Annotated in this window: 57 protein-coding genes and 1 tRNA gene (2 of these 58 only partly in view); 25 read left to right on the plus strand and 33 right to left on the minus strand. The window is 67.6% G+C overall.

The window, feature by feature from the left end; all coding sequences use genetic code 11:
• From F5X71_RS01845 to F5X71_RS01855, 3 genes are all read left to right on the plus strand, one after another.
• A protein-coding gene (locus F5X71_RS01845; protein WP_167460372.1) for an alpha/beta hydrolase crosses the window boundary here: on the plus strand, positions 1-611 show its 3' end. 1,015 nt of this gene lie to the left of the window's left edge; 611 of the gene's 1,626 nt are visible here — the last part of the coding sequence; its start codon lies beyond the left edge, outside the window; the stop codon is at positions 609-611.
• A gap of 221 nt (positions 612-832) precedes the next feature.
• Positions 833-2,461, plus strand: a complete 1,629-nt coding sequence (locus tag F5X71_RS01850; protein WP_167460373.1) for a GMC oxidoreductase — start codon at positions 833-835, stop codon at positions 2,459-2,461.
• Between the two features lie 81 nt (positions 2,462-2,542).
• Entirely contained in the window at positions 2,543-3,385 is an 843-nt protein-coding gene (locus F5X71_RS01855) for an ion transporter (RefSeq protein ID WP_167460374.1), read from the plus strand.
• Here F5X71_RS01855 and F5X71_RS01860 read toward each other — a convergent pair.
• From F5X71_RS01860 to F5X71_RS01875, 4 genes are all read right to left on the minus strand, one after another.
• Complete coding sequence (locus F5X71_RS01860) at positions 3,363-4,574, minus strand: low temperature requirement protein A (RefSeq protein WP_167460375.1); 1,212 nt, start codon at positions 4,572-4,574, stop codon at positions 3,363-3,365. The two genes, F5X71_RS01855 and F5X71_RS01860, sit on opposite strands and share 23 nt — an antisense overlap.
• 102 nt (positions 4,575-4,676) lie before the next feature.
• Entirely contained in the window at positions 4,677-5,135 is a 459-nt protein-coding gene (locus F5X71_RS01865) for an SRPBCC family protein (RefSeq protein ID WP_167460376.1), read from the minus strand.
• A gap of 184 nt (positions 5,136-5,319) precedes the next feature.
• Entirely contained in the window at positions 5,320-5,502 is a 183-nt protein-coding gene (locus F5X71_RS01870; protein WP_428981440.1) for a DUF1918 domain-containing protein, read from the minus strand.
• 67 nt (positions 5,503-5,569) lie between these two features.
• Positions 5,570-6,157, minus strand: coding sequence for a TetR/AcrR family transcriptional regulator (locus F5X71_RS01875; RefSeq protein ID WP_167460378.1), 588 nt, complete (start codon positions 6,155-6,157; stop codon positions 5,570-5,572).
• A 58-nt stretch (positions 6,158-6,215) separates the two neighbouring features.
• Here F5X71_RS01875 and F5X71_RS01880 point away from each other — a divergent pair, with 58 nt between their 5' ends.
• Complete coding sequence (locus tag F5X71_RS01880) at positions 6,216-6,791, plus strand: dihydrofolate reductase family protein (RefSeq protein WP_167460379.1); 576 nt, start codon at positions 6,216-6,218, stop codon at positions 6,789-6,791.
• 31 nt (positions 6,792-6,822) lie between these two features.
• The gene (locus tag F5X71_RS01885) at positions 6,823-7,398 is read left to right on the plus strand and encodes a dihydrofolate reductase family protein (RefSeq protein WP_167460380.1); all 576 of its coding nucleotides are present in this window, start codon (positions 6,823-6,825) and stop codon (positions 7,396-7,398) included.
• Between the two features lie 25 nt (positions 7,399-7,423).
• On the opposite strand, the gene F5X71_RS01890 is transcribed toward F5X71_RS01885, so the two are convergent.
• Positions 7,424-7,837, minus strand: coding sequence for a YjbQ family protein (locus tag F5X71_RS01890; RefSeq protein WP_167460381.1), 414 nt, complete (start codon positions 7,835-7,837; stop codon positions 7,424-7,426).
• 223 nt (positions 7,838-8,060) lie between these two features.
• On the opposite strand from F5X71_RS01890, the gene F5X71_RS01895 reads away from it, so the two are divergent.
• Positions 8,061-9,326 carry an aspartate kinase gene (locus F5X71_RS01895; RefSeq protein WP_167460382.1) on the plus strand — a complete coding sequence of 422 codons (1,266 nt, stop codon included), beginning with the start codon at positions 8,061-8,063 and terminating at the stop codon, positions 9,324-9,326.
• Positions 9,327-9,329: 3 nt separating this feature from the next.
• Positions 9,330-10,364, plus strand: a complete 1,035-nt coding sequence (locus F5X71_RS01900; RefSeq protein ID WP_167460383.1) for an aspartate-semialdehyde dehydrogenase — start codon at positions 9,330-9,332, stop codon at positions 10,362-10,364.
• Between the two features lie 44 nt (positions 10,365-10,408).
• On the opposite strand, the gene F5X71_RS01905 is transcribed toward F5X71_RS01900, so the two are convergent.
• The gene (locus F5X71_RS01905) at positions 10,409-12,850 is read right to left on the minus strand and encodes a glycoside hydrolase family 3 protein (protein WP_167460384.1); all 2,442 of its coding nucleotides are present in this window, start codon (positions 12,848-12,850) and stop codon (positions 10,409-10,411) included.
• Between the two features lie 116 nt (positions 12,851-12,966).
• The gene (locus F5X71_RS01910) at positions 12,967-13,611 is read right to left on the minus strand and encodes a TetR/AcrR family transcriptional regulator (RefSeq protein ID WP_167460385.1); all 645 of its coding nucleotides are present in this window, start codon (positions 13,609-13,611) and stop codon (positions 12,967-12,969) included.
• A gap of 274 nt (positions 13,612-13,885) precedes the next feature.
• On the opposite strand from F5X71_RS01910, the gene F5X71_RS01915 reads away from it, so the two are divergent.
• Positions 13,886-14,377 (plus strand): PaaI family thioesterase, encoded by a 492-nt coding sequence (locus F5X71_RS01915; protein WP_167460386.1) that lies wholly within the window; start codon positions 13,886-13,888, stop codon positions 14,375-14,377.
• A gap of 24 nt (positions 14,378-14,401) precedes the next feature.
• Here F5X71_RS01915 and F5X71_RS01920 read toward each other — a convergent pair whose 3' ends face one another.
• The 4 genes from F5X71_RS01920 to F5X71_RS01935 form a co-directional block, all read right to left on the minus strand.
• Complete coding sequence (locus F5X71_RS01920; RefSeq protein ID WP_167460387.1) at positions 14,402-14,671, minus strand: hypothetical protein; 270 nt, start codon at positions 14,669-14,671, stop codon at positions 14,402-14,404.
• A gap of 408 nt (positions 14,672-15,079) precedes the next feature.
• Positions 15,080-16,000, minus strand: coding sequence for a class A beta-lactamase (bla, locus tag F5X71_RS01925; protein WP_167460388.1), 921 nt, complete (start codon positions 15,998-16,000; stop codon positions 15,080-15,082).
• Between the two features lie 119 nt (positions 16,001-16,119).
• On the minus strand, positions 16,120-17,607 hold the full coding sequence (locus tag F5X71_RS01930; protein ID WP_167460389.1) for a catalase: 1,488 nt from the start codon (positions 17,605-17,607) through the stop codon (positions 16,120-16,122).
• Positions 17,608-17,665: 58 nt separating this feature from the next.
• Positions 17,666-18,106, minus strand: a complete 441-nt coding sequence (locus tag F5X71_RS01935) for a Fur family transcriptional regulator (RefSeq protein WP_167460390.1) — start codon at positions 18,104-18,106, stop codon at positions 17,666-17,668.
• 307 nt (positions 18,107-18,413) lie between these two features.
• Between F5X71_RS01935 and F5X71_RS01940 the strand changes: the two genes are divergently transcribed.
• The 4 genes from F5X71_RS01940 to F5X71_RS01955 all read left to right on the plus strand — a co-directional run bounded on the left by F5X71_RS01940 (position 18,414) and on the right by F5X71_RS01955 (position 23,708).
• On the plus strand, positions 18,414-19,766 hold the full coding sequence (locus F5X71_RS01940) for a serine hydrolase domain-containing protein (RefSeq protein ID WP_167460391.1): 1,353 nt from the start codon (positions 18,414-18,416) through the stop codon (positions 19,764-19,766).
• Between the two features lie 66 nt (positions 19,767-19,832).
• The gene (locus F5X71_RS01945) at positions 19,833-21,188 is read left to right on the plus strand and encodes a serine hydrolase domain-containing protein (protein WP_167460392.1); all 1,356 of its coding nucleotides are present in this window, start codon (positions 19,833-19,835) and stop codon (positions 21,186-21,188) included.
• A gap of 715 nt (positions 21,189-21,903) precedes the next feature.
• A complete protein-coding gene (locus F5X71_RS01950) occupies positions 21,904-23,124 on the plus strand; it encodes a cytochrome P450 (protein ID WP_167460393.1) in 1,221 nt (406 codons plus the stop codon).
• Positions 23,121-23,708: a TetR/AcrR family transcriptional regulator gene (locus F5X71_RS01955; RefSeq protein ID WP_167460394.1), complete on the plus strand. Its 588-nt coding sequence runs from the start codon at positions 23,121-23,123 to the stop codon at positions 23,706-23,708. Before F5X71_RS01950 ends, F5X71_RS01955 begins: the two co-directional genes overlap by 4 nt.
• Positions 23,709-23,713: 5 nt before the next feature.
• On the opposite strand, the gene F5X71_RS01960 is transcribed toward F5X71_RS01955, so the two are convergent.
• The 7 genes from F5X71_RS01960 to F5X71_RS01985 all read right to left on the minus strand — a co-directional run bounded on the left by F5X71_RS01960 (position 23,714) and on the right by F5X71_RS01985 (position 28,444).
• A complete protein-coding gene (locus F5X71_RS01960; protein ID WP_275106765.1) occupies positions 23,714-24,601 on the minus strand; it encodes an FAD-dependent monooxygenase in 888 nt (295 codons plus the stop codon).
• Positions 24,602-24,606: 5 nt separating this feature from the next.
• Positions 24,607-24,942 (minus strand): FAD-dependent monooxygenase, encoded by a 336-nt coding sequence (locus F5X71_RS37365; RefSeq protein ID WP_275106766.1) that lies wholly within the window; start codon positions 24,940-24,942, stop codon positions 24,607-24,609.
• A 162-nt stretch (positions 24,943-25,104) separates the two neighbouring features.
• Positions 25,105-25,308, minus strand: coding sequence for a hypothetical protein (locus F5X71_RS01965; protein WP_167460395.1), 204 nt, complete (start codon positions 25,306-25,308; stop codon positions 25,105-25,107).
• Between the two features lie 447 nt (positions 25,309-25,755).
• The gene (locus tag F5X71_RS01970; RefSeq protein ID WP_238815683.1) at positions 25,756-26,229 is read right to left on the minus strand and encodes a hypothetical protein; all 474 of its coding nucleotides are present in this window, start codon (positions 26,227-26,229) and stop codon (positions 25,756-25,758) included.
• 169 nt (positions 26,230-26,398) lie between these two features.
• Positions 26,399-26,878, minus strand: coding sequence for a hypothetical protein (locus F5X71_RS01975; RefSeq protein ID WP_167460397.1), 480 nt, complete (start codon positions 26,876-26,878; stop codon positions 26,399-26,401).
• The gene (locus F5X71_RS01980) at positions 26,875-27,195 is read right to left on the minus strand and encodes a type VII secretion target (protein WP_167460398.1); all 321 of its coding nucleotides are present in this window, start codon (positions 27,193-27,195) and stop codon (positions 26,875-26,877) included. Before F5X71_RS01980 ends, F5X71_RS01975 begins: the two co-directional genes overlap by 4 nt.
• A gap of 226 nt (positions 27,196-27,421) precedes the next feature.
• Entirely contained in the window at positions 27,422-28,444 is a 1,023-nt protein-coding gene (locus F5X71_RS01985) for a Fic family protein (protein ID WP_203218255.1), read from the minus strand.
• Positions 28,445-28,660: 216 nt separating this feature from the next.
• Between F5X71_RS01985 and F5X71_RS01990 the strand changes: the two genes are divergently transcribed.
• The gene (locus F5X71_RS01990) at positions 28,661-29,665 is read left to right on the plus strand and encodes an SCO2522 family protein (protein WP_238815958.1); all 1,005 of its coding nucleotides are present in this window, start codon (positions 28,661-28,663) and stop codon (positions 29,663-29,665) included.
• Positions 29,666-29,690: 25 nt separating this feature from the next.
• Here the strand turns inward: F5X71_RS01990 and F5X71_RS01995 are convergent, their stop codons facing one another.
• The 3 genes from F5X71_RS01995 to F5X71_RS02005 form a co-directional block, all read right to left on the minus strand.
• Positions 29,691-30,155, minus strand: a complete 465-nt coding sequence (locus tag F5X71_RS01995) for a GNAT family N-acetyltransferase (RefSeq protein WP_167460400.1) — start codon at positions 30,153-30,155, stop codon at positions 29,691-29,693.
• A 208-nt stretch (positions 30,156-30,363) separates the two neighbouring features.
• Entirely contained in the window at positions 30,364-31,104 is a 741-nt protein-coding gene (locus F5X71_RS02000) for an SDR family NAD(P)-dependent oxidoreductase (protein ID WP_167460401.1), read from the minus strand.
• A gap of 95 nt (positions 31,105-31,199) precedes the next feature.
• Complete coding sequence (locus tag F5X71_RS02005) at positions 31,200-32,381, minus strand: DUF418 domain-containing protein (RefSeq protein WP_167460402.1); 1,182 nt, start codon at positions 32,379-32,381, stop codon at positions 31,200-31,202.
• A gap of 116 nt (positions 32,382-32,497) precedes the next feature.
• Between F5X71_RS02005 and F5X71_RS02010 the strand changes: the two genes are divergently transcribed.
• Positions 32,498-33,262 (plus strand): TetR/AcrR family transcriptional regulator, encoded by a 765-nt coding sequence (locus F5X71_RS02010; RefSeq protein ID WP_203218256.1) that lies wholly within the window; start codon positions 32,498-32,500, stop codon positions 33,260-33,262.
• 67 nt (positions 33,263-33,329) lie between these two features.
• Here the strand turns inward: F5X71_RS02010 and F5X71_RS02015 are convergent.
• The 3 genes from F5X71_RS02015 to F5X71_RS02025 all read right to left on the minus strand — a co-directional run bounded on the left by F5X71_RS02015 (position 33,330) and on the right by F5X71_RS02025 (position 35,972).
• Positions 33,330-33,403 (minus strand) — tRNA-Pro (locus F5X71_RS02015).
• 81 nt (positions 33,404-33,484) lie between these two features.
• Positions 33,485-34,969, minus strand: coding sequence for a hypothetical protein (locus F5X71_RS02020; protein WP_167460403.1), 1,485 nt, complete (start codon positions 34,967-34,969; stop codon positions 33,485-33,487).
• A 40-nt stretch (positions 34,970-35,009) separates the two neighbouring features.
• Entirely contained in the window at positions 35,010-35,972 is a 963-nt protein-coding gene (locus F5X71_RS02025; protein ID WP_167460404.1) for a metallophosphoesterase, read from the minus strand.
• A gap of 147 nt (positions 35,973-36,119) precedes the next feature.
• Between F5X71_RS02025 and F5X71_RS02030 the strand changes: the two genes are divergently transcribed.
• Entirely contained in the window at positions 36,120-36,584 is a 465-nt protein-coding gene (locus F5X71_RS02030; RefSeq protein WP_167460405.1) for a GatB/YqeY domain-containing protein, read from the plus strand.
• 73 nt (positions 36,585-36,657) lie between these two features.
• Here F5X71_RS02030 and F5X71_RS02035 read toward each other — a convergent pair whose 3' ends face one another.
• Positions 36,658-39,024: a penicillin-binding protein gene (locus tag F5X71_RS02035; protein WP_167460406.1), complete on the minus strand. Its 2,367-nt coding sequence runs from the start codon at positions 39,022-39,024 to the stop codon at positions 36,658-36,660.
• Between the two features lie 359 nt (positions 39,025-39,383).
• Here F5X71_RS02035 and F5X71_RS02040 point away from each other — a divergent pair, with 359 nt between their 5' ends.
• On the plus strand, positions 39,384-39,707 hold the full coding sequence (locus tag F5X71_RS02040) for a WhiB family transcriptional regulator (RefSeq protein ID WP_014981178.1): 324 nt from the start codon (positions 39,384-39,386) through the stop codon (positions 39,705-39,707).
• Between the two features lie 96 nt (positions 39,708-39,803).
• Here F5X71_RS02040 and F5X71_RS02045 read toward each other — a convergent pair whose 3' ends face one another.
• The gene (locus F5X71_RS02045; RefSeq protein WP_167460407.1) at positions 39,804-40,925 is read right to left on the minus strand and encodes an ArsA family ATPase; all 1,122 of its coding nucleotides are present in this window, start codon (positions 40,923-40,925) and stop codon (positions 39,804-39,806) included.
• A 61-nt stretch (positions 40,926-40,986) separates the two neighbouring features.
• Complete coding sequence (locus F5X71_RS02050) at positions 40,987-42,006, minus strand: ArsA-related P-loop ATPase (protein ID WP_167466132.1); 1,020 nt, start codon at positions 42,004-42,006, stop codon at positions 40,987-40,989.
• 194 nt (positions 42,007-42,200) lie between these two features.
• Here F5X71_RS02050 and F5X71_RS02055 point away from each other — a divergent pair, with 194 nt between their 5' ends.
• The 3 genes from F5X71_RS02055 (at position 42,201) to F5X71_RS02065 (ending at position 44,234) form a co-directional block, all read left to right on the plus strand.
• A complete protein-coding gene (locus F5X71_RS02055) occupies positions 42,201-42,362 on the plus strand; it encodes a DUF4177 domain-containing protein (RefSeq protein WP_014981181.1) in 162 nt (53 codons plus the stop codon).
• 13 nt (positions 42,363-42,375) lie between these two features.
• On the plus strand, positions 42,376-42,843 hold the full coding sequence (locus F5X71_RS02060) for a RidA family protein (protein WP_167460408.1): 468 nt from the start codon (positions 42,376-42,378) through the stop codon (positions 42,841-42,843).
• A 599-nt stretch (positions 42,844-43,442) separates the two neighbouring features.
• Complete coding sequence (locus F5X71_RS02065) at positions 43,443-44,234, plus strand: MBL fold metallo-hydrolase (RefSeq protein WP_167460409.1); 792 nt, start codon at positions 43,443-43,445, stop codon at positions 44,232-44,234.
• Positions 44,235-44,364: 130 nt separating this feature from the next.
• On the opposite strand, the gene F5X71_RS02070 is transcribed toward F5X71_RS02065, so the two are convergent.
• Positions 44,365-45,039 carry a Crp/Fnr family transcriptional regulator gene (locus F5X71_RS02070; RefSeq protein WP_011206875.1) on the minus strand — a complete coding sequence of 225 codons (675 nt, stop codon included), beginning with the start codon at positions 45,037-45,039 and terminating at the stop codon, positions 44,365-44,367.
• Between the two features lie 216 nt (positions 45,040-45,255).
• Positions 45,256-45,483, minus strand: a complete 228-nt coding sequence (locus F5X71_RS02075) for a hypothetical protein (protein ID WP_014981184.1) — start codon at positions 45,481-45,483, stop codon at positions 45,256-45,258.
• A 238-nt stretch (positions 45,484-45,721) separates the two neighbouring features.
• Here F5X71_RS02075 and nth point away from each other — a divergent pair, with 238 nt between their 5' ends.
• The 4 genes from nth to F5X71_RS02095 all read left to right on the plus strand — a co-directional run bounded on the left by nth (position 45,722) and on the right by F5X71_RS02095 (position 49,044).
• Positions 45,722-46,423: an endonuclease III gene (gene nth / locus F5X71_RS02080; protein ID WP_167466134.1), complete on the plus strand. Its 702-nt coding sequence runs from the start codon at positions 45,722-45,724 to the stop codon at positions 46,421-46,423.
• Positions 46,420-47,058, plus strand: a complete 639-nt coding sequence (locus F5X71_RS02085; protein ID WP_167460410.1) for a TlpA family protein disulfide reductase — start codon at positions 46,420-46,422, stop codon at positions 47,056-47,058. The genes nth and F5X71_RS02085 overlap by 4 nt, the downstream gene beginning before the upstream one ends.
• Entirely contained in the window at positions 47,055-47,771 is a 717-nt protein-coding gene (locus tag F5X71_RS02090) for an NUDIX hydrolase (protein ID WP_167460411.1), read from the plus strand. The genes F5X71_RS02085 and F5X71_RS02090 overlap by 4 nt, the downstream gene beginning before the upstream one ends.
• 79 nt (positions 47,772-47,850) lie before the next feature.
• Positions 47,851-49,044, plus strand: coding sequence for a MarP family serine protease (locus tag F5X71_RS02095; RefSeq protein ID WP_167460412.1), 1,194 nt, complete (start codon positions 47,851-47,853; stop codon positions 49,042-49,044).
• A 107-nt stretch (positions 49,045-49,151) separates the two neighbouring features.
• Here the strand turns inward: F5X71_RS02095 and F5X71_RS02100 are convergent, their stop codons facing one another.
• From F5X71_RS02100 to acs, 4 genes are all read right to left on the minus strand, one after another.
• Complete coding sequence (locus tag F5X71_RS02100) at positions 49,152-50,087, minus strand: alpha/beta fold hydrolase (protein ID WP_167460413.1); 936 nt, start codon at positions 50,085-50,087, stop codon at positions 49,152-49,154.
• Positions 50,088-50,132: 45 nt separating this feature from the next.
• Positions 50,133-50,663, minus strand: coding sequence for a phage holin family protein (locus tag F5X71_RS02105; protein WP_167460414.1), 531 nt, complete (start codon positions 50,661-50,663; stop codon positions 50,133-50,135).
• Complete coding sequence (nhaA, locus tag F5X71_RS02110; RefSeq protein WP_167466136.1) at positions 50,660-51,916, minus strand: Na+/H+ antiporter NhaA; 1,257 nt, start codon at positions 51,914-51,916, stop codon at positions 50,660-50,662. The genes F5X71_RS02105 and nhaA overlap by 4 nt, the downstream gene beginning before the upstream one ends.
• A gap of 214 nt (positions 51,917-52,130) precedes the next feature.
• Positions 52,131-54,074: an acetate--CoA ligase gene (gene acs, locus F5X71_RS02115; RefSeq protein ID WP_167460415.1), complete on the minus strand. Its 1,944-nt coding sequence runs from the start codon at positions 54,072-54,074 to the stop codon at positions 52,131-52,133.
• A 417-nt stretch (positions 54,075-54,491) separates the two neighbouring features.
• On the opposite strand from acs, the gene F5X71_RS02120 reads away from it, so the two are divergent.
• Both F5X71_RS02120 and F5X71_RS02125 read left to right on the plus strand, forming a co-directional pair.
• Complete coding sequence (locus tag F5X71_RS02120; RefSeq protein WP_167466137.1) at positions 54,492-56,078, plus strand: peptide ABC transporter substrate-binding protein; 1,587 nt, start codon at positions 54,492-54,494, stop codon at positions 56,076-56,078.
• A 59-nt stretch (positions 56,079-56,137) separates the two neighbouring features.
• Positions 56,138-56,299, plus strand: the beginning of a protein-coding gene (locus F5X71_RS02125) for an ABC transporter permease (RefSeq protein ID WP_167460416.1). Its footprint extends 765 nt past the window's final position; the window shows 162 of its 927 coding nt (coding positions 1-162); its start codon is at positions 56,138-56,140; the stop codon falls past the right edge of the window.

Consider the following 56,299-nt stretch of genomic DNA (forward strand, 5'->3'; position numbering starts at 1 on the left):
CGTATCCGGTCACCTACCACCAGCTCATCGTCGCGCACACCTTGCTGCTGTACGACGCCGAGCAGGGCTGGCCCGCGCTGGCGCGACTGCTGACCGAGGTCGAACGCGGCGAGCAGGGTGACCCGGAGGCGGTGCGGACCATCCTGGCGCAGAGTGCGCTGCCGTTCGATTTCCTCGACTCGTTCACCGCGATCTCCTGCGCGGACAAGACATTTCCGCGCGATCAGCAGCAATGGGCCGAGCTGGCAAGGGATTTGGCGGCGCAGAGTCCGACCTACGGCGCGTTCTGGTCGGCGCCCATGCAGCCGTGCGTCTCGTGGCCGCTCCCGCAGGGCGGTTATCCGCAGCGGTACGCGGGTCCGTGGATCCTGCGCTCGGATGTGCCCGCCCTGCTGTTCAGCAATCAGTACGACCCGGTGACGCCGCTGTCGGCGGCGCGCAGCGCGCAGCAGGCCCTGGTCAACGCGCGTTTGGTGGTCATCGACGGTGGCTATGGCCACGACACCACCACCGACTGCACCCGGCGGCTGCGCGAGCGCTACCTCATCGACCAGCAACTCCCGGCGCCCGGCGCGACCTGCGAGCCGAACGGGGCGCCGTTCGCGAAGTGAATCGCGCCGCCGATCGGTGCGGTGCGCTACGCCGTCCACCGGGGTCGATCCGAGTCGTCACCCACTGGTCACCTGAACGTTGCCCGCGCCGCCCACCCGAATGTGGAAGTCCGGCAGGGCAATAGCAGGCAGACGGCGGGTGACGGCGCGGGAACGACTGTTCAGCGCACGGGAATACCGGTAATCTGCGCTCGGCCATGCGTGATGAGGGAGGTGGCTGGGTGCGTAGACGCGCCTTCTTCAAAGCTGCGGGTGCAGCCGCCCTGCTGGGCGCTGCCGCGGGTTCGACTTCGTCGCTGACGGCCGGTATCGGATCCGCGGACCCGGTCTGGAACCTGCTGTTCCAGTCGTGGGTACCGGAAATCTTTGCCCCGCTACCGGATCCGCCCGAACACTCACCCGCGATCGTGATCGGTTCCGGCTTCGGCGCCGCGGTCACCGCGTTGCGGCTGGCCGAGGCGGGCATCGCGAACACCGTGCTCGAACGCGGCTCGCGCTGGCCGAACGATCCGTGGCGGGAGATCTTCACCGGCGACGACCTGCCCGACGGCCGAGGCTTCTGGCACCGCACCAGCTTCACCGGAGTCTCCAAGGTGCCGATGCATTTCGCGAGTTTCGGCGGCGTGCTCGACTGCACCAGTTACCCCGGCATCGATGTCTGGCGCGCGGCCGCGGTCGGCGGCGGCTCGGTCATCTTCACCGGCGCGATGGTCGCCCCGCAGCGCCGCTTCTTCGACCACGTCTTCGGCGGCACCGTCGACTACGGCGAGCTGGACAGCGTCTACTACCCCCGGGTGCGAGAGATGTTGCGGCTCAGCACGATGCCGCAGGACATCTACGGTTCGACGCCGTTCACCCACTCCAGGGCCTGGGACGACCAGGTGCGCAAGGCCGGGTACCAGCCGCTGCCCAACGACTCCTGCTTCAACTGGGACATCCTGCGCGCCGAACTCGACGGCGGCTCGCGCCCGTCGGCCACCGCGGCGCGCAGCAATCTGGGCAACTCCAACGGCGCCAAGTTCGATCTGAACCAGAATTACCTGCGCTACGCACAGGACACCGGCAAGTCCGCGATCTTCCCCGGCCACCAGGTGGAGTCGATCGCGCAGGAGCCGGGCGGCCGGTTCTCGCTGATCGTGACGAAGCTGGCGCCGACCGGCGAGGTGCTCGGCACCCGCACGCTCACCTGCGACCGCCTGTTCCTCGGCGCGGGTTCGGTGGGCACCTCCGAGCTGCTGGTCCGGGCGCAGGCCACCGGCACCCTGCCCAACCTCAACGAGCACATCGGCGACGGCTGGGGCACCAACGGTGACGTGGTGCTCGGTCGCGGCGCGAGCTCGCTGGCCGGGCTCGGGCAGGGCGTGCCCAGCGCGAGCCGGATCTTCGACGAATCGGGTCCGCCGCTGACGCTGGAGAGCTGGTATATCCCCGGCATCCCGTTCGAGACGGGCGCGCTCGCCTCGTTGGGCATGGTGCTCGACGGCACCCGCGCGCGGTTCGGCTACGACGCCGGAGCCAACCGGGTCGGCTTGAGCTGGCCCGCGCACAACCGCGCGGAAATGGTGGCCGCCGCGCGCGCGGTCGATCACCGGATCGCCGAAAGGGCCGACGCGGTCCTCGAATACGGCGCCATCGGCTACGACGCCAACGCCCTGTTCACCGCGCATCCGCTGGGCGGCGCGGTACTCGGCCGGGCCACCGACGGCTACGGCCGGGTGCACGGCCACCCCGGCCTGTACGTGATGGACGGCGCCGCGATCCCGGGCAGCACCGGCACGGTGAACCCGTCGCTCACCATCGCCGCGCTCGCCGAACGCAATATCGAGGCGATCATCCGCCAAGGGAAGTAGCGCGGGCTCGCGGTCCGTGCCGTCGCGCGGACCGCGTACTACCCTCGGCCTGACCATTCAGTGTCGAAAGGGATCCGCATCGTGACGGCCTACAGTCCCACTCCGGTCGGCGAGGAGCTTCCGGAGGGTGATTACCCGCGCAAGCCGCCCGCGCTGTGGACCGATTTCGTGATGCTCGCGTTAGCGATCGTCTCGGTGGTGCTGATCGTCTGGATCACCTTCTTCCCGGTCGCCGAGCAGACGCACCGGGTGATCGTGATCATCGACTGGTCGGTGTGCGCGATCTTCGCCGCCGAGTTCCTGTGGCGCTGGCGCCGGGCGGGCTGGCCGTGGACGTTCCCGTTCGTCTACTGGTACGAGGTCCTCGGCATGATTCCGGTGACCAGCCCGTTCTTCCGCGGGTTCCGGCTGCTGCGGATCGTGGTGATCCTGGTCCGGCTCGGTCGCGTCGCCGACCGGATCTTCGGCGACCGGATCACCGCCGCGGTGGTCAACCGGTTCGTCACGACCATCGTGGACGTGATCAAGCGCCCCATGACCATCGCGGTGATGGACGAGGTGGCGCACGTGCTGCGCACCGGCCACTACACCCGTAACATCGCGGCGGCGCTGGAGGAGAACCGGGCCGAGATGGACGAGATGATTCTCGAGCTGATCAAGAAGGACCCGCAGGCGGGCCGGGTGCGCTACATCCCGTTCCACGACGAGATCATCCGGCTGATCGCCGACACCACGTTCCGCATCGTGTTCCAGGTGCTCGCCGATCCACGCACCGACGAGCTCGTCTCGGATGTCTTGCGGGAGAACATCGATCAGATCCGCGATGCCGTGCGCGACGGTGTCCGGGTGGCGCCGTCGGCGTACGGGCCGACGGCGGCCGAGCACGGCGTCGCGCACAAGCTCACTCCGGGGCGCCGTGCCTGATCTCGTCGCGGGGCTGGGCGAAGCGCACGGTCTCGAAGATGGTCAGCACCGCGAGCACCGCGCACAGGATGATCAGTGAGATCAGCGCGGGCAGCGCCGTCGCCACCGGGATCAGCGCGAGCAGCAGTACGACCGCGATCACCCGTGGCACGCTGAGCGCCCCTGTCGCATAGTGTTTCGCGCCGATCAGTGCGGCCACGTACAGCGCGACGCCGCCGTACAGCGCGAACAGCGGGATACCGTGCAGCGCGTCGCGCAGCGTGTGGTGCGAGGCGTCGCCGACGTAGTAGAGCACCTTCTTCAAACCCAGTGAGAGCCCGATGATGCCGACGATCATCGGGAAGTGCCAGAAGGTGTAGGAGCCGCGCGCGATCCTGACCTGCCGTGCGCCGTCGGCGTGCTTCAGCTCGTGTTCGATGGACAGCGCCGCGACATCGAAATAGGTCCACCACAACAGCCCGGAGATCGCCAGGCCGAGCAGCGCGCCCACCGCGATCGGCCAGGAGATCGGCAGCCCGGCCACCCCGATGCCGATCGAGACGATCGACTCACCGAGCGCCACGATGATGATCAGCCCGTACCGCTCGGCGAAGTGGCTGGCCGAGTTCACCCGCCAGTCGCTGCCCGCCACCATGGTCCACAGGTAGTCGCCCGCGATCGCGGCGATCCACAGTGCGATCTGCACTTTGCCCTCGGTCATCGCGGCCACCACCAGCAGCGTGGTGCCGACGGTGATCGAACCGAGCGACCAGCGCAGCAGCTGGGTGCGCAGCTGTGCGTCCTGCGCGCTGGCCAGCCAGAACATCACGACATGCACCAACCGCACGATCAGGTACGCGATGGCGAAGACCAGCGGGCCGTACCAGCCGCCCGCCATGTCATGGAAGGCCTCCGGAATGGTGAGCGCGGCGAGGAAGGCGCCACCCATCGCGACGAACATCGCGACTCTGGCGAAGCCCTCGTCGGCGCGGACCACGTTGCCCAGCCACGAGTAGGCGATCCACAGCCACCACATCACGGCGAGCACGAGGAACGCGCGCAGCAGGTTCTTGGCGCTGGTCTCCTCCGCCGCCAGGTCGGTGACCATGGTGAACGCGAAGACGAGCACAAGGTCGAAGAAGAGCTCGAGCTGCGTCACCGACGCACCTTCGGCCACTGGCTGGAGCCGAACCCGTTTGGAACCGATCATGGTGCACATCGTCGCACCCGAACTCCGTCGATGCCGGTCAGGCGGGCCGCGCGTGGCGGCGATTTCGCTCTCGGCGCACGCGTGCGGGGTTATTCGTCATGGCTATACGGCTTGATAGTTTTCCGCTTCCGGAAAACGCTCGGCAAACTCGATGAAATTCTGCACCGCGGTCTCGTTGAGCTTTCGCACGGTGCGCTTCAGTAGGAGCCCGGGAACCGGGATGGGTAAGTAGATCTCCGCGTGATACCAGACTCTGGTGCCGTCCGCGCCCTCGGAGATCTCGAAGAAGCCGCCGCCCCGCGCGTTCCTGGTGCTGTCGGTGACCTGCCAGGACACCCGGTCTTCGGCCCAATCGTATTCGAGCACTTGCATATCGGAGCTGCCCAGGATTTCGGTCTTCACGAATACTCGCAGCGGCCGCCGTGCCTCGTCGCGCGACGCGACGCGGGCATCGGTATATCCCGGCGACCATTCCGGGAGCATTTCCACGGCGGCCAGGGCATCGAGTACCTGTGCGGAATCTGCGTCGACGACGAATCGGATATCGGTTCTGGTGCGCATGAAAAACCTTCCGACCCCCGATGGACAACGGCCCGATTCTCTCCAGCGCTCCTCGGTCCGTCAACCTTCTGGTACGGATTGGTGGTTCACGCGCACTGCCGACGTGCGCTTTCGGGTTCTGGGCGAAGATCGACTACGCGATGTACAGCTTCCGCGTGGAAGGTTCGACGCGCAGGGCGCGCGGTCAGTCCGCGGGTTCGACTATCGCGTCCGGTCCCGGAAACACCAGGGATTCGTGTCCGTCGGAGTATCGGACGAGATAGGGCGGCGACCCGTTCGGGCCGCGCACCTCGATGATCTTTCCCTGGCGATCCGCCTGTCCCACCACGTGCCCGTGCACGAGCAATCGATCCCCGACATTCGCCATCATTGCCTCATTATCGGGTGAAAGTGACGGCGCTCACATCGTTTCCGGTCGTTGCGACCATTTGGTCTCACCCGCGGATCACTCGATCAACCGCCGCCTCGATGAGGTCCTGGCTCTGTTCTTCGGTGAACACTCCCGGCAGCGTGAGCCGGTCCACGATCAGCCAGTTCAACGCGAGATAGAGCAGTAGTACGGACTTTTCGTCGCCGGGTAATCCGGAGTCGAGGTGATTGCGCACGTTGAATTCGACATCGGCGCGCACTCGCTCGGTCAGCACGGCCCGCAGCTCCGGCCGCCTGGTCGCCTCCAGGCGCAACTCCAGCAGTGCGAGGTAGCCGGTGCGGTAGGCCTCGATGCGTCCGACGACCTCTTTCATCATCGTGACGATGTGCTCGCGGGTCCGCGGCCCCGTGGCGAGGTCGGCCATGGTGGCCGCGCTCGGTTGCAGCCGTTCATAGAAGCGTCCGCCCGCCTGGGTCAGCAGATCGTCGCGATTGGCGAAGTAGTTCGACGCGGTACCCGCGGGCACCGCGGCCGCCTTGTCCACCGCCCTGAAGGTGAGCCCGCGCGCGCCGTCCCTGGCCAGGACCTCGATGGCCGCGTCGAGCAACGCCTGCCTGCGCTCGTGATTGGTCCGCACTTGACACCACTCCATCTGTAGTACTACGTTCTAACCACTACAAAGAGAGTACAACAGCTTGGGTGGTACCGGAATGCGAAAACTTGTCTACTACGTCGCCGTGTCGCTCGACGGCTACATCGCGGGTCCGGCAGGGGAGTACGACTTCTACCCGCAGAGCGAGGAGATGGGTCGCTGGCTGAACGCGCAGTATCCGGAGTTCGTCCCGACCGGACTTCGGTCGCAGGTCGCGATGGCGCCGGACCAGCCGAACGTCCGCTTCGACACCGTGCTGATGGGCCGCCGCAGTTACGAACCCGGCCTGGCGATGGGGATGACCAGTCCCTACGGGCACATGAAGCAGTACGTCGTGTCGAGCACGCTCGGCCGGATCGATGATCCCGCAGTGGAATTGGTCGAGTCCGACCCGCTCGCCCTGGTGCGCCGGCTCAAAGCGGAAGCGGGCGGCGACATTTGGCTGTGCGGTGGCGGAAACCTGGCCGCACAGCTGCTCGGCGAGCTCGACGAGCTGATCGTCAAGAGTTATCCGGTGGTCGCGGGCAGCGGAATCTCCGCCTTCGCCGGCGAATTCCAGCCGACCCTGTTCGCCCCGGCTCGGCGCAAGGAATTCGACAACGGCGCGCAGGTCACCTGGTTCACCCGCGCCTGACCGTCGCCCACCTATCGAAAGAGATTCTCGAATGCGAAAACTCGTCTACTTCGTCGGCATGTCGCTCGACGGCTACATCGCCGGACCCGACGGTGACATCGGCTTCTACCCGCTGCCGGCGGACTTCACCGCGTGGATCGGGCAGGACTACCCCGAGACGCTGCCCACGCACGCGCGGCCACACTTCGGTGTCGCGGTGGACGCGCCGAACCAGCGGTTCGACACACTGGTGATGGGGCGCGGCACCTATGCACCGGCGCTGTCGGTGGGGATCACCAGCCCGTACGGGCACATGAAGCAGTACGTCGTGTCGAGCACGCTCGGCCGGATCGATGATCCCGCAGTGGAATTGGTCGAGTCCGACCCGCTCGCCCTGGTGCGCCGGCTCAAAGCGGAAGCGGGCGGCGACATTTGGCTGTGCGGTGGCGGAAACCTGGCCGCACAGCTGCTCGGCGAGCTCGATGAGCTGGTGATCAAGAGCTATCCCGTCGTCGCGGGCGCGGGCGTGCGCGCCTTCGACGGCGCGTTCCAGCCGACGCTGTTCACCCCGACCGCCCGCCGCGAGTTCGGCAACGGCAACCAGGTCACCTGGCTCACCCGCGCCTGATCCGCCCGCGGCGCCGCCCGGACACCTAGTCGCTGAGGAAGGACAGGCGCACCTGGCGGTCGGGGTTGTCGATGTTGAGGTCGACCAGCGCGACGGACTGCCAGGTGCCCAGGGCCAGCGCGCCGCCGATCACCGGGATCGTGGCGTAGGGCGCGATGAGGGCGGGCAGCACGTGGGAGCGGCCGTGCCCGCGCGAACCGTGCGCGTGCCGCCAGCGATCGTCGGCGGGCAGCAGCTCGCGCAGCGCGGCGAGCAGGTCGTCGTCGCTGCGCGCGCCGAGCTCCATCACCGCGACCCCGGCCGTCGCGTGGGGCACGAACACATTGAGCAGCCCGTCACCGCCGCCGGAGGCATCGCGCACGAACGACGCGCACGCCTCGGTGATGTCCCGCACGACCTCGGTTCGTCCCGTCGTCACCGCTAATACCGTGCTCTTCATCACTCCATCGTGCGTCATCGCGGCGGCCGCGGCGGCGTGCGCTGGTCCCGGTGCGCCGAAACGATCTTTCGAGCGGCCGCTCCCGGCGCGGCCCTACCGAGCCCGACCAGCGCGGCAGCTCCCGCCCGGCGGTGGGCCGAGGAGGCAACGGGAATCCGCTGGATCGCGGCCGGTACGCTGGGTGGCTGTTAGCAGCTGGTTGTCGATCTTGGAGGACCCTGTCGTGGCTCTCGTTGTTCAGAAGTACGGAGGATCCTCGGTGGCAACCGCCGAGCGTATCCGGCGCGTCGCTGAACGGATCGTCGAGACGAAGAAGCAGGGCCACGACGTGGTGGTCGTCTGCTCCGCCATGGGTGACACCACCGACGAGCTGCTCGACCTCGCCCAGCAGGTCGCGCCCGCGCCGCCCGCGCGGGAAATGGACATGCTGCTCACCTCGGGTGAGCGCATCTCCAACGCGCTGGTCGCCATGGCCATCCATTCGCTCGGCGCGGAGGCCCGCTCGTTCACCGGCTCGCAGGCCGGCGTGATCACCACCGGCGCGCACGGCAACGCCAAGATCATCGACGTGACCCCGGGCCGCCTGCGCCAGGCGCTCGACGACGGGCAGATCGTGCTCGTCGCCGGCTTCCAGGGCGTCAGCCAGGACAGCAAGGACGTCACCACGCTGGGTCGCGGCGGCTCCGACACCACCGCGGTCGCGCTGGCCGCGGCGCTGGAAGCCGACGTGTGCGAGATCTACACCGACGTGGACGGCGTCTTCACCGCCGACCCGCGGATCGTGCCGGACGCGCAGCGCCTCGAGCAGGTCTCCTACGAGGAGATGCTGGAACTCGCGGCCTGCGGCGCGAAGGTGCTGATGCTGCGCTGCGTCGAATACGCGCGTCGCTACAACGTGCCCGTGCATGTGCGTTCGTCCTATACCGACAAGCCGGGCACCTACGTTTACGGATCGATGGAGGACATCCCCTTGGAGCAAGCAATCCTCACGGGCGTCGCGCACGATCGCAGCGAGGCCAAGGTGACCGTGGTCGGTCTGCCGGACGTGCCGGGCTACGCCGCCAAGGTGTTCCGCGCGGTCGCCGACGCCGAGATCAACATCGACATGGTGCTGCAGAACATCTCCAAGATCGATACCGGCAAGACCGACATCACCTTCACCCTGCCCAAGACCGACGGCGCGCGCGCCGTCGAGATGCTCACCAAGCAGCAGGAGGAGATCGGCTTCTCCCAGGTGCTCTACGACGACCACATCGGCAAGGTGTCGCTGGTCGGCGCGGGCATGAAGAGCCACCCCGGCGTCACCGCGAAGTTCTGCGAGGCGCTGGCCGACGCGGGCGTCAACATCGATCTCATCTCCACCTCCGAGATCCGGATCTCGGTGCTGGTCAAGGACACCGAGCTGGACGAGGCCGTCAAGGTGCTGCACCGTGCCTTCGAGCTGGGCGGCGACGAGGTCGCCGTGGTGCACGCGGGAACAGGACGATAAGCCATGGGTATTCGCGTAGGCGTTGTCGGCGCGACCGGTCAGGTCGGCGCCGTCATGCGGAAACTGCTGGAGGAGCGCAACTTTCCGGCCGACGAGGTGCGATTCTTCGCCTCGTCGCGCTCGGCGGGTAAGACGCTGCCGTGGCGCGGTGGCGAGATCGTCGTCGAGGACACCGAACTCGCCGATCCGACCGGGCTCGACATCGCGCTGTTCTCCGCGGGCGCGACCATGTCGCGCGTCCAGGCGCCGCGCTTCGCGGCCGCGGGCGTCACCGTGATCGACAACTCCTCGGCCTTCCGCAAGGACCCCGATGTGCCGCTGGTGGTCAGCGAGGTCAACCCCGAGCAGACCCGCAACCTGGCCAAGGGCATCATCGCGAACCCGAACTGCACCACCATGGCGGCGATGCCGGTGCTCAAGCCGCTGCACGATATCGCGGGACTGCGCCGGCTCATCGTGTCGAGCTACCAGGCGGTCTCCGGTAGCGGCCTGGCCGGCGTGGAAGAGCTCGCGACACAGGCGCGCGCGGTGATCGACGGCGCCGAGCAGTTGACCCACGACGGCAGCGCCCTCGACTTCCCGGCGCCGAACAAGTACGTCGCGCCGATCGCGTTCAACGTGCTGCCGCTGGCGGGTTCGCTGGTCGACGATGGCTCCGGCGAGACCGACGAGGATCAGAAGCTGCGCAACGAGAGCCGCAAGATCCTCGGGCTCCCCGACCTTCTGGTGAGCGGCACCTGCGTGCGCGTCCCGGTGTTCACCGGGCACTCGCTGTCGGTGAACGCCGAGTTCGACCAGCCGCTCTCGGTGCAGCAGGCCAAGGACATCCTGGCCAAGGCGCCGGGGGTCAAGCTGGTCGACGTGCCGACGCCGTTGCAGGCGGCGGGCGCCGACGACTCCCTCGTCGGCCGGATCAGGCAGGATCCGGGTGTGCCCGACGGCCGCGGCCTCGCCCTGTTCATCTCGGGTGACAACCTGCGTAAGGGCGCTGCGCTCAACACCATTCAGATCGCCGAAGTGCTGCTCAGCAACCGCTGATTCGATACCGCGGCCGTGCGCGCGCACGGCCGCGGTTCGCGCACCTACACCTCGATCTGTGTCCGCAGCCGACGATCGGCGAACGAGCGGCCCGCCTCGACCTTGTAGGCTCCGTGGATCGACCGCCATGCGTTCGCGTCCTCATCCCAGATCTGGAAAGCTCGCTCCGGCAGGGTGATCCGCGCTTCCACGGTTTCGCCGGGGTCGGCCTCCACGCGCGCGAACCCGGCCAGCCAACGGGCCGGGCGCACCGCCGAATCTGCCACTGGCGCCAGATAAACCTGCACGACCTCGCCGCCACGCCGGGAACCGGCGTTGCGCAGCCGCACGGTCACCGTCCTCGCGTCCCGCTCGATCGACTCGTATTCCCATGTGGTGTAACCGAATCCGTGCCCGAACGGGTAGGCCGGCGGGCGTCCCGCCCGCTCCCAGGCGCGGTAGCCGATGAATACGTCCTCCCGATAGACCAGTTCGCCGTCGGTCGGGGTGACCTCGGCGACCGGGCAATCGTCCAGTGCGACCGGCCAGGTGGTGGGCAGCCGTCCGCCCGGCTCGGTGCTGCCGAGCAGCACATCGGCCAGCGCGGCCCCGCCCTGCTGGCCGGGGAACCAGCTCAGCAACACCGCCGAAACCTGTTCCCGCCAAGGCATTTCCACCGGCGAGCCGGCGTTGACGACCACCACGGTGTGCGGGTTCACCGCCGCGACGCGGCTGACCAGCTCGTCCTGGCGGCCGGGCAGGCGCAGGTTCGTGCGATCGAAGCCCTCCGATTCCACCTGCTCGGTGGTGGCGACCACGACCACCGCGACATCCGCGGCGCGCGCCGCCTCGACGGCCTCGGCGATCAACTCGTCCGGGTCGCGCCTGGGCTCGGCGTGCCCGAGGGTGAAAAGAACGGCCTGGATGGGCATGTCGGCGAACTTCACGGGAGTGTGCGTCATCGTCACCTCGACCGGCGTGCCCGCGGTGAGCTCGACGGTGCCCCTGGTGACGGGGGTGCCGAAGAAGGCCTCGAAAGGATCTGAGCCGGTGAGTGTTTCGGTGCCGTCGAACACCACGGCATTGCCGACCGTCAACCGGAACTCGCCGATCCCCTTGGTGCCGAACGCGTGTGCGCCGGTCACCTCGGGCGTGAACGTGCCGCGCACCTCGACCGTGTGCAGGTCGGCGTAGGCGACGCCGTCGGGGAGCTCGCCCAGCCAGTTCACCATGCCGTTGGGCAGTGAGCTCTCGCCGAGCAGTGCGCCATCGGCGTCGAAAATGCGGGCGTGCAGGTCGAATCCGCGGTCGGCCGCGGACAGTTCGTCGCTCGGGGCGGCGCCGATCGCGTAGGTCAGCGCGCCGGGCGGCAGTGCGGCGGTGAGCCCGTCGAGCGGGGAGACCACCGACGCGGGGAACACGGTCGCCGATCCGCCGCCGAGGATGCGAGCGTCGCGGGCGGCCAGGCCGAGCAGCGCCACCTTCGTGCCATCCTGCGCGAGCGGCAGTGCGGGGTGCGCGCCCACCGGCTCGTTGCGCACCAAGACGAAACCGCGAGCGGCGATCTCGTGCGCCAGCGCGACACCGTCGATATCGTCCGGCAGCAGGGCGACGGCGGGGTCGGCGCCGTCGAGCAGGCCCGCGCGCGCCGCCAGCCGCAGCACGTTGCGCACCGCGGCATCGACCGCCGCTGCCTCGACCGTGCCCGCGCGCACCGCCGCGGCGAGCGCCTCGCCGTAGACGCCGCGCGGACCCGGCATCGCCACATCGAGTCCGGCGGTGATCGCGGCGACCGTCGAGCGCGCGGCCATCCAGTCCGAGACCACGAAGCCGTCGAAACCCCATTCGCCGCGCAGTATTCCGGTGAGCAGCGCGCTGTGCTCGGTCATCGTGGTGCCGTTGACCTGGTTATAGGCGGCCATGATGCCCCACGGGCCTGCGTCGCGGACGATCGCCTCGAACGGCGCAAGATACAGTTCCCGCAATGCGCGCGCGGGCACCACATTGTTCACCGTGAAGCGGTCGGTCTCCGCGTCGTTGGCGACGAAATGTTTGACGGTGGTGCCGATTCCGCCGTCCTGCACGCCCCGGACATAGCCGGTTCCGATCTGTCCGGTGAGGTACGGGTCCTCCGAGTAGCACTCGAAATGCCTGCCGCCGAGCGGGGATCGGTGCAGGTTCACGGTCGGCGCGAGCAGTACGTGCACGTTCTTGCGCCGCGCTTCCTGCGCCAGCAGCCTGCCCGCGCGCCGCGCCAGCTCCGGATCCCAGCTCGCGGCGAGGGCGGTCGGTGACGGCAGCGCGATCGAGGGGTCGTCGGCCGTCCAATGCACCCCGCGCACCCCGATCGGTCCGTCCGACATCACCAGCGAACGCAGCCCGATCTCCGGCAGGGCGGGCAACGACCACATGTCCTGCCCCATCAGCAGTCGTGCCTTCGCGTCCAGATCGAGTTTGCCGAGGGCCGCCGCCACGACCTCCTCGCGTGCCGGATCGAGCTGGGCCATGGTGAACTCCTTTGTCTCGCAATGACAGTGCGCGTGGCGGTCGGGGATCGCCGCGATCGCCACGACGGGCGGAGCATGCGGACGGCGCGGAGTGCGGACGATACCGCGGTGCTCACCTACTCAATAGTAGGTGACGTTATCGTTTCGTTACCGTTCTCGCGGACCGCAGCGTCGGCCTCGGGCTCGAGCAGGGTGATGAAGTCCCGGAAGGAATGACCCATATCAACAGTCTGGGGGTCGAGCAGCCATTGCGTCTGTAAACCGTCCATCACCGCCAGCAGCAGCGGCGCCACCTGCTCCGGGGTGCGCCCGCCCGCGAGCCGCTCCCCGAATTCCGTGCGCAGCAGCTCGGCGACCTTCACCCTCGCGTTCGCGTACCGCTCGACGAAGTACGGCCGTGCCGGATGCTGTCCCGTCACGCTCTCGGCCGCGAGCGCGGTGAACGTCTGCACCACACCGGGGCGCAGCGCGTTGTACTCCACCAGCTGCGCGAGTGACGACAGCCGCGAGTTGGCCGCGGGCCCGGCCAGGAACGCCGCGGTATCCCACCGATCCCGCGCCTCCAGCACCGCCACCAGCAGTTCTTCCTTGCTCGGAAAATAATGCAGCAACCCGGGCTGGGTCAGCCCCACCCGCTCGGCCACCGCCGCCAGCGAAGCCCCCCGATACCCCCGCTCCGCGATCACCTCCCGTGCCGCCTCGAGAATCGCCTCTCGCCGCCGATCCGCCTGCGCCGCCCTGCCCCCACGTCCCTCAGTCACCGCCCGAGCCTAATCCCGCCGTCCCGCTGTGCACTGATCTCGGCTGCGTAGTCGCGAAGGTGAACGAAGACCATGACACGATCGAGATCGTGTCGAAGGGGGAAATGCCGTGCTGATGTCCAAAGAGGACTACGACGCGTTGATCACAACTCGAGAGCATCGCGTCTTTTACAAGGTCATGCCGGACGAGCTGTGGATCGCCAAGGTCGGCAAGCGCTACGAATGAGGCCTGATAGCTTCGGGCGGAGTCTTGGTTGCTGATCGAGGAGTGGGTATGGCTGGAACCGTTGGGGTGTCGGGGAGCGGGGCGGCGGGGCAGGGGGCCGTGCACGGGGAGCATTGCTTCGGGTGTGGGCCGCAGAATCTCGCGGGCGTCGCGATGGCGGTGGAGCTGGTCGAGAACGGGGTCATCGGCAGTTGCACGTTCGATGAGCGGCACCAGGGCGCGCCCGGGCTGGCGCACGGCGGGATCGTCGCCGCCGTCCTGGACGAGGCGTCCGGCAGCGTGCCCACCCGCAACGGCATCCCGGCGGTCACCGCCAAACTCGCGGTGAACTACCGCAAGCCCGCACCGCTGCATCGCCCGATGCGCGTCAGCGCCACCCTGGATAGGCGCGAAGGCGACCGCAAACTGCACATCACCGCCCGTCTCGAACTAGACGGCGAACTCATCGCCGAATCCGACGCCATGTTCATCATCGTCCCCGCCGAGCACTTCCGCACCCACGGCGCCAAGGAGGGCGAACTCCCCTTCCTCGGCGTATAAGCGCACGCGTGCCACGGCCACGCCCTATGAAAACCCCTGTGCCGCTACCGCTTCGGCGAACCGCGGGTGCGCGACGAGAACAATCGCCGTATCGCCGACGATCGGTCGCACGCGAACATACCTGCTCGCCCGATCAAAAGCCGCGCACGCCACCGCGATCAGCCCCGGAAACCAGACCGGAATAAAAGCCACACCCACCACCGGTGACCTCGGCGGAGTCAGTAACCCGAGGAACCCGCCCACGAGCAGAACTACCAGCGGCACCGCCCCAGCCAACACCAGCACAAGACCCACCACCCGAAGTGCCCGCCACTGTCGGACGCACCGCCCACACACCGGCCACTCCGCGGTGAGTTCCGTTGCCGTGGACGGCGGCACCCGCCGCAGCCTGCGCAGCCCCCAGGCAGCAGCCGACCCGAATGTGGTTTGCACTCGAACTCTGTTGTCCCAGTGGAACCGCACCACCCCGCGCCGCCGCTCAACCTCCGCCTCCCCATGCCGACTACAAACCCCAGGCAACGGCCGACACAACCCCAACACCCCACCTTCCCCCCGAACCCCGACAGTCACTTCCCGTGTTACTCGATGCATCCGTACCGCCATCGAAGCACCTCCAAACCCTCGGTGACGAGCCACCTCTCGGTCGACCCGCTTCTCGAGCTTGGACGCACGGGGCTGTCGGACGGTTCCGGTCGGAGGGAATCAGCGGAGATGGGTTAGGGCGAGTTTGGTGGTGGCGGCTACCAGGTCGTTGCTGGGGTCGGCGGTTTCGGTGGGTTTGCGGGTTTGGATGGCGATGACGATGGGGGACTGGTTGCCCTCGGGCCAGGTGACGGCGACATCGTTGGCCATGCCGTAGGAGCCGGTGCCGGTTTTGTCGCCGGTGCTCCATCCGGCGGGCAGGCCGGCGCGAATTCGCTTGTCGCCGGTGGTGTTCGCCTTCAGCCACTTGGTGAGTTGGTCGCGCTCGGGGGCGCCGAGCGCGTCGCCGACGACGAGGGCGCGGTAGGCGGCGGCGAGCGCGGCCGGTGTGGTGGTGTCACGTTCGTCGTCGGGGTAGGCGGTATTGAGGTCGGGTTCCCAGCGGTCGAGGCGACCGACCTGATCGCCGATGGTGCGCAGGAAGTCGGTAAGCCCTTGTGGCCCACCGAGTTCGCGCAGCAGCAGGTTGCCCGCGGTGTTGTCGCTCTGGGTGATCGCGGCGTCGGCGATCTGCGCGATGGTCATGCCCTCGGCCACTTTGGCGCCGGTCACCGGCGAGTAGTCGACGAGGTTGGCTTCGGTGTAGTGGATGACGCGATCGAAGTATCCGGTGTCCAGTGGATGGGCTTTCAACAGCGCCGCGGCGGCCAACCCTTTGAAGGTGGACAGGAACGGGAAGCGCTGATCGGCCCGGTTGGTCACCGTCTTGCCGCTGCCGGTGTCGACGGCGAACAGCCCGACCTGGGCACCGTACTGCTGTTCCAGCGCGCTCAGTTCGGCGGCGGGCGCCACGGCCTGGGTGCTGACCGGTGATGATTCGGTGGATGCCGCCGGGGAGTCGGTGCCGCAACCGGCGAGCAGCGGTAGGACCAGCGCGGCGGTGGCCAGCACCAACCGGGTATCACGTGTGAACCGAATCATCCCACTACTTTTCCAGTCGGGTGATCATCCGGCAACCGTGACTGTGGTCCGCTTGACCTGCGGCGACGGTCGCGGGATGCGGCTGTGCGCATCCCGCGACCCATGAATCACGGTGTCGCTCAGCCCTGTGCGGGCGGCGGTGTCGGCGCGCCGTCGAGCCCGGCGCGCACGCCTTCCTCGATCCGCTTGCCGATCTCGGGGTCCACGTTCGTCCAGTATTCGAAGACCCGGCTCAGCACCGGTTCCCGCACGCCGCCGAGTACGTGCCCGACGACGTTACTCACCAAGCGATCCCGCTGCTCATCGTTGAAGACTTCGCGCACCAGGGTGCCCGCCTGGGTGAAGTCACCGTCCTCGGCGTGCTCGATGTACCCGGCCCGCACCATGGTCGGTTCGAAATCCCAGAGTCCGCCGTCGGGTGCCTGTGCCGGGTCGGCGTGCGGCCCGCCGAACGAATTCGGCGCGTACACAGGCACATTCGCGTCGTTGTAGAAGTACCGCATGGCGCCCTCCTTGGAATAGGAGTTCACTTCCGCGGCCCGCGGCAGGTTGGGCGGCAGCTGCGCGTAGTTGGTACCGATCCGGTAGCGGTGCGCGTCCGCATACGCGAACACCCGGCCGAGCAGCATCTTGTCGGGCGAAAAGCCGATGCCGGGAACGACATTCGACGGTTCGAAGGCGGCCTGCTCGATATCGACGAAGTAGTTGCCCGGGTTGCGGTTGAGCGTCCACTTGCCGACCTCGATCAGCGGGTAGTCCTTGTGCGACCACACCTTGGTCAGGTCGAACGGGTTGAATCGGTAGTTCTCGGCCTCGGCGACCGGCATCACCTGCACGTGCAGCGTCCAGCTGGGGAAATCGCCGCGTTCGATCGCGTCCCACAGATCCTTGCGGTGGTAGTCGGCGTTCTCGCCGGCGATCCGGTCCGCCTCGGCCTGGGTCAGGTAGTCGATGCCCTGATCGGTCTTGAAGTGGTATTTCACCCAGAAGCGTTCGCCCGCGGCGTTGATCCACTGATAGGTGTGCGAACCGTAGCCGTTCATGTGCCGGTAGGTCTTCGGGATGCCGCGATCGCCCATCAACCAGGTCACCTGATGCGCGGTTTCCGGACGCAGCGTCCAGAAGTCCCACTGCATGTTGTGATCGCGAAGTCCGTTGCCGGGCAAGCGCTTCTGTGACCGGATGAAGTCGGGGAACTTGATCGGGTCCTTGATGAAGAAGACCGGGGTGTTGTTGCCGACCAGGTCGTAGTTGCCGTCCTCGGTGTAGAACTTCACCGCGAAACCCCGTGGGTCGCGCCAGGTGTCGGGGCTGCCCTGCTCGCCTGCGACGGTGGAGAACCGGACCAGCGATTCGGTGCGCGCACCCGGCTGGAAGAGCTTGGCCTTGGTGTAGCGGCTGACGTCGTTGGTGACGACCAGCTCGCCGTAGGCGCCCGCGCCCTTGGCGTGCACGATCCGCTCCGGCACCCGTTCCCGGTTGAACTGGGCGAGCTTCTCGATCAAATAGTGGTCGTGCAGCAGGATCGGGCCCTGGGTGCCCGCGGTGAGCGATTCGTTGTCGCTCTCTACCGGAATGCCGGTGTTCGTCGTTGTCGGCTTGGTCATGTCGAAGCCTCCTCGTTGGTACGAATGTCCCGGGGGTGGGCTGTCCCCCGGGGCTCGATCAAGATTGCTGCCGCGCCTGGGTACGGCATTGCGGGCACAAGCCCCAGAAAACGACCTCGGCCTCGTCGATCGCGAACCCGTGGGTGTCGTCGGGCGTCAGGCACGGGGCTGCGCCCACGGCACAGTCGATGTCCACGACCGTGCCGCAGCTGCGGCACACCAGGTGGTGATGGTTGTCTCCGGCGCGGGTCTCGTACAGCGCCGCCGACCCGGCGGGCTCGATCCGGCGCAGGATCCCGGCTTTGACGCAGGCGCGCAGGACGTCGTAGACGGCCTGGGTGGAAACCGAGCCCAGCGCCTGCCGGACGGTGGCGGCCACGCGATCCGCGTCGGTATGCGGTGCGGCCGCGACCGCGTCCAACACCGCGATCCGCGGGGCGGTGACCCGCAGACCGGCCGCACGCAGCTGCGCTTTGGCGTCGGTGTGGTTGGTGTGCATGTCACCAATACTCCCCGCTTTTCTGGAATGAGTCAAGAAAAGGAGTTCTGGATCATGCTCGGAATACTTCCGGGCCGGTGCTCGTTGATCACCACTGTCGGCGTCCGGACAGCCCCGGGCCTCACCCTTCGTCGCCGCGTGCGACCACTCGCCGAGAGGCGCTTGTGGGACGTCGACCCGAGTCGTGACGCTGGCGTGGCGTCCGGCGACTCAGCGCCGCCAGGTCGTAGACCTGGCGGCGTTTGTGGTTTCTGACGCGCCGGGCCGGCTGGCCCGATCCTGGAGAGTGCGACGATAGCCTCTGCGCATGGGGCGATGCAGTGGGTTGCTGATCGGGTTCGCCACGCTGGCACTGGTGGCCGGCAATGTCTTCACCGGCACCGCGCAGGCGGCCCCCGACCGTGCGGCCGGCGACGTGCGCTGCGCGGTGCAGTCCGGTCGCGAGTTCGCCCGCGCCGAACCCGAACAGGTCGGCCTGGACCGCGACAAGCTCGCCGACGCGCTGACCTTCGCCGCTACCCGCGCCCGCTTCAACGTGCAGGTGTTCCGGCACAACTGTTTGATCGGAGAGGGCCCGACGAACGCCCAGACCGGCAACGTCGCGTGGAACATCTGGAGCTCGACCAAGAGCATCGTCTCGCTACTGGCCGGAATCGCCTGGGACCGTGGCGAACTCGACCTCGACGCGCCGATCGATCGGTATCTGCCCGCCGGTCTCGGCGACGCCGAGCACCGCGCGATCACGGTGGAGAACCTGCTCACCGAGTCCTCCGGCATGCGGGTCGGCGCGCTCACCGAGGGCATCACCGGCGTGATTCCGATCGACCCGAACAGCGCGGTGCAGGCCTTGGGCATGCCGCTGGACTACTCGCCGGGCACCACGTTCCGTTACAGCCAGCGCAACGTCGACCTGCTCACCTACGTCATGGAGCTGGCGGTCGGCGAACCGTTGCAGCAGTTCGCTCAGCGTGAGCTGTTCGATCCGCTCGGCATCGAACGCGGCGACTATTACTGGGCGCGCGACCGTGCCGGGCACACCTACGGGTACGCCCATTTGATGATTCCGCCGAACGACTTCGCCAAGCTCGGCTTGCTGGTGAGCAACGACGGACGGTGGGGGACAGAACAGATCGTCTCCGCGGAGTACCTGCGCGCGGCCCTGCGCCCGTCGCGGCCGAACGAATGCTACGGCTACCTGTTCTGGCTCGGCCCCGAGTGCGCGGCACCGCTCTACAACGTGCCCGAGGACATCTTCATGATGGACGGCCTCGGCATGCAGAACGTCTTCGGCATTCCCAGCCTGGATTTGACGGTGGTCTGGACCGGCTTCTTCGGCAACAAGAGCAGCGGCGGGCTGACCGGCACCCTGCAGAATCAGGCGGAGCTGCCCTACGAGTTCTTCCGGAAACTCTTCGCCGCCTTCCACGATCGACCGATGCCGGACCTCGGCCCGTTCGTCGAGCCGCCGGTGCGCCTCGACCCCCGCAGCTACGTCGACCCGGACATCCTGCTCGCGGTGTTCGGCATCGGCCCGAACGCCTACCCGGGGTGCAACGTCTTCTCCTGTCTGGACTATCCACTGGCCCCGCCCTTTTGGGATACCGCGCCGGGCTGCGCGATTCTGCTGTGCGTCGGCCCGGGTGCGCCGGGAATTCGCTGACTCCCGGCGCGGCCGCCGCTCGCCATTCCTTGGTCGGCGCGGGCCGCACGCGATAACCTCATGGTCATGGGGCGATTCGGTGGGTTCCTGATCGGGTTCGCTGCGCTATCGCTGGTGGCGGGCAACGTCTTCGCCGCGGGCGCGCGGGCGGAGTCGGGTCCGGTGTCGGACGCGGTGCGTTGCGCGGTCTCGTCCGGTCGCGAGTTCGCGCGGGCCGAGCCGGAGCAGGCCGGCCTGGACCGGCAGCGGCTCGACGCCGCGTTGCGTTTCGCCGCCACCCGAAACCGGTTGAACGTGCAGGTGTTTCGGCACAACTGCTTGATCGGCGAGGGGCCGACCAACGCGCAGACCGGCGATGTCGCCTGGAACATCTGGAGCGCTACCAAGAGTGTCGTCTCGCTGCTCGCCGGAATCGCCTGGGACCAGGGCAAGCTCGATATCGACGCGCCGATCGATCGGTATCTGCCACCGGGTCTCGGCGATGCCGAGCATCGCTCGATCACGGTGCGGAACCTGCTCACCGAGTCCTCCGGCATGCGGGTGGGCGTGCTGACCGAGGGCGCTACCGCGGTGATTCCGATCGACCCGAACAGTGCGGTGCAGGCACTGGGGGTGCCGCTGGACAACCCGCCCGGCACCACGTTCAGCTACAGCCAGCGCAACGTCGACCTGCTCAGCTATGTCGTAGAACTGGCCATCGGCGAACCGTTGCAGCAGTTCGCCCAGCGTGAGCTGTTCGATCCGCTCGGCATCGAACGCGGCGACTACTACTGGGCCAGGGATCGTTCCGGGCATACCTACGGGTACGCCCATTTGATGATCCCGCCGAACGACTTCGCCAAGCTCGGCCTGCTCGTGAGCAATGACGGACGCTGGGGCACGACGCAACTCGTCTCGACGGCGTATCTGCGGCAGGCGCGCACACCGTCGGCGACCAACCAGTGCTACGGCTATCTGTTCTGGCTCGGGCCCGGCTGCGCCGAGTCCGCGACCATCCTGCCGCCCGACGTGTACATGATGGCCGGGCTCGGCTTGCAGAACGTCTTCATCATGCCGAGCCTCGGTCTCACGGTGGTGTGGACCGGTTTCTACGGCAACGTCAGCCAGTTCGGCCTCTCCGGCACCATCCAGAACATCCAGGAGTTGCCGTACGAGTTCTTCCGCAGGCTCTTCGCGGCGTTCCACGAGCCGCCGATTCCCGACCCGGGCCCGTATGTCGAGCCGCCGATCCGGCTCAACCCCGGCCAGTTCTTCGACATGAACTTCGTCCTTGCGGTTTTCGGCACCGGGCCGTTCGCCTACCCCGGCTGCAACGTGCTGTCCTGCCTCGATTCCCCTCTCGCACCGCCCTTTTGGGATGCGGCCCCCGGATGCGCCATCCTGCTCTGCCTGGGTCCGGCCGCGCCCGGCATCCGCCGGTAGGCGGTCGGTCCGACGCCGGCTTCCGGTCGGCATCGGCCGATCGTGCCGGAGCTCGCGAGAATTTCTACGACCTGACATAGTAGGCCTGGCCCGTGCCGCGGACCAGGCTTTCCCGCCTGCCCGCTACAGCAGGCCCCACCAATAGATCAGGCAGGCCAAAACCCAGACCACCACGGTTTCCATCGTCGGTTCCAATCTCCTTGGCGCACTTGTCTCCATCATCGGCTATCCGGGACCGGGTGCTACAAACTCCGCACATTCGTCGCCGTATCGGCATCATCACCAGCGATTTTTCCGCTGCAAGGTGTTCTTAAGTGGGTGCTAAGCCGTCGACGGCATTGTTTGAGTCACGCCGAGGACACCGGGGCTCCGGTCGGCGAGGTGTAGAGCCACCACCGGGGTGGGGGAACGGTGCTCGACCTGTCTTCGAGGGGTTGGCAGGTCGAGCGCCGGGGTTCGAGAGTGCCTGCCGGGCCGGTCCACGAGGGGTGACCGGCTCGGTAGGCCGCTCGGGGCGCGGGCGCACACCTTTCGATGGCTCTTCCCGGAGCTGGCGGGCGACTCGGTATGGCCGACTGCCGAAGGTAACCACGGGGGGTGCATGGGCATCGGTCTCGGTGACGGGTGGCCGGACCGGTTTCGGAGGGTGATCGGTCCGGGGATGTAACTGAAACCCGTTCTAGACACTTTTGTGTTTTTGTCTTACCGTCACTACATGGTGATCGATCCGTATCGTCCGGTCTTCGAGTTGCGCTCCGGACCCACCTGGGTTTCGCCGTGGGGTATGTATGCCGCGCTGCGCGAACAGGATCCGGTCCATCACGTGGTGCCGCGGGCCCGCCCCGCCGACGACTACTGGGTGCTCACCACGCACGAGCACGTCTACGCGGCGGCCCGTGACAGCGACACCTATTCCTCGCGCGACGGCCTGACCGTGGAATACGGAGAACTGGAACAGATCGGCCTCACCGACAACCCGCCGCTGGTGATGCAGGATCCGCCCGAGCACACCGACTTTCGTAAACTTGTCGCGCGTGGCTTCACGCCGCGTCAGGTTCTCGACGTCGAGCCCGTGGTGCGGCGGTTCGTGCGCGACCGGCTGGACGGGCTCGCCGCCGACGGCGGCGGCGACATCGTCGCCCGGCTGTTCAAGCCACTGCCGAGCATGGTGGTCGCGCACTACCTGGGCGTGCCCGCCGAGGACCGTGGCCGGTTCGACGGTTGGACCGACGCGGTCGTCGCGGGCAGCACCGACCGGGCCAGTACCCAGGCGATGCCCGCCTCGATGGCGATGATGGCCTACTTCGCCGAGCTCATCAAGCGGCGGCGCACCGATCCGGGCGACGACACGGTGTCGCTGCTCGTGCAGGCCGGGATGGCGGCCGACGACGCCGATGTCCGTGGCCTGGTGCAGATTCTGGCCTACGCCTGGACCATGGTCGCCGGCGGCAACGACACCACGACGGGTCTGCTCGGCGGCGCCGTGCAACTGCTGCAGCAACATCCGGCACAGCGCGCGGCACTGGTCGAGGACAAGGATCGGATCCGCACGGCGGTAGAGGAATTCGCCCGGCTCACGGCGCCGGTCCAGTGTCTGGCCCGCACCGCCACCCGGCCACTCGAGCTGGGTGGCAAGTCGATTCCCGCCGGGCGCAAGGTATTACTCGTCTTCGGCTCCGCCAACCGGGACGAGCGGGCGTTCGGCGCCGACGCCGCGGAGCTCGACATCGAACGAAATCCGCAGCGCATTCTCACCTTCGGTCATGGACCGCATCACTGCCTCGGCGCGGCGGTCGCCCGCATGCAGGCCAGGGTCGCGTTGGAGGAACTGCTCGATCGCTTCCCCGATTATGTGGTCGATATCGATTCGGTCGAGTACGCGCCGGGACCGTACGTCCGGCGGCCGACCACCCTGGCCTTCCGGTGCGCGGCGTGAGCGGCTGGCTGGCCGACAGTCGCGCGGAACTGGCGAGCGAGCGCATCCTCGACGCGGTCCGCGCGCTGTTCATGGAGAAGGGGGTCGGCGGTATCGGCATGGCCGAAGTAGCCGAGGCCGCAGGGTGTTCCAGGGCCACGCTATACCGCTACTTCGACAATCGGCAGGCGCTGTATGTGGCTTTCGCCGGGCGTGAGGCGCGGCAGGTGGTCGAACGGGTGTGGCGTGATCCGGCCAGGACCGAGTCCGCCGACCCGGCGCAGCGCCTGCTCGACGGGCTCACCGCCTTGCTCGCCGAGGTGCGCGAAACACCGCATCTGGCAGTGTGGTTCACCGCCGAGAACGCCGGAATCGTGGCGCAGCTGTCGAATTCGTCCGCGGTGCTGGACGCGCTCACCGTCGACTTCGTGTCCGGTCTGCGCCCCGGACTGTCCGCACAGGCGGCGCACCGCATCGGCCGGTGGGTGGTCCGGGCCATGGTTTCGCTGCTGACCTTGCCCGAGGAAAGCGCGGAGGAGGAGCGAACCATGTTGCGTACCTTCGTTCTTCCGTTTCTGCTCGGCCAGGAGATCGCGGTCGATTGACACCGTCAGGCGGTGCGGTGTGCGGGGTAGTCGGGCAGGTCGTAGGACTCGGTCTTGGTGAGCATCTTCATCATCAGTGGCTTCATCAGTTTCGCGGTCATCAGCTTGCTCACGGTCTGGCCCGCACGGATGCCCAACGCGGTCTTGGGTGTCATGGCCTTCAAGCCGCCCGGCGCCAGCTCCTGGGCCTTGGCGATGAACGGGCGCAGCACCTGTTCGTAACGCGCCAGCGCCAGCTCCGGATCGCTTGCGTGCGTGGCGATCTCACCGGCCAGCACATAGGCGCCCAGCAACGCCATCGCGGTACCCTGCCCACTCAGCGGCGACCCGCAGTAGCCCGCGTCGCCGAGCAGCACCACCCGCCCCTGTGACCAGCTCGGCATATCGATCCGCGCCAACTCGTCGAAATAGAAGTCGCTCGCCTGCGACATCGCCGCCGCGATCCGCGCCGCCTCCCAGCTGCCACCGGCGAGCTTGCGCCGCAGCAAATCCTGCTGCGCCGCCACATCGCCCCGCAACCCGGGATCGGCCGGCACGCGCACCGTGATCAACGCCTTCGACGTCGCCGGATCGGCATCCGGACGCAACCCGATATTGGTCGCCCCGACCAGCGAATGCATCGTGAACCAGTGCGGCTCGGCATCCGCGGCACTGGGCATCGTGAAGAACGACATATAGCCACCCAGGTAGGTAGAGAACTGCTCCTCGGGCCCGAACACCATTCGCCGGGTAGCCGAGTGCAAACCATCCGCGCCGATCACCACGTCGAAGCGCTCCCGCGCCCCCGAATCGAAAACCACATCCACCCCGGACCCGTCCTGCGCGATATCGGTGATCCACTCCCCATACCGGTAATCCACCCCGCCCGCCGCCGCCAGCGCATCCAACAACACCTGATTCAGATCCCCCGGGTGATCTCGATCTCGGCGACCGCACCCTTACCGTCGAACAACTCCGCGGGCATCCGCACCACATCCCGCCCCGCCCCGTCCACGAACTTCATCCCGCGCTCATCGAGCCGCACCGCTTGAATACCCGCCATCAACCCCATCCGCTCCGCCACCTCGGCACTGGGCCCCCGCAGATCCACCGCCTGCCCACCCGGCCGCGGCGCCGCGGCCCGCTCCACCACCGTCACCCCGATCCCCGCCCGAACCAGCTGCAACGCAACAGCATTCCCGCCGATGCCGCCACCGGCGACGAGGATGCGAAGCGAGTTGTGAGTGGTGCCCATCAGTCTGTTCCTTTGCTTGATCGAATGTCTTAGACATATGTCTACAACTGATTGAGACAAATGTCTAGTACAAATGTTCAAATCGATGGGCGTGCGGTGGCCGGTCACTATTCGAGGCGCTCGCGGGGATGCTTGGGGCGTGTGCCCGCGTGTCCAGCCGACTCAGTACGGCCGGTGGGTACCGGAGCGTACGTCGGTGAAGGTGCGGGTGATCATCCCGCGCAGTGTTCCGGCGATCCGGTCCGATGTGGTGGGTTTGCTCGTCAAGGTGCCGTTGCCGTATATGACGTAGCAGTCGTCCTCGGCAATGTAGTTGAGCTGGAAGTCTTTTCGTCCCTCGACATGCCTGTTGTCGGCGCTGCCCATGGCGAACACCCCGACGTGGACGACCGCACTGGTCGGGCGATCGAGCCGCTTCTCGAACTCTTCGCGTGGGGTCGGTCGCCAGGCGTCGCGGACTGGGGACGAGGCTGAGTATCGCGTCCCCACCCTCTTTCGCTCCGTATCATTTGGAACGTTCCAGCATTAGCAGGACTGGTGGTCCGAGGCGGGCCGTCTGTCTGGGCCGGACGAGTACGAGGGCGCTGTCCGCGTGCTGGGTGCGGCGGTCTAGCTGGGCCGCGCCGCAGTGCCGGGCCCGGTATCGGGTTCCGGGTCGCGGACGGACCGTTTTCTTGCCGCGGCTCGGTGCATCGCCGCGCTGTCGAAGCGCTCGATGCCGCGCTCGCGCACGGTCGCGGCGAAATTCGGGTGCGCGCGGATCACGAGGTAGCGCCGGTCGTCGGTGAGGCGGCCGCGGACGTAGGTGGTCGATCAATCGAAAGCCGCTGCGGCGAGCAGTACTTCGAACGGCGTCCCGAAGAACACTATGAGAGCCAGCGGTGCCAGCAGTTCCTCGACATCCAGTAGGTGTACGAGCACGAGTGCGCCGATGGCGAGCATCGTTACGGCCACCATGAAAAGGCCGAGTGTTCGGTAGATATCGATGCTGATCAAACAGCGGGAGCACACCGGCCATTCACCACGCACCATGGTCACCGCGGTGTCGATCGGTTTTCCCCGATACCAGGTCGCCAGGCCCTTTTTGATGCCGAGTTCGCGAATAATCGTCAGATCTCGGAGCCTCGGCTTCGCGCGCTTCCAGTTCATGGTGCTGCCGTATTTGAGCATGTTGCGCAGCCCGAACGGCTGTCCGCGTGCGAAGAACCCGGCCGCGCCCTTCTTGTATCGCACCGCGGGCTGCCCATGGTCGGGGCACACTTCCGGCAGGGGTGCGCGCAGCGACATGCGAACGGTTCTCCCGCGCTTGGGGAGTGCGCCGCGCGCCGGATTCCGGCCGATCGGAAACCTGACCTCTTGGCTCTGCGGCTGTTTCGATTCGCGCACGGTCAGATCAGATAACCACGGTCGCGACGCTCTTGGAAATACAGGTCGTCCGCATCGGGTTCGTCGGGCATCACGATCCGGTCGCGGTTGGGTTTGCGGGTGCCGGGATGGATGTGGGCGGTGGCAGCAGCCGTTGGCGTCGGTCCGGTAGGAGCCGGCTCCGGCTCGCGGGCGGCAGGGGCGACCAGTGGCGCCGGTTCTTGGCGCAGTCGCTCGAGTTCGGCTTTGCCCTGCTCGGCGAGCTCTGGGCGGCATTCCCTTTCCAATTGCCGTCGGTCTCATCGACGGCACTGCTGATTTCCCGGGCGTAGTCCCCGCTGTACTTCGAGAGGCTCCGGATCGCCTTCGCGGCCCGCTGCATCGCTTGCCAATCACCGGCCAGGTAATTGGTGGTGTAGGACAACGGATCGACGTTGATGCTGTTGGCCAGGATCATGTTCACCCAATAGGTGGGGGAATAGAGATTGCCGTTGAGGATGAGTTCGACGAGGTCGGGCATCATATCGTCGTTGGTCGGCTCGGTCAGCCGATCCACAGGCGCGGTGGTCATCGTCTTTCGCCCGGATAGGTGCGGTCCAGTTCGGCGGCCCTGGCTCGGTCCGTCGACCGATACATCTGTGCGGCGTTGCCCAGTTCGTCCGCCGACTCACTCGTGATGCGTCCCAGCTCAGCGTAATTGGTGGTGAGCTCGGCCCGGATGTGCTGGATGGTGGCGGCGACGTTCGGGAAGACACCGCCGACATCGCCCCGCACATCGAGCCACCCGTCGATGTACTGGTTGGCTTGCGCATTGTCCGTCGACAGCTTGTGCAACCTGCTGGATACCCGGTCGAGGACGTCGGGTTCAACCGAGAAGTTGTCGGTCATCGATTGCCACCCCAATACATCAGGTGGATGAGTATTTGCCGCATTCCGCCCCCTCGTCCTCGGCATCAGAACCTCCCGACTATAACAGGGCGGTACGGGGGCGATCTGGTTCGTATGCTGGACCACTGTCAGCCCAGATCTGCCTGTTTCCAAAGTGATTCGTCATGAGCGGTGGTGTTCGCATTTCCGCAACGCGACGATGCCTGGAGGCTCGCTGAAGTCTGTTCTATGGCCGCGGTAGTTCCGCCCGAAGATCTGGATATGGGTCGATGATGCGTCGCGGAACTTCCTCTCGAACTGTCGATCTGAGTTCCAGTAGCCGTGGGCCTGCCACGTAGTGGCGTGCCCGGGTCTCACTCCGCGCGGCCAGTAATCCCGCCGCGGTCAACGCCTTGAAGTCGCGCGAGGCGGTTCGCTCATCGATCGCAGCGCGCACAAGGTAGCCATGCCTGCGGATGCGGAACCCGATCAACGCGTCGTACAGGATCTCCGTAACTTGAGCCACAGTCCAGCGTCTCGAGCCGGGGACCAACTGCCGACGCCGGTAAGCGCGAGGATGCGGTAGTAGTCCTCGGCGTTCACGCCGCGCCATTCCTCGATGCTGCAGAAGGTCGGCTCGGCGAGGCCGCCCCGGGGAGGCACCGAGAGTCTGTAGGGCTCGGGCCATTCGGCCATCGCCGTCGCGAAAGGGTTGGATCATCACCAGGTTCAGATGCGCCATCGCGCCCGCGACGATCGGGTCTGCCACGCTGGTCAGCGTGCCAGCGAGTTCGGCCATCAATTCCGGGACCATGGCGGAGCCCGGCCCCTCGTAAACCGCGTCGCCGGTGGGTTCTTCACGCACATAGATCGCGCCGGTGCGGTATTGCCCCGGGCTCTTGGACAGATCGTGGCCGAGCATCATGAAATGCAGTGCCTTGATAGTGGATTCGTCGATGGCAGCGCCGCTTCGCGCCACAGTGAGGACATAGCCGAGGGCCTGTCGATAGCCGCGGATCTCGGCGAAGGTCTGTTCGTCGGCGGTCAGCGCCTCTTCATAATCGACGGCGGCAGCGGCGTCGTCGGTCTGGACACGGTAGCCCTCGACGCTGTTCGAGCCGCGGATAGCGCGGGCCATGAGATTGCGGCGCAGCAATCCGGGCCACCGCTTCGGCACCCGCATCGCCGAAGCCAGATTGTCTCGACGGCGGTAGATCCCGGCGAGCACCATCTCGTCGATAGCGTCGAGCTCAGGGATTGTGTACAGCATCGCCTGCCTCCGGGCCATGGCGGCAACCCAGGATGCTGGGCTTTTCTGGGGTTGGCGGTCGGTGGGTCTCGAGTTGGGGTGGGATGGGCGGGTGCTCTTGGCTGGGGGTGGGGAACGGGCGCACACTTTTAGGGGTCGGCGTGCGTGGGAACGGGGCTGGTCCAGTTGGCTGAGGTGGCGGGTGCGCGCCGGGGCGCGAGGGGGTCGTGACTCGTGATGGATTACAGCGAGCGCGGTGAGCAGGTCCAGATCGAGCAGGTGCCGCTGTCGCATCTCTCGCTCGAGGTCGGCCACTTCTCCGTGTATCAGATCGCGCACGACATGGATCAGGTGCTGCGCCGGCTCCGGGCGATCGTGCCGCTGGTCGATACGTTCATCGCCGCCGCGCGGGCGGAATTCGGTTCCCGGGTGCGGGTGAGTACCTGCTATGTCCTCGACGACTACACCGAGCCGAACACCGACCCGCGCGCCGTGCTCGGCAAGCTCCTGACCGCCGCGGACGAAACCGGTTTGCGGATCGACTATTTGGCGCGCCAATCGGGTTGCGCGGTGGTGGTGCCGCGCGGCGACGGCGTGCCGTCGGGTGCGCCGATCCAACTCGCCGAGTTGGTCGCCGCCAGTCTGGTCGCCGAGTCGGGGGTTTCGTCGTCGCCGGGAGATCGTCCGGCCGCCGCGGCGTCCGGTTGGTTGAGCAACGGCCGTCGCTCGGTCGACGAACCGGCGCAGCAGACGTGGATGGTGCCGTTTCGGCCGGCGCAGGAGTTCGGCCACGGCGATCACTCGATCTTCCTCGACGTGCGGCTGTGGACGCGTAGCGCCGAAACGGTCAACGGGCGCACTGAGACTCGTATTCGATGGTCGGTGCCGATGCTCGTCGCCGTATGGCAGCTGCTGCGGCTCGGTGTGCTGCGCCGCGGCGGTGCGGCCGTCGTTCGGCCGCAACTGTGCGCACCCGAGGCCGGGTTCCCGAATCACTGGCAGGAGCTACCGGAGATCATTCAGCTGGCCGCCGACGCGCCGCCGTTCGCGGCCTATCGGACGATGTCGATCGTGCCCAAAAATCGTGTCGCCCTTGTGCATTCGATCCAGATGATCCTGGACCACCTGGACCTGGATCGGGCGGTGGTCGATCAGCTCATCGCGCGTGGCGCCGCGGAGCAGGTGCCGGTCACGGTGCCCCGCAAGCTTTCCGACCGTGTTTCCCATCTGCTCTGGGAATAGCCGTGCGCGAAATCGGCTTTCCGGGTCAGAGTTTGTATTCGAGTATGTCGCGAGGTTCGCCGATGCCGAAGTAATGTTCCTCGTATGCGGTCCAGGTGAATCCCATTCGCCGATATAGGTTATAGGCCGACTGGTTGGTAGGTCGAACGGTAATGAGAATGCTGCGCACCGAGTGTCGTCGACACAACTCGATCGCCTGCCCCAAAAGGGTTGACCCGTAGCCACGGCCGCACTTGCTCGCGGTGACGGCGAAGCTGAGCAGCCAGGCGCGCCGATCCGGCGTGAGGGCGACCAGCAGGTGCCCGCAGGCGGCGTCGTCCACCTCCGCGATCAGCCAGTTGCCGCCATGCAGGTCGAAGAGCTGGCGCAATACGAAATAGGGGTAGGCGTGCTCGCCGAATCGTTCCTGCTCCACTGCCGCGACACCCTCGAGATCGGAGAGCGCGGCCAATCGATACACGGGCGTCGATGACGCTGTCGCGATGTCCACTGTGTTCCCTTGCGCGGTAACGCGGGTCATAAATCAACAGCGTAGGCGTTTGCTCGCATGTTCGGCGGGTGCACGGCACACGCTGTCCGGATCGAGGTAGTTTATGCGCCATTGTGTTATTCCGTCATGGCGACCCCCGGCCGACTGCTTTGGGCGCGGCGATAATTCGGCGCGATTCCGCGTTGCTCGCGGTTCGCCGAAATTCGCCTCAGACGGTCGCCGCGGCCTCGGTGGCGCCGTCGGTGACCCGAATGTGCTGCGCAGTGACCGCTTCGGCGGCATCGGTCGCCAGAAACGCGACCACTTCGGTGATTTCGGTTGTTTCGCTCACGGGCCCGGGCAACTGCGCCACGGCGGGCGCGTTCGCGTCCGGTCCGCCGTTCGCGGGGCTCACCGCGTTGACGGTGATGCGCCGCTGGGTGAAGTCGGCGGCCAACCCGCGGGTGAACTCCGCGATTGCCCCCGTGGCTGCGGCATCGACCGTACTGTCCGACGGGGTGGCACTCGCGACGGTGATGACGCGTCCACCATCGGCCAGTTGGGTCGCGGCCAGCTGCAGGCCGTGCAGCACGCCCTTCGCCGGGGTGGCGAAGGCGAGGTCGAACTCGTCCTCGGTGAGCTCGGCCAGCGGGGTGCTGACCGCCGGGCCGGTGGTGCTCACCAGTACATCCCAGCGCCCGCATTCTTCGAGCAGGGCCTGCACCAGTTCCTCGTACTCGAGCCGGTCCCCGATGTCGGCCGCGAGCGCCAGCGCAGCACCACCGGACCCGGTGATCTCCTTGACCACATCCGCCGCGGATTCCGGCGCGTGCGGATGCTGGATCACCACCTGCGCCCCCTGCGCGGCGAGTGAGACGGCGATCTTCTTGCCGATCCCGCTGTCACCGCCGGTGATCAGCACCGTCTTCCCGGTGAGCGGTCCGGCGCCAGCCGCGGCGGGTGAACCCATGTTTCGGCCTTTCGGAGGGGGACGAAACCGATTCTGCCCCAAGGCGGGTCATCTACCCGGTGGAACCACGCCGATCGGCGCCATGGTGAGGCGTGTCACGCCTGCGTGCTCCGCCATGCGGGGCGGCGCGCATTGGTGAGCCACCGCAGCAGCCATTCGGCGGGACCGTACCGGTAGTGCCGCAACCACACCGCGCTCAGCGCCAGCTGGAAGCCGAACACGAGTACGGCCGTCGCGATGGTCGCGGCGGGCGAGAGCCGGCCCGCCCAGCCGAGCCCGATGCCGGTGAACAGCAGCAGACCGATCGCGGATTGACCGAGATAGTTGGTCAGCGCGATTCGACCCGCCGGTGCCAGTGCGCCGCGAATCCACGCGGTGCGCGGGCTGTGCATCAGCCGCAGCAGGGTCGCGACATACGCGGCCGCCAGGAAGGGGGCGGTCGCCACGCTCACCGCCACCGCGAGGGCCGTGCCGGTGCCGCCGCCGAGGGTGTAGATCACGCTGCCGGTCAAGCCGATCGGGAAGCCGATCCATTGGACGCGGCGCAGCATCGGTTCGTCGCCACGCACCTCGGCCAGCAGCTTGCGCCGACCCGCGACGAGACCGAGCAGGAACATCGCCAGCGCGGTCGGGCCTTGCAGGCTGACGGCCTGCAGGAGCAGCAGTCGTAGTCCGTCGAGATGGGTGCCGATGATCTCGCCCCAACCGCCGAGCATGGCCGCGGTCGTTTGCTCGGCGTTGACTCTGGCCTGCTCCGCCGAGGGCAGCATGGCCGTCATGTCCAGGAACAAGCCGCTGATCAGCAGGCTTGACAGCACGAGGCCGTAGAGCGCCCCGGCGATGCGCAGCGCGGTCCGGTCGGTGACCCGGCGCAGCAGGAAAAGGGCGAGGCAGGCGACGGCGTAGGTGGTGAGCACGTCACCGCCGTACAGGAACACGATGTGCGCGACGCCGAGGAGGAACAGCCCGGCGATGCGCCGCAGCATGCGCGGTTCGAACGCCGCGCCCGCGTCGGCCGCCGAGCCCATCTGCAAGGTGAAGCTGTAGCCGAACAGGAACGAGAAGAGCAGATAGAACTTCATGTCGACGAAGACCGTGGACAGGCCGCGGACCAGCTCGTCGAGCGGGCCGTCGAACGCCGGATCGATGACCAGGTTGCCTGGGTAGCCGGACGACATGAACGTGATGTTGACGATGAAGATGCCCAAGAGGGCGAAGCCGCGCAGGGCGTCTACGTCATAGACGCGAGTGCGCGGGGTGACCATTTGATCGGTCATGGCTGCCAGCTTCCGGTCTTTTAAATGTCCAATGGATACTATCCTATAGATACTATCTGCCGGACTACGATGCAACCGGTCGATTCATGTCGCCGAGCACGAGGAAGGTGTCCGCAGTGGCCGAGCAGGCAATGCCCGCGGAGTTGAGCCGGTTGTGGCGGCTCGCGCCATCGGCGCGGTTGGGGCGTCCCGCCGAACTCGACGTCGATCAGGTGGTGCGCAAGGCGGTCGAACTCGCCGACCGCGACGGGCTCGCGGGCGTCACGTTGATGAAAGTCGCCGCCGCGCTTGGTTTCACGAAGATGGCCCTGTATCGGCATGTCGGGTCCAAGGACGAACTCTTCGAGCTGATGGCCGACTACGCGTCAGGCCCGGCGCCCGAGTTCCCGATCGCGCCCGCCGATTGGCGCACGGCACTGCGGCGCTGGGCCAACGAGATGCGCGCTACGCACCTGCGGCACCCGTGGCTGCCGCAGGTGCCGGTCGCCGGGCCGCCGCGTGGTCCGAACACCATCAGCTGGATGGACGCGCATCTGCGGATATTGGCGGGCACCCCGCTCGACTGGGCCACCAAGGTGGCCGTCATGATGCTGGTCAGCGGTCACGTGCGCCAGGCGAGCCTGCTCACGCAACAACTGGCCGAAGGGCGCGTGGGCACGGGACTGGACGAGGCTCAGGTCAACCAGGCTTACACGCGTTCCCTGGCCGAGTTGGTCGACCGGGATCGCTATCCGGAAGCCGCGAAACTCTTCGGCTCCACCGTCTTCGACCCGCCGCCCGCCCCGCCCGCGGACCCCACCGAAGACCCCGATTTCGCCTGCACCCTCGAGATCGTTCTCAACGGCATAGCCCACGAGATAGCCGCCGCCGAAAAGGCCTGACCTACCCCGGATACGACTCTGCCCCGGCCGGTGAAGGCCGGGGCAGAGCGTTCGTCTCAACCACGAGTCGGGGTGACAGGATTTGAACCTGCGACCTCTTCGTCCCGAACGAAGCGCGCTACCAAGCTGCGCCACACCCCGTGAATCGAACCTGCAGTAGCTTACAACAGGGACGGCCTGGACGTTAAACCGCCTGCTCAGCGGGGGTATCCCGCGGGCAGTCTAGCCGTCGTGGGCGCGAATGCTGGTGAAGATGCGCTTGGCGGTGTCGGCGTCGAGGGCGTTCGGGACGCCGGTGTCGGCGGCGATCACCATGACGAAGTTGCCGCTGTCGGTGGGGTAGGCCACGGTGTACACGGAGTAGGCCGTGGCGCAACCGGGCTTGGCCTGGCTGACGGTGCCCTTGGTCTCCACGAACATGCCGTGCTGGGTGCCGTCCAGCGAGGCGAGCGGTACTGGCGCGCTCGGCGTGCCGTCGGCGGACCCGGTGTAGGCGAGCTTGGCCGTCCGAGTGCCGAGATCGGTTGCCGCCGTTGCGGAATCGGGGTTCTGCGAGCCGGTGAGGAAGGACACCGTGCGGGTGGAGCCGGGGCAGTATCCCTTGCCCTCGCTGGCGTAACCCTTGCCGGCCACCGCGTTCGGTGGTTCGCCGAATCCGCCGATGACCGTCTCCGCCGCGACGGTCCAGCCTGCGGGCACGTCGTAGGCCGCGCCGCGGTCGGGCGCGACGACGACCTGATAGCCCGGAATCACCGGGGTTTCGTTGCGGCCGTTGGGGTTGGTCGTCGGCGCGGCGGAGGTGGTCGTGGACGACGTGGGCCCGGCGCTTGCGCTCGGCGTGAGCGCGCTCACCATGGATGGCGAATTCTGTTGGGTCGCGGAGTTATCCGAGCCGGGTCTGGTCAGCACGATCGCGGTCACCGCACCCGCGGCGACCAGGAGCACGACCAGCCCGATCAACAGCCCGGCTTTGCCGCGGCCGCCCGGCGGTTTCGTACCGGGGCCGTAACCGGACGGCCCCTGGGGCGGTCCGCCGAACCCGTTCTGCGGCCCGTAACCGGCAGGCTGGCCGTATTGCGGCGTGCCGTACGCGGGGGCTTGGTACTGCTCGATCGGTGGCACCTCGCCGTACTGGCCCGGTGCCGGTTGCCATTGCCGCCCTGGGTCGGGCTGGCCTAATCGGTTGGCCTGTGGGTAGCCGAGCAGTGTCGGCGCGGCCTCGGCAGGACGACTCTGATTCGGGTCGGCGCCGAGGCTCGGCTGCCACAGCCCGCCCGGTGCGCCAGGGCCGGAGCCGCCGGAAACGGGTTGTGCCAACAGGGTTGGGTCGGCCTGGGCCGGGGTCTGCCACCCCGCGGGCTGGGCGGGCCCGCCGGGCTGCTGCCACTGCACCGTCGGCGCGGGCGCGCTCGGGCCGGGCTGCCACTGGTAGTTCGGGCGCGCCTCGGCGCCGGCCTGCGGGTCGGGTGCGGCGGGATTCGGCTGCCATTGCAGCGTGGGATCGGCGCCGGGTCCCGCTTCGGCTTGTCGCTCGGCCCAGCCGGCCGGCGGCTGCCAGGTCTGATGGAAGCCGGAGTCACGTTTCCACGGGCGCCCCTGTTGCTCGGCGCCCGCGTCCTGCGGCGCGGGCGAGTCGCCGGACGGGTACGGCACACCGGGCTGACCCAGAACCGTCGGGTCGTTGCGCCGGTCGTCGAATCCACTCACAGTTGTCCCCTACCTGACACACACGTCTCGGCACGCGACCTTAGCGGGCGACGGCCTCCGACGCAGACACGCCCTGGCCCGAGTCGCTCGCAGGCCGCTTCGGCGGCGCCGCGACCAGCGTCAGCAGGGTCGCTTCGGGACGGCAGCAGAAGCGGTAGGGCGCCCACGGCGAGGTGCCGATGCCCGCGGAGACGTGCAGTTGGGTGTGCTCGCCCCACTTCGAGGGGCCCTTCACCCGGGACCGGTCGATACCGCAGTTGGTGACCAGCGCGCCGTAGCCGGGCAGGCACAGCTGGCCGCCGTGCGTGTGCCCGGCCATCACCAGGTCGTAGCCGTCGTCGGCGAAGCGGTCGAGCACGCGGGGCTCGGGCGAATGGGTCAGGCCGATGCGTAGCTCCGCCAACGGGTTCGGCGTGCCCGCGATGGTGTCGTAGCGGTCGCGCCGCAGGTGCGGATCGTCCACGCCCGCGGTGGCGATGCGGATGCCAGCCACCTCCAGGTCGCGGCGTACGTGGGTCAGGTCCAGCCAGCCCCGCTCGGTGAACGCCGCGCGCAGGTCCTTCCACGGCAGTGGCGCGCCGTAAACGCGCCGGTGGTCCTTCTTGAAGTACTTGAGCGGGTTCTTCGGCACCGGCGCGAAGTAGTCGTTGCTCCCGAAAACGAAAAGCCCCGGGCGGGAAAGCAATCCGCCGAGGGCCTGGACTACCGCGGGTACCGACTTCTGATGCGAGAGGTTGTCGCCGGTGTTGACGACCAGGTCCGGCTCCAGCCGATCCAGTTCCCGCAGCCACTGCTGCTTGTGCTTCTGGCCGGGGGTCATGTGCAGGTCGCTGATGTGGAGCACCCGCAGCGAGGACGACCCCGGTGCGAGCACCGGCATGGTTGCCTCCCGCAGAACGAAGGCGTTGCGTTCGACCAGCGAGGCGTAGCCGATTCCGGCCACCGCCGCCCCAGCGGCTCCCAACGCGGTCGTGCGGACAGCAGAGGTCGAGATCACGGGCATTTGCCCAGCATAGGTGACCCCGCTGTGGATCGCCGAGTGTGTTTACGCACAAGCCCTTGCGCGTACGCCGCGGATCGGCGTGCGCAAATGGCTCGCGGCGGGCAAATGTGGTGGGCCGCTCGCGCGCGAGCGGCTACCGTGAGCCTCATGTCGGAACTCAAATCGCAACTGCGGACGGATATGACCGCCGCGATGAAAGCCAAGGACACGCTGCGCCTTTCCACATTGCGGATGCTGCTGGCGGCGATCCAGACCGCCGAGGTGGCCGGTGCCGAGGCGCGCGAGCTCTCCGACGCCGATGTGCTCGCCGTATTGCAGAAAGAGGCGAAGAAGCGCAGCGAGTCGGCCGAGATCTACACCCAGGCGGGGCGTGGCGAGTTGGCGGCCAACGAGCACGCCGAGGCCAGGATCATCGACGAGTACCTGCCGACCCAACTGTCCGACGCCGAGGTCGCCGACCTCGCCGACACCGCGATCGCCCAGGTCGCCGAGCAGCTCGGCGAGCGTCCCGGCATGCGGCAGATGGGCCAGGTGATGAAGATCGCCACCGGCCTCGCTGCCGGCAAGGCCGATGGCTCCCGCATCTCGGCGGCGGTCAAAGCACGTCTCTAAGGGTCGGGCGCGCGGCTGGGTGCCGAGACCACGCGAAGGGCCGCGAACCGGGAGGTTCGCGGCCCTTCGTCGGCTAGCGCGGGATGGGGATGGGGATCGGGATGGGCGGCAGCAGCGGTGGCGGCGGCAACCCGGGGATGCCCACCGGTGGCGGCGGGCCGGGCGGTGGCGCCGCCCGTTGCGTGCCGTCGCTGACGTAGAGCGTGATCACCGAGCCGGGGATGGCCGAGCCGTTCGGCGCGGTGCCCATCACGGTGCCCTTTGCCTGCGCGCCGGGCCCGGTCACCGGCGTCACCTGGAAGCCTGCGCCGACCAGCGCGGCGGTCGCGGCGCCCTGTGACATCCCGACCACGTCGGGCACCTGGGCGTTGTTCGAGCCGCGCACGTACTTGTCGTCCAGCGGCGGCAGTGCGGGCGGCGGGAAGTGACCGAGCACCGGCTTGATCGAGTTGAACCAGCTGCGGGCGGGTTCGTTACCGCCGAACAGGTTGCCGTCACCGCAGTTTCGCAGCGGGAACGAGCAGATCTCACCGGGTGTCGGGCTGTCGCCGTACACGTAGGTGGCCGCGGCCAGCGAGTTGGTGAAGCCGAGGAAGGCCGAGGAGCGGTGGCTCTCGGTGGTGCCGGTCTTGCCCGACAGCGGCGCCGACCAGCCAGCGGACTGGGCCGCGCCCGCGGCGGTACCGCTGATGTCGTCCTTGCTCATCGCGTTGGCCAGGGTGTTCGCCAGGCCGGGCTCGACGACCTGCTCGCAGGCCTGCTGGGTGAGCGGCACCTGCTTGCCCTGCCGATCGACGACCTCCTTGATCGGGTTCGGCGGGCACCATTTGCCGCCGGAGGCGAGCGTCGCGGCGACGTTGGACAGCTCCAGCGGATTGATCGCGACCGGGCCAAGCGTGAAGGAGCCGAGGTTCTGCTCCTTGATCATGTCGGCGAGGCTCTGGTTGCCGTGGCCGGAGGTGCCCGCCTCGGTGTAGGAGCGCATGCCGAGCCGGACCGCCATGTCCACGGTCGGGGTCACCCCGACGGCCTGGATCAGTTTGACGAACGCGGTGTTCGGCGAGGTCGCCAGCGCCTCGGTGACCGACATCGGCGACTTGTACTTGCCCGCGTTCTCGACGCAGTAGGTGGCGGCCGGGCAGCCCCTGGCACCACCGTTACCCATGCCCTTGGCCTCGAAGCGGCCCGGCACGTCGAGCTGGGCGTTGATGCCGAGCCCCTTCTCCATGGCCGCCGCGGTGGTGAAGATCTTGAAGATCGAGCCCGCGCCGTCGCCGACCATCGAATACGGCTGCGGCTGCACGGTTTCGTTCGCGTCGCGGTTCAGGCCGTAGGTGCGGCTGCTCGCCATCGCGAGCAGCGGATGGGAGTCCTGGCCCGGCGCGACGACGGACATGACCTGGGCGATGTTGTCCAGATTCGGGTTCGCCGAGTCGGTCACCGAGCGCTTCACCGAGTCCTGCACCACGGGATCGAGCGTCGTGCGGATCAGGTAGCCGCCCTTGTCGATCTGCTCGCGGCTGATGCCCGCGTTGGCGAGGTACTGCAGCGCGTAGTCGCAGAAGAAGCCGCGGTCGTGGGCGGCGATGCAGCCGCGCGGCAGGCCCTTGGGCTCGGGCAGCACGCCGAGCGGCTTGGTCTTGGCGTCGCGGAACTCGTCGGCACGGCTGGGGATGTTCTGGATCATGGTGTCCAGCACGGTGTTGCGCCGGGCCAGCACGCCCTCGGTGTTGGTGTAGGGGTTCAGCTTCGATGAGCTCTGCACCATGCCCGCCAGCATGGCCGACTGCGAGACGTTCAGCTCCGAGGCGTCGATGCCGAAGTAGGTCTGCGCGGCGTCCTGGATGCCGTAGGAGGAGTTACCGAACGGGACCAGGTTCAGGTACCTGGTGAGGATCTCGTCCTTGGTGAGCTCACGGTCCAGGGTGAGCGCCATGCGGATTTCGCGGATCTTGCGCGCGGGGGTCGTCTCGATCGCGGCCCGGCGCTCGGCGTCGGTCTTGGCCACCACCAGCAGTTGGAAGTTCTTGACGTACTGCTGGTCCAGCGTCGAGGCGCCCTGCTGGACCTCGCCGCTCGAAGTGTTGGTCAGGAACGCACGTAGGGTGCCCTGCCAGTCCACGCCCTCGTGTTCGGCGAAGCGGCGATCCTCGATCGAGACGATCGCCAGCTTCATGTCGTTGGAGATCTTGTCGCTGGGCACCTCGAAGCGGCGTTGCTCGTACAGCCAGGCGATCGGTGCGCCGCTCGCGTCGACCATGGTCGACACGGCGGGCACGGTGCCCTCCACCAGTTCCGAGGACACGTTGTCGACGGCGTCGGCGGCTCGGTTCGAGACGAACCCGAAACCGCCTGCGAGCGGGAACAGCAACCCGGCCACGAGCACGGCAGCCAGCAGGCAGCTGCCGGCCAGCCTCGCGAGCGTTTGTGTGATCGGCACGATCCTCAGACTACGGGGTGGGCTGGGAGCTCTCTTCCGTGCGTTTACCGGAGTGCGATTCATGACAGGTAATGGGCGTGTCGCGCGAGCGAGTCTGGCGTGTCGCGGGACGGCGCGCCGCGAATATGCCCGCCTCTCCGCCGCTCCGGGGATTTTGCAGGGACGGACGTACCAAAAAATCCGGGGGCGGTCTTGCGCTATCCCCATACCTTTACCTAGATTGAGAACCCAGTGTGATAGAGCTAACACTCAAAGTGGAATGTGGTGCAGTTCGCAGCGGGGTTTGGGTTGCTGCGACGCTGACACGCGATTCTGGAGCGCCGTTGACCCGGTGTTCGGACTGCAAAGGGGCACACCAAATGCACATGACAACCCCCATCGCTCGATTGGACGTGGAGCAGGCCGAAGCAAGGATCGCCTGGGTAGCCCAGGCCCGATGCAAGGAAGTGGATCCCGATCAGTTGTTCGTCCGCGGCGCTGCCCAGCGCAAAGCCGCGACGATCTGCAGGCACTGCCCGGTGCTGATGCAGTGTGGTGCCGACGCGCTCGACAATCGAGTGGAGTTCGGTGTGTGGGGCGGTATGACCGAGCGGCAGCGGCGCGCGCTGCTCAAGCAGCACCCGGAAGTGACCTCCTGGGCCGACTTCTTCCAGGCCCAGCGCCAACATCAGGTGGCAATGTAGCCCCGCGAACCTTCGGAACTGAGCCTGCGAAAGCGGGCTCAGTTCCGTTTGGGGGCAAATGCTTCCGTTTGGACCTATAGCCGATGCGTCTATGTATCAAGCAGATGCTCGGTTGGTGGTCAGCTGATCACCTACGGCGCGCAGCGCCTCGAGATCGGACACCTCGAACGGCAACGCGGTCACCGCGACGATCGGTACCCGCGGATGGGCGCCGGTAAACCGGTGCAGCAGATGCTGTTCGCGCTTGTCCGTGGCGACGCGGCGGGCATGGATGCGCAACACCGCGGCGGTGAGCGGATCCGAGTCCGCCAGCTGCTCCGCCGCGGTAGCCGCGTGCCCGGCCGAGAGTGCGCTCAGCGCCGGATGCGTGCGGTTGAGCACCAGTCCCGCCAACGGCATGCGCTCGGTGGAGAGTCGATCCACGAAGAACGACGCCTCGCGCAGCGCGTCCGGCTCCGCGGCCGCCACCACCAGGAAGTGCGTGCCCGGCTTGGACAGCATCGCGTAGGTCCGGTCCGCGCGATCCTGGAAACCGCCGAACAGCGAATCCAGCGATTGCAGGAAATTCGACGCGTCCTTGAGCATTTGGCCGCCGACGATCGTGGACACCCCGCGCACCGCCAGGCTCATCGCGCCGGTGACCAGCCGGGTGACGCCGCGGCCCGGTGCCATGATGACCCGGATCATCCTGCCGTTCAGGAAGTTTCCGAGGCGCTTGGGCGCGTCCAGGAAGTCCAGCGCGTTGCGCGACGGGGGAGTGTCGACCACGATCAGGTCCCACTCCTTGCGCCCGGCCAGCTGACCGAGCTTCTCCATCGCCATGTACTCCTGCGTCCCGCCGAACGACGAGGCGACGGTTTGGTAGAAGGGATTGGCGAAGATCTGCTCGGCCTTCTCCGGACTGGTGTGCTCGAGCACCATGTCGTCGAAGGTGCGGCGCATGTTCAGCATCATCGCGTGCAGCTCACCCTTGGCCTGCGGGCCGAGCGGCACCCGCTGCGGCGAGTTGCCGAGGTCGGCGACGCCGAGTGACTGGGCCAGTCGCCGCGCCGGGTCGATGGTGAGCACGACCACCTTGCGGCCCTGTTCGGCCGCGCGCAGCGCGATCGCCGCCGCGGTGGTGGTCTTGCCGACACCGCCCGACCCGCAGCAGACCACGACGCGCGCTGAGCGGTCCGCGATGATGCTCGAAATATCCAGTGGCGCAGGCGCGGTCATGACTGCGCCTCGTCCGCGCTCGGCTCCGGCAGGCCCGCGCCAGGAGCTGTTCGCTCGCTCACTATTTGACCCCTTGAGTGCTCAGGTGTTCGGCCAGTTCATATAAGCCGCCGAGGTCCATGCCGTCCGGCAGGGCGGGCAGATACAGGCGCGACACGTCGACCTTGGCGAGCTCGGTCGCGCTGTCGTCCTGAGCCTGCAATGTCGCCGCGTGCTCGACGGTTTCGGTGATCAGGCCTTGGAAGTCGCTGTCGGACAGCGTGATTCCCGCGGCGGTGAGCCCGGCGCGCACGGCCTCGGTATCCAGCTCGCCCCGCGACGCCGCCGCCTGCAGCTCGGGCGGCAGCTGGCCCTCGGTGGCCCGGTTCACGATGACCGTGCCGATCCGCAGATCCGCGGCCTTCAATTCCGCGACGGCGTCGGCGGTCTCCTGCACCGGCAGCGCCTCCAGCAGCGTGACCAGGTGGATCATCGTCTGATCCGAGTGCAGCAGCCTCGAAACGCCCTCCGCCTGCGCGGCGATCGGGCCGCCCTTGGCCACCTCGAGCATGGCCTGGGTGACATCGAGGAAACTGGCGATCCGGCCGGTAGGCGGGGCGTCGACCACGATCTCGTCGTAGACCCGCTTGCCGTCCTTGTCGACCCGGACCGCGGTCTCCTTGATCTTGCCCGTCAGGATGACATCGCGCAGGCCGGGCGCGATCGTGGTGACGAACTCGATGGCGCCCATCCGGCGCATCGCCCGGCCCGCGAAGCCGAGGTTGTAGAACATGTCGAGGTATTCGAGGAAGGCGTGCTCGATGTCGAGCGCCAGCGCGACCACCTCGCCGCCACCGTCCGCGGTGGCGATCCTGGTCTCGGTCGGCGGCAGCGGCGGCAGATCGAACAACTGCGCGATCGACTGCCTGCTCTCCACCTCCACCAGCAGCACCCGCCGCCCGCCTGCCGCGAGGGCCAACGCCAGCGCCGCGGCCACGGTGGACTTCCCCGTGCCGCCCTTGCCCGAGACGTAGTGCAAACGAGCCTTCTCGGCGCGTTTCGGCCAGCCTTTTTCGAGCTCCGGCTCGGCCGAAAGCGGCACTGCTGTTGGTACTCCCACGTTCGCGAGCCTATAACCCGTTCTGAGATCGCGCCCGAGGGATCTGTCTAGTGCCTGGTCCACGAGATATATCTGTACCAGACAGTAGGATTCCCGGCTGATTTTCCGATCCGCGGCGGCCGCGGGCAACGCGATGCCGCACGCGCGACCCGAGCGGCAACAACTACGCTCCTCCCATGAGTGAAGCCAGCCTGTGGGAGTACGCGACCGTGCCGCTGTTGACGCACGCGACCAAGCAGATCCTCGACCAGTGGGGCGCCGACGGATGGGAGTTGGTGACCGTGCTGCCGGGGCCGACCGGCGAACAGCACGTCGCCTACCTCAAGCGTCCGAAGTAGAGGAGCAGCGGACATGACCGCAGCAACCCAGTGGGAAACCAACCTCGCCCGGCTCGGCCTGACCCTGCCGCCCGTCGCGCCGCCGGTCGCCGCCTATATCCCGGCGATCCAGACCGGATCGCTGGTCTACACCTCCGGACAGCTGCCGTTCGTCGACGGTGAGCTCTCGGCCGTCGGCAAGGTCGGCGCCGAAGTCAGCACCGAGCAGGCACAGCACGCCGCACGCCTCTGCGCGCTCAACGCCCTCGCCGCGGTACACGGACTCGTCGGGCTCGACCGAGTGGTGCGCGTGGTCAAGGTCGTCGGATTCGTCGCCTCCGCACCGGGATACAGCGACCAGCCGATCGTGATCAACGGCGCCTCCGAATTCCTCGGCGAAGTCTTCGGCGAAGCGGGCGTGCACGCGCGCTCGGCCGTCGGGGTTTCGGAACTGCCCAAGAACACCCCGGTCGAAGTGGAGCTCATCGTCGAGGTGGAGTGACGGTGTTGTTGGCCGCGTGGCCGCGGCGTGGTTCGCGGCCCTGATGTCTCGTGTCTCAGCGGTCGAGACTTGCGCCTGCGGCGCGTGCGCTTCGACCGCTGAGCCACGAGACGGCCGCGAACCGAGTCGCTCGTAAGACTCGCTCCGTGGTGGGGGCGTTTTGTGGGGAAGTGGGCGTTTAGTTTGCGGACTCGGTGGTTTTGACGGCGATTCTGAACTGTCGACGCTGGCCGTTGGGGTGGGCGCGGGAATCTTCTCCGCCGTGACGCCTGCGGCGCGGATCACCGCGTTCGCCCAGGCCCGCTGGGGCGCTTGGGCTTGGGACGTAGCGTTCGTGGGCTGTGTTTATTTGCCGCGCGGCCGCGAACGGGGTTGCTCGTGAGAATCGCTCCGTGTGGGGAAGCGAACGCGAGGGTCAGGTGGTTGTGGGCGCGGGGGTGGGACCTGTGGGTGCGGAAGTTGCGGGTGGGTCGCTCCTCCAGGGGGATTCAGGGCTGGGGCGGTGGGTGGGGTGCCCTGTGGCATGTGGAAGGGGCGGGCGTGGTTGTCTTTTGACAGGAGCACTCCCGGACTGTCGGATCGCACTCTAGGACGATGGCATGGCACTTGAACATCCCGCGTACGGGCAACTACGGCAGGTCACCGCGACGGCGGCGGTGTTGCTCGCGGACAATCCCGGCCAGATGACGTTGCAGGGCACCAACACCTGGATTCTGCGGGCGCCGGGGCGATCGGACTGTGTGGTGGTCGATCCCGGTCCGAAGGACAAGGCGCATATCGCGAAGATCGACGAGGTCACGGGCGGTGAGATCGCGCTGACGCTGATCACGCACCGGCATCACGATCACACCGGTGGCATCGATCGGCTGGTGAAATCGACCGGAACCCCGGTGCGCGCCAAGGACTCCGAATTCCTGCGCGGTTCGGGCGCGCCGCTGGTCGACGGCGAGGTGATCGAGGCGGCGGGGCTGCGCATCACCGTGCTCGACACTCCGGGGCACACGGGGGACTCGGTGAGTTTCGTGCTCGACGACGCGGTGCTCACCGGTGACACGATTCTCGGCAGCGGCACCACCGTGCTCGATTCGAGCGACGGCACCCTGGCCGACTATCTGTCCTCGCTCGATCGTCTCGTCGAGGTCGGTGCGGGCAAGGCGCTGCTGCCCGCGCACGGGCCGGACCATCCCGATCTGGAACCGGTGGCCCGCTACTACATCACGCACCGGCACCAACGGCTCGATCAGGTGCGAGCGGCGCTGCGGGAACTCGGCCCCGACGCGGGCGCGATGGCCGTGGTGCGCCGGGTCTACGCCGACGTGGACAAGCGACTGTGGCTCGCGGCCCGCAGCTCGGTGCAGGCACAGCTGGATTACCTACGCGCCGAGGGATAATCGCGCAGTCGAAACCGACCTGCCGGATTCATGGAGCTCTGAATCCGGCAGGCGGGTGAACCTCTGTGGGCCAGGCCATGTCTCGAAGTTCCGCGGGCGCCTGCACCGCCCGGACGGACTTCGACAGAACCTAGCGCGCGCGGCGGGCCAGACGCTCGGAGTCGGAGATGAGCACGCTCTTGCCCTCCAGCCGCAGCCAGCCGCGGTGCGCGAAGTCGGCGAGCGCCTTGTTCACGGTTTCGCGGGAGGCGCCGACCAGCTGGGCGATCTCCTCCTGGGTGAGGTCGTGGGTGACCCGCAACGCGCCGGCCTCCTGGGTGCCGAAGCGCTGCGCGAGCTGCAGCAGCGCCTTGGCGACCCGGCCGGGCACGTCGGTGAAGATGAGGTCGGCCAGGTTGTTGTTGGTGCGACGCAGGCGCCGGGCGAGGACGCGGAGCAACTGCTCAGCGATCTCGGGCCGCTGGTCGATCCAGGACTTGAGGGCGTCACGGTCCATCGTCACGGCACGCACCTCGGTCACCGTGGTGGCGGTGGAGGTACGCGGGCCCGGGTCGAAGATCGACAGCTCACCGAACATGTCCGACGGGCCCATGATGGTCAGCAGGTTCTCCCGGCCGTCGGGGGAACGACGTCCGATCTTCACCTTGCCCGAGGTGATGATGTAAAGCCGGTCACCCGGTTCACCCTCGTTGAAAATGACATGGCCACGTGGGAAATCCACGGGCTGCAATTGCTTGGCGAGGGCGGCCACCGCAGTGGGCTCGACGCCCTGGAAGATGCCTGCTCTGGCGAGGGCCTCGTCCACTTATGTGCTCCTTATGGGAAATGGCTCTGTACTGGACCGAAAGCGACTCGGCCAACAGCGCAGTCTACGCGGCATGATGACAGCGTAGTGACAGACACCACGTAACGTGTGGATTGCATGGCGCAGCGAGGAACCGTACCAGTTTCTGATCTCGGCGCGCGCGGGCACCCACGTGGTTATCGCAGTGTCGGCCACCGGGTCAGCCGGTCACGTCGGTCAGCTCGCTCGTGCCACATCCAGCTCTTCGCCCCGGGCGCGGCGCTTGCGCATCCGTGCCACGGCAGCGGGCAGGCCGAGCCTCGTCAGCTCTTTCACTTCTGCGTTGCTTGCCTTGTCCAGGTACTGCTGAACCTCTTCGTCGGGTTCGAGAAGTTTGCGGAGCCGGTTCTCGACCCGCTCCATACCCAGTGCGAACAGCATCAACAGCACTGGGAAGAGCACCACAGCGAGTCCTTGCATACGGAGGAGTAAACACGGTCTAGGTCTCAGATGGAACACGGCAACCGAACTGGACGGGCAACGCCGGCCGACAGTTCCGTATGGTGGACGGGTGCGTGTCACCCCTTCCACCGCCGCCGGAAACGGCCGTGCGACTACCGCCGCGGCGCCCGATGCGCAGGCCGCGGCACCCGCCGCCCCGAAGCGGAAAACCCGCGCGCGACAGGCGGAAACCCAGCTCGGGCTGGTCCGTCGCGCGCGCCGGATGAACCGTGTGCTGGCCGAGGCGTTTCCGGACGCGCACTGTGAGCTGGATTTCACCACTCCGCTCGAATTGGCGGTCGCGACAATACTTTCCGCACAGTCCACCGATGTGCGGGTGAATCTCACCACGCCCGCGCTGTTCGCCAAGTACCCCGACGCCCGCGCCTATGCCGAGGCGAACCGCGCGGAGCTGGAGGAATACGTTCGCTCGACCGGTTTCTACCGGAACAAGGCGAACTCGCTGATCGGCCTCGGTCAGGCCCTGCTCGACCGGTACGACGGTGAATTGCCTCACACCATGGACGAATTGGTGCAGTTGCCCGGGATCGGGCGCAAAACCGCGAACGTTATTTTGGGCAACGCCTTCGGCGTGCCGGGCATCACCGTCGACACCCATTTCGGCCGTCTCGTGCGCCGCTGGCAGTGGACCGCCGAGGAAGATCCGGTGAAGGTCGAGCACATCGTCGGCGAGCTGATCGAACGCAAAGAGTGGACGATGCTCTCGCACCGGGTGATCTTCCACGGCCGCCGGGTGTGTCATGCCAGGAAGCCGGCCTGCGGCGTGTGCGTGCTCGCCAAGGACTGCCCGTCCTTCGGTGCGGGCCCTACCGATCCCGATACCGCGGCCGGCCTCGTCAAGGGTCCCGAGAAGGAGCATTTGCTCGAGCTGGTCGGCCGGTGAGGACCCTCCCGGTTGCCTGGCGATGGGCGCTGGCCGGAGTGATCGTGGTGCTGGCGCTGGCGGTCGCCCTGTGGCCGCGCGGCGAGCGCGATACCGACCAGGCGACCCGAACCGACCGGGCCCCGCGCGACACCGGAGTTGCCGAACAGCAACGCGCCGCGGCGGGTCTCGCGCCGTGCCCGCGGCCCGCACCGGGCGTGAACGGCACCGGTCCGCTCGCGGGCATCTCGCTGAACTGCCTGGCAGACGGCTCGACGGTGGATCTGGCCGCCGCGCTCGCCGGTAAGCCCGCGCTGCTGAATCTCTGGGCGTACTGGTGTGGACCGTGTGCGCAAGAATTGCCGTATTTGCAGCAGTTCGCGCGGCGCGCCGGAAACACGATTACCGTGCTGACCGTGCACAGCGACCCCGACGAGGCCAAGGCGCTCGCCCGGCTGACCGGACTCGACGTGCGACTGCCCGGCGTGCTCGATGCGGACACGCGGGTGCGCACCGCGGTCGGCGCCCCTGCGGTACTGCCGATTTCGGTGCTGGTCCGGGCGGACGGTTCGGTGGCACGGGTGGAGGTGCGCGCGTTCAGCGGGGTCGACGACATCGCGGACACCGTCGCCAGGGAGCTGGGAGTAGCCGCATGACCATCCCTGTGCCCCAGGACATTCCGAAGTGGCTGAGCCGGGCGACCGAACCCGACACCGACTCCTCGGACACCCTCACGCTGGCCCGCACGCTGCGCCGCGCCATGACGGTCACCAAGACCCCGCGGCAGGCGGCGGTGCTTGTGCTGTTCGGCGGGTCGCCGGCGGCCGATCCCGCCGCGCCCGGCGGCCTGCCCGCGGACGCCGAGGTGTTGCTCACCCAGCGCGCCGCCACCCTGCGCCAGCATCGCGGCCAGGTCGCCTTTCCCGGTGGCGAGGTCGATCCGGGTGACACCGGACCGATCGACACCGCCCTGCGGGAAGCCTGCGAGGAGACCGGCCTCGATCCGTCCGGCGTCGAGCCGCTCGCGATCCTGCCGAAGCTGTTCGTGCCGCCGTCGCGCTTCGACGTGACACCGGTCGTCGCCTATTGGCGCACGCCGAGCCAGGTCGGGGTGGTCGATCCGAGCGAGACCGAACGGGTGGTGCGGGTGCGACTCGCCGATCTGCTCGACCCGGACAACCGCTTTCTGGTCCGCGGCAGGCTCGGCTACCAGAGCCCCGCGTTCCAGGTGGACGGGATGCTGGTGTGGGGATTGACCGGCGGCATCCTTGCCGGAATCTGTAAGACCGCGGGCTGGGAACAAGAGTGGGACCACACCGACGTACGTGATCTGGAGACGGCACTGGCTGCAGTGGGAATGACCTTATGAGGCAGGGTCAGCGAGGGAATCGGGGACGCGGCGTTGCTGACCAGCACACGCCGGAGGCGAGCGGCAGCGAGGTGCAGGGGTGAGTTCGTCCGCATGGCTCGATATCGCGGTGGTGCTGCTCGCACTGCTGGCCGCCTCCTCCGGGTGGCGCCAGGGTGCGGTGGCCTCGGCGCTAGCCTTCCTCGGCGTCGTGCTCGGCGCGGTCGCGGGCATCCTGATCGCGCCGCACATCCTGGTCCATGTCGACGAGGGCCGTACCAGGGTGTTGACCGGTGTGCTGCTGATCGTGCTGCTGGTGATCATCGGCGAGGTCGCGGGCATGGTGCTCGGCCGGGCCGCGCGCAGCGGCATGCGACATCCGTTCACCCGCAGTGTGGACAGCGTGGTCGGCGCGGCGCTGCAGGCGGTGGCCGTGCTGGTCACCGCGTGGCTGCTCGCGTTGCCGTTGGCCACCTCGTCGCAGCCCTCGATCGCCACCGCGATCAACGGCTCCCGGGTGCTCACCGACGTGAACCAGGTGGCGCCGAACTGGTTGCGCCGCTTGCCCAACGAGTTCTCCAAGCTGCTCAATACCTCCGGCCTGCCGGACGTGATCGGTCCGTTCGGCCGGGCACCGATCGCGGCCGTCGAGCCGCCGGACGCGAGCGTGCTCGGCAGTCCGGTCGCGGGCTCGCTGCAGCAGAGCGTGCTGCGCATCCGCGGTGTCGCGCCGAGTTGCCAGCGGGCGCTGGAGGGTTCGGGCTTCGTGATCGCCCCGGAGCGGATCATGACCAACGCGCACGTGGTCGCGGGCACCACCAGCATCCAGGTCGATTCGGCGACCGGGCCGCTGGACGCCACGGTCGTGCTGTTCGATCCGTCGACCGACGTCGCGGTGCTCGCGGTGCCCGGCCTGACCGCGCCGCCGATCACGCAGGCGCCCGCGCCCGCGCGTTCCGGTGACAGCGCGATCGTGCTCGGCTACCCCGGCGGCGGGCGCTACACGGCCAGCGCGGCCAGGGTGCGCGAGACGCTGGATCTGACGGGTCCGAACATCTACCGCGACGGCACCGTGGAACGGCAGGTCTATACCGTGCGCGGCCTGGTGCGGGCGGGCAATTCCGGTGGGCCGCTGGTCGATACGGAAGGCAACGTGCTCGGCGTGGTGTTCGGTGCCGCGGTCACCGACGACGACACCGGCTACGTGCTGACGCTGGCCGAGGTCCGTGCGCAGCTCGACGCCGCGCCGAACGTGAACACCCCGGTGGGCACCGGAGCCTGCGTGCTGAGCTGACGGGAGATTCGAGGGCGGTCGCCTGCGGCGGTCGCCTGCGGCGGTCGCCCTCGGGTCGGGCACGCGACCCGGCGGCGGGTCAGGGCCGCTGCTCGCGAATACCGAAGCTACGCGAGCAGTTTCGCCAGTTCGGCGGTCACCATCTCCGGATTCTCCTGGTGCGCATAGTGTCCGGCGGCCGGGATGAGGGTCAGCTGCCGCTCGGGCGACAGATGCTGGCCGCGCCGGAAGGTGCCGGCGAGCACGTAGGGATCCAGATCGCCGCGCATGGCGAGCACCGGGATCCGGATCGGGACACGCATGGTCGCCATGAACCGCCTGCCGTCCGGACGCCACTGGCTGCGGAAGGCCCAGCGCTGATACTCCAGCGCGCAGTGCGCGGCACCGGGAATCTGGATGGCCGAGCGCATCCGCCGGGCGGTGTCGACGAATTCGGTGGTGCCCGACCATGATCCGCTGACCCGCTGACGCAGCAGCCGTTCGACCTCGAAGCCGTCACCGGTGGTCAGCAGGCGCTCGCCGTAGCGCGGCAGTTGGTAGCGCAGGAAGTTGGGCAGCCAGGTCGCGCGCTGGTGGCGGTTGTGCAGCACCGCGCTCTTCAACACGGCGGGATGCGGCGAACTCACCACCGCGATCGAGCGGACCAGCCGGGGATGCAGTACCGCGGTGGCCCAGCAGACCAGTCCGCCGTCGGCGTGCCCGACCAGGGTCGCGTCGGGATAACCGAGGGCGCGGATGAGTCCGGCGATGTCACCGGCCAGGGTCCAGCCGTCGTATCCGCGGGGCGGTTTGTCGCTGTCGCCGTAGCCGCGCAGATCGACGGCCACCGCGCGATAGCCGTGCGCGGCCAGCCCGGTGAGCTGATGGCGCCAGGACCACCAGAAGTCGGCGAAGCCGTGCAGCAGCACGACGAGTGGGGCGTCGGCGCGGTCCGGGGCCGCGTCGACCACGTGGAAGCGGATGCCGTTGGCATGAACGTCCCGATGCGCCCACGGCCCGTCGAAACGGACGCTGGACGGATCCGGAATTGAGTGCGACGACACGCCGATGCAGCCTAGTTGTCGGGGTATCCGCGCGCGAGCGAGCGGTTACGAGGCGGGTTTGTCCAGGGCGGGACGGCCATCGTGGGTCAGCGCCGCGCGGTCCTCGTGCGCGGCCGCGCCGAGTCCGTGCGGCAGCACCGCGCGGGCCTGCTTGAGCGAGTCGATCGTCTTCTCCGGCGCCCGCAGCTTCTTCACCCGCAGATAGCCGAGCCCGGCCAGCAGCACGGTCGCGAGGATCATCAGCGCGAACACGATCAGGAAGGCCGCCCAGCGGGCCAGCCACACGTCGAGCAGTTCGCCGAGGAAGAAGAAAAAGAAGAACGTGCTGAACAGCAGGACGGTCAGCGCGAGGATGAAGTAGACGCTGCCCTGCAGCCCCTTCTTGATCTCACCGGTGACCTCCGCCTTGGCGAGCGCGACCTCGGCCCGGACCAGCGTCGACATCTGCTCGGTGGCGTCGCGCACCAGGCTGCCGATGCTGGCGTTGCCGGTGGGATTCGCGTCGGACAAGGGAATGGAGGTCACTGTACGACCGCGCTGCGCGTCGTTCCCGTTACCGCCGTTTGTGTAACTCACTTGGTCGACCCTTCTCCCTGTCCCGGCACTGCGTCCTCGTCTTCTCGTTGTAGCGCACGCGCGTCCCGACGCGCCTGGTGGACACGCCCTCGCCGCAACAGTAGCGCCGAACCGGCAAGCGACGCCGACATTGATGTGACCAACACAGCGGCCTTCGCCAATTCCGCGGCCGACCCGTCGCCGACATCGGCCAGCGCGAGTTCCGCCACGAGAAGGCTAACGGTGAAGCCGATCGCGCCGAGCACCGACAGGGCGAACATGTCGCGATACCCGAGCCCGGCGGGCCGCTTGGCCACGCCGAACCGGATTGCGAGCCAACTGATCCCGAATATTCCCGCGGTTTTGCCGAGTAGCAACCCGAGAATCACGGCCAGCGCCAGCCTGTCGCTGAACAGCTGGCCGAACACCTTGCCGTCCAACGGAACTCCGGAGGCGAACAACGCGAAAAGCGGCACACACACCCCGGCCGAGATCGGCTGGATCAGATGCTCGAGCCGGGTGGCGGGCGCCTCGTCCTCGCCGGGATCGGGGCGCACCCTGGTGAGCAGACCGGGGATCACCCCGGCCAGCGTCGGGTGAATGCCCGCCTCGTGCAGCGCGTACCAGGCGATCAGCGCCAGCGGCAGGTAGAGCCACGGGGTGCGGATGCGCCTGTGCTGCGCCAGCGCCCACAGCCCGAAACAGGCCGTGGCCGCCAGCAGCCACAGCAGCGACAGCGTCGCGGTGAACAGCACCGCGATCAAGACGATGGCCATCAGATCGTCGACCACCGCCAGGCTGAGCAGGAAGACCCGCGCGCTCGCCGGAATGCTCGACCCCGTCATAGCGAGCACCGCGAGCGCGAACGCGATATCGGTGGCGACCGGGATGGCCCAGCCGCGATCCATTCCCGGCACGCCGGACCCGACGAGCAGGGCGATGAGCGCGGGGGTGACCACGCCGCCGGTCGCGGCGATGATCGGCAGGGCCGCGCGTTTCGGGTCGGCCAGCTCGCCGACCACGAGTTCGCGTTTGAGTTCGAGGCCGGCGACGAAGAAGAAGACCGCGAGCAGGCCGTCCTTGGTCCAGTCGGCGAGCGTGAGATCCAGGTGCAGCGGCGGGATGGGCAGCACCGTCTCGGTCATCGTCAGGTAGCTCGCGCCCCACGGGGAGTTCACCCACAGCAATGCCACGGCGGCGGCGATCAGCAGTATGGCGCCGCCGACCGTCTCGGTGCGGAGGTAGCGGGATAGTTCCGAGCGCACTTGCGTGATCACGGGGAACCTTTCGGCAGGGTCGGGTCGAGGCTGCGACCATGTCGACCCGCCGAATCGGCTTTCGGGTACACGACCGCATGCCGACCAGACTTCCCGGCACACCTTACGCAATCTTAACGGTCACACTCGGACGACGTACCTCCGCATACCGCGATAAGGCCGGTGGCCGCTACCGCCACCGGCCTTATCTATGCGTGCCTCGGTCGAGCGGTTACGCCTTGCTCGCCCGGATCGCCTCGAAGACGTTCGGGTCGACCAGCGTCGAGGTGTCGCCGAGTTCGCGGCCCTCCGCGACATCGCGCAGCAGGCGCCGCATGATCTTGCCGCTGCGCGTCTTGGGCAGCTCGGGCACCACGTGGATCTCCCGCGGCCGCGCGATCGGGCTGATCTCGCGCGACACCTCCGCCTTCAGTTCGTCGACCAGCGCGCTGCCGGTGTCCTTGGCCTCGGCGGTCAGGATGACGAACGCGACGATGCCCTGCCCGGTGGTCTCGTCGCTGGCGCCGACCACCGCGGCCTCGGCGACCCCGGAGTGTCCGACCAGTGCCGATTCCACCTCGGCGGTGGAGATGCGGTGGCCGGACACGTTCATCACGTCGTCGACCCGGCCGAGCACCCACAGGTCGCCGTCCGCGTCGAGCTTCGCGCCGTCACCGGCGAAGTACCAGCCCTGTTCGGCGTAGCGCTCCCAGTAGGTGTCCCGGTAGCGCTGCATGTCGCCCCAGATGCCGCGCAGCATGGACGGCCACGGCTGGTCGAGCACCAGGTAGCCGTTGGCCTCGGTTTCCCCGCGCTGCACCGGTTTTCCCTCTTCGTCGACGACCAGCGCCGAGATGCCGGGCAGCGGCGCCATCGCGGCGCCGGGCTTGGCGGCGGTGACGCCGGGCAGCGGGGAGATCATGATCGAGCCGGTCTCGGTCTGCCACCAGGTGTCCACGATCGGGGTGCGGCCCGCGCCGATGGTGTCGCGGTACCAGCGCCACGCCTCGGGGTTGATCGGCTCACCGACGCTGCCGAGCAGCCGCAGCGAGGACAGGTCGTGCGCGTCGGGGATCTCGCGGCCCCACTTCATGAAGGTGCGGACCAGTGTCGGCGCGGTGTAATAGATACTGACGCCGTACTTTTCGACGATCTGCCAGTGCCGGTGCTCGTCGGGGAAGTTCGGGGTGCCCTCGTAGACGACCTGGGTGGCGCGGTTGGCCAGTGGTCCGTAGACGATGTAGCTGTGGCCGGTGACCCAGCCGATGTCGGCGGTGCACCAGTAGACGTCGTGTCCTGCTTTGTGGTCGAAGACGTTGTGGTGGGTGTAGGCGGTTTGGGTGAGGTAGCCGCCGCTGGTGTGCAGGATGCCTTTGGGTTTTCCGGTGGTGCCGGAGGTGTAGAGGATGAACAGTGGGTGTTCGGCGTCGAAGGCCTGTGCCTGGTGTTCAGCCGACGCGTTCGCCACCGTCTCGTGCCACCACAGGTCGCGGCCTTGGGTCCAGGGCGCTTCGATTCCGGTGCGGCGCACCACCAGTACGTGTTCCACGGTGGAGGGCGTGTCGTCGAGTGCCTCGTCCACCGCTGCTTTGAGTGGCGCGGCTTTGCCGCGTCGCCATTGTCCGTCGGTGGTGATGACCAGCCGGGCTTGGGCGTCGTCGACGCGTTGGCGCAGTGCGGTGGGGGAGAAGCCGGCGAACACGACCGAGTGGGTGAGGCCGAGCCGGGCGCAGGCCAGCATCGAGACGATGGCTTCGGGCACCATCGGCATGTAGATCGCTACTCGGTCACCGGCGCGCAGGCCGAGTTCGGTCAGATAGTTCGCGGCGCGGCTCACCTCGGCGAGCAACTCGCGGTAGGTGATGTCGCGGGCGTCGCCGGGTTCGCCCTCCCAGTGGATGGCGACCTGGTCGCCGTGCCCGGCGAGGACGTGCCGGTCGACGCAGTTGTAGGCGACATTGAGCCTGCCGCCGACGAACCACTTCGCGACCGGCGCGTCGGTCCAGTCCAGCACCTGGTTCCACCGCTCGTGCCAGTGCAAACGATCTGCCTGCTCGGCCCAGAACGCGTCGCGATCGGCCGCGGCCCGCTGATACAGCGCGGCATCGGCGTTCGCCGCGGCCGCGAAGTCCGCGGCGGGCGGGTACGAGTCCCTGTGGTCGGCTGTTTCGGTCATCTCGCTTCTTCTTTCGACGTAGCCTGAGCCCGCGATTCAAACGCAGCCAGTTCGACAGTAGACAACTGTGACCCACGCCGCTTCCGGTGTGTCGACCGGGTTTCCGTACCGTCACGCCGTTGCATGATCCGCACCGGCGCGGTGTCGTCAGGGAGACAACAGAACGCGCCCTATGGAGGCAATGTTTCGGCGGATCGGTCGTTTTCACGCGATGTTTTTCGTGTTTCGGCGATGTTGCCGAATTGGTAATTAGTGGAACGAACTCTGGTCAATCTGCTGACAGAGTCCCTCGCAGGTGGATAATCTCCGAGGCACCCAAGGCGGATCGTGCCGGCATGCGCCTGGTTGACCTCAACGCGTGCCATCAGGCTCCGCCCTTCTCGAAAACGGGAGAACGCGTTGAGATTCAACAGAGCAATGGCGCTGACTGCGGCAGCACTACTGGCCACAAGCCTCGGACTGGCAGCTTGTTCGTCGGACGACAGTGCCGACTCGAGCATCGTCACGACCAATGGTGGTGAACCGCAGAACCCGTTGGTACCGACCAACACCAACGAGAACATGGGTGGGCGAGTCGTCGACCGGCTCTTCGCGGGTCTCAAGTACTACGACGGCAACGGCGTGGCACACGATGAGATGGCCGAGAAGATCGAGACGACCGACCGCAAGACCTACAAGATCACCATCAAGCCGGACTGGAAGTTCTCCGACGGCACCACGGTGAAGGCGAAGTCGTTCGTCGACGCGTGGAACTACGGCGCCCTCGGCACCAACGCGCAGCTGCAGAGCTACGTCTTCACGCCGATCCTCGGCTTCGACGAGGTGTCCGCCGAACAGCCGACGGCGCAGACCATGAAGGGCCTCAAGGTCGTCGATGACCGCACCTTCACCGTCGAACTGAAGTCGCCATCGATCGACTTCGAGACCGAGCTCGGCTACGCGCCGTTCTACCCGCTGCCCGAGGCGGCCTTCAAGGACATGAAGGCCTTCGGCGAGAACCCGATCGGCAACGGCCCGTACAAGTTCGCGCACGAGGGTGCGTGGCAGCACAACGTGCAGATCGACCTGGTGCCCAACCCCGACTACAAGGGCGGGCGCATGCCGAAGAACAAGGGCCTGCGCTTCGTGATGTACCAGTCCTTCGACACCGCGTACGCGGACCTGATCGCGGGCAACCTCGACACCCTCGACACGATCCCGGACAGCGCGATCACCTCCTACGAGAAGGACCTCGGCGACCGCGCGATCACCAAGCCGACCGCGCAGAACCAGCACATCGGCATTCAGTCCAACGTGCCGCACTTCAGCGGCGAAGAGGGCGTGCTGCGCCGCAAGGCGCTGTCCATGGCGATCAACCGAGAGCAGATCTGCCAGAACATCTTCCACGGCACCCGCCTGCCCGCGCGGGACTTCACCTCCGCCTCGCTGCCCGGCTTCGACGGCAACCTGCCCGGCTCGGAGTTCCTGAAGTACAACCCGGAAGAGGCCAAGAAGCTGTGGGCGCAGGCCGATGCCATGTCCCCGTGGTCGGGTCGCTACGAGATCGCCTACAACTCCGACGGCGGGCACCAGGCATGGATCGAGGCGGTCGCCAACAGCATCAAGAACACCCTGGGCATCGATGCCATCGGCACCCCGTACCCGACGTTCAAGAACATCCGTGACGAGGTCAACGCCAAGTCGATCAACAAGGCGTTCCGTTACGGCTGGCAGGGTGACTACCCGACCATGCTGCAGTTCCTGACCTCGCAGTACTACAGCTACTCCGAGACGAACAACGTCGACTGGAAGGTCCCGGAGTTCGACAAGCTGCTCGACGCCGCGCTGGCCGCGCCGACGCAGGAGGAGTCCTACAAGATCGTCGCGCAGGCGCAGACCATGATGCTCAGCCAGATGGCCGACATCCCGGTGCTGGACTACATCGCCGCCGCCGGCCGCTCCGAGAAGGTGAAGGCCAACCTCGCCTGGAACGGTCTGTTCGATTTCGAGAACATCGAGAAGTAGCCGCTAGATGAGCCGCGCCGTCCCGCACGGCGCGGCTCATCTCCGACCCAGGAGACGAAATGGCCTGGTATGTCGTGCGGCGTCTGCTCCAGATGATCCCCGTGTTCCTCGGGGCGACGCTGCTCATCTATGCCCTGGTTTTCCTCATCCCCGGTGACCCGATCGCCGCGCTCGCCGGCGACAAGCCGATGACGCCCGCGGTCGAGGCGCAGTTGCGCGCC

It is taken from the genome of Nocardia brasiliensis, assembly GCF_011801125.1.
In the GTDB taxonomy this organism is placed as follows: domain Bacteria; phylum Actinomycetota; class Actinomycetes; order Mycobacteriales; family Mycobacteriaceae; genus Nocardia; species Nocardia brasiliensis_C.

Bases quoted from the DNA above. Each gene is read 5' to 3' on its own strand.
- F5X71_RS01860 (WP_167460375.1), bottom strand. From the start codon at position 4,574: ATGATCGGTTCCAAACGGGTTCGGCTCCAGCCAGTGGCCGAAGGTGCG.
- F5X71_RS01865 (WP_167460376.1), bottom strand. From the start codon at position 5,135: ATGCGCACCAGAACCGATATCCGATTCGTCGTCGACGCAGATTCCGCA.
- F5X71_RS01870 (WP_428981440.1), bottom strand. From the start codon at position 5,502: ATGGCGAATGTCGGGGATCGATTGCTCGTGCACGGGCACGTGGTGGGA.
- F5X71_RS01875 (WP_167460378.1), bottom strand. From the start codon at position 6,157: ATGGAGTGGTGTCAAGTGCGGACCAATCACGAGCGCAGGCAGGCGTTG.
- F5X71_RS01880 (WP_167460379.1), top strand. From the start codon at position 6,216: ATGCGAAAACTTGTCTACTACGTCGCCGTGTCGCTCGACGGCTACATC.
- F5X71_RS01885 (WP_167460380.1), top strand. From the start codon at position 6,823: ATGCGAAAACTCGTCTACTTCGTCGGCATGTCGCTCGACGGCTACATC.
- F5X71_RS01890 (WP_167460381.1), bottom strand. From the start codon at position 7,837: ATGAAGAGCACGGTATTAGCGGTGACGACGGGACGAACCGAGGTCGTG.
- F5X71_RS01900 (WP_167460383.1), top strand. From the start codon at position 9,330: ATGGGTATTCGCGTAGGCGTTGTCGGCGCGACCGGTCAGGTCGGCGCC.
- F5X71_RS01905 (WP_167460384.1), bottom strand. From the start codon at position 12,850: ATGGCCCAGCTCGATCCGGCACGCGAGGAGGTCGTGGCGGCGGCCCTC.
- F5X71_RS01915 (WP_167460386.1), top strand. From the start codon at position 13,886: ATGGCTGGAACCGTTGGGGTGTCGGGGAGCGGGGCGGCGGGGCAGGGG.
- bla (WP_167460388.1), bottom strand. From the start codon at position 16,000: ATGATTCGGTTCACACGTGATACCCGGTTGGTGCTGGCCACCGCCGCG.
- F5X71_RS01930 (WP_167460389.1), bottom strand. From the start codon at position 17,607: ATGACCAAGCCGACAACGACGAACACCGGCATTCCGGTAGAGAGCGAC.
- F5X71_RS01935 (WP_167460390.1), bottom strand. From the start codon at position 18,106: ATGCACACCAACCACACCGACGCCAAAGCGCAGCTGCGTGCGGCCGGT.
- F5X71_RS01940 (WP_167460391.1), top strand. From the start codon at position 18,414: ATGGGGCGATGCAGTGGGTTGCTGATCGGGTTCGCCACGCTGGCACTG.
- F5X71_RS01945 (WP_167460392.1), top strand. From the start codon at position 19,833: ATGGGGCGATTCGGTGGGTTCCTGATCGGGTTCGCTGCGCTATCGCTG.
- F5X71_RS01950 (WP_167460393.1), top strand. From the start codon at position 21,904: ATGGTGATCGATCCGTATCGTCCGGTCTTCGAGTTGCGCTCCGGACCC.
- F5X71_RS37365 (WP_275106766.1), bottom strand. From the start codon at position 24,942: ATGGGCACCACTCACAACTCGCTTCGCATCCTCGTCGCCGGTGGCGGC.
- F5X71_RS01965 (WP_167460395.1), bottom strand. From the start codon at position 25,308: ATGGGCAGCGCCGACAACAGGCATGTCGAGGGACGAAAAGACTTCCAG.
- F5X71_RS01970 (WP_238815683.1), bottom strand. From the start codon at position 26,229: ATGTCGCTGCGCGCACCCCTGCCGGAAGTGTGCCCCGACCATGGGCAG.
- F5X71_RS01975 (WP_167460397.1), bottom strand. From the start codon at position 26,878: ATGACCACCGCGCCTGTGGATCGGCTGACCGAGCCGACCAACGACGAT.
- F5X71_RS01980 (WP_167460398.1), bottom strand. From the start codon at position 27,195: ATGACCGACAACTTCTCGGTTGAACCCGACGTCCTCGACCGGGTATCC.
- F5X71_RS01985 (WP_203218255.1), bottom strand. From the start codon at position 28,444: ATGCTGTACACAATCCCTGAGCTCGACGCTATCGACGAGATGGTGCTC.
- F5X71_RS01990 (WP_238815958.1), top strand. From the start codon at position 28,661: ATGGATTACAGCGAGCGCGGTGAGCAGGTCCAGATCGAGCAGGTGCCG.
- F5X71_RS02000 (WP_167460401.1), bottom strand. From the start codon at position 31,104: ATGGGTTCACCCGCCGCGGCTGGCGCCGGACCGCTCACCGGGAAGACG.
- F5X71_RS02005 (WP_167460402.1), bottom strand. From the start codon at position 32,381: ATGACCGATCAAATGGTCACCCCGCGCACTCGCGTCTATGACGTAGAC.
- F5X71_RS02025 (WP_167460404.1), bottom strand. From the start codon at position 35,972: ATGCCCGTGATCTCGACCTCTGCTGTCCGCACGACCGCGTTGGGAGCC.
- F5X71_RS02030 (WP_167460405.1), top strand. From the start codon at position 36,120: ATGTCGGAACTCAAATCGCAACTGCGGACGGATATGACCGCCGCGATG.
- F5X71_RS02040 (WP_014981178.1), top strand. From the start codon at position 39,384: ATGCACATGACAACCCCCATCGCTCGATTGGACGTGGAGCAGGCCGAA.
- F5X71_RS02045 (WP_167460407.1), bottom strand. From the start codon at position 40,925: ATGACCGCGCCTGCGCCACTGGATATTTCGAGCATCATCGCGGACCGC.
- F5X71_RS02055 (WP_014981181.1), top strand. From the start codon at position 42,201: ATGAGTGAAGCCAGCCTGTGGGAGTACGCGACCGTGCCGCTGTTGACG.
- F5X71_RS02060 (WP_167460408.1), top strand. From the start codon at position 42,376: ATGACCGCAGCAACCCAGTGGGAAACCAACCTCGCCCGGCTCGGCCTG.
- F5X71_RS02065 (WP_167460409.1), top strand. From the start codon at position 43,443: ATGGCACTTGAACATCCCGCGTACGGGCAACTACGGCAGGTCACCGCG.
- F5X71_RS02090 (WP_167460411.1), top strand. From the start codon at position 47,055: ATGACCATCCCTGTGCCCCAGGACATTCCGAAGTGGCTGAGCCGGGCG.
- acs (WP_167460415.1), bottom strand. From the start codon at position 54,074: ATGACCGAAACAGCCGACCACAGGGACTCGTACCCGCCCGCCGCGGAC.
- F5X71_RS02120 (WP_167466137.1), top strand. From the start codon at position 54,492: ATGGCGCTGACTGCGGCAGCACTACTGGCCACAAGCCTCGGACTGGCA.